At 36.3% G+C, this 50,779-nt stretch carries 49 protein-coding genes; 16 read left to right on the top strand and 33 right to left on the bottom strand.

What is annotated here, in order from left to right; translation table 11 throughout:
- Window positions 1-297: 297 nt before the first annotated feature.
- The 12 genes from H6W53_RS20585 to H6W53_RS20530 form a co-directional block, all read right to left on the bottom strand.
- Window positions 298-762, bottom strand: coding sequence for a hypothetical protein (locus H6W53_RS20585; RefSeq protein WP_228457848.1), 465 nt, complete (start codon window positions 760-762; stop codon window positions 298-300).
- A gap of 55 nt (window positions 763-817) precedes the next feature.
- Window positions 818-1,351: a hypothetical protein gene (locus H6W53_RS20580; RefSeq protein WP_185209405.1), complete on the bottom strand. Its 534-nt coding sequence runs from the start codon at window positions 1,349-1,351 to the stop codon at window positions 818-820.
- The gene (locus H6W53_RS20575) at window positions 1,348-4,089 is read right to left on the bottom strand and encodes a hypothetical protein (RefSeq protein ID WP_185209403.1); all 2,742 of its coding nucleotides are present in this window, start codon (window positions 4,087-4,089) and stop codon (window positions 1,348-1,350) included. The genes H6W53_RS20580 and H6W53_RS20575 overlap by 4 nt, the downstream gene beginning before the upstream one ends.
- Complete coding sequence (locus H6W53_RS20570; protein ID WP_116099386.1) at window positions 4,082-4,882, bottom strand: WxL protein host-binding domain-containing protein; 801 nt, start codon at window positions 4,880-4,882, stop codon at window positions 4,082-4,084. The genes H6W53_RS20575 and H6W53_RS20570 overlap by 8 nt, the downstream gene beginning before the upstream one ends.
- A 97-nt stretch (window positions 4,883-4,979) precedes the next feature.
- Complete coding sequence (locus H6W53_RS20565; RefSeq protein WP_116099387.1) at window positions 4,980-5,558, bottom strand: hypothetical protein; 579 nt, start codon at window positions 5,556-5,558, stop codon at window positions 4,980-4,982.
- 236 nt (window positions 5,559-5,794) lie between these two features.
- The gene (locus tag H6W53_RS20560; RefSeq protein WP_185209401.1) at window positions 5,795-7,399 is read right to left on the bottom strand and encodes a hypothetical protein; all 1,605 of its coding nucleotides are present in this window, start codon (window positions 7,397-7,399) and stop codon (window positions 5,795-5,797) included.
- A 318-nt stretch (window positions 7,400-7,717) separates the two neighbouring features.
- On the bottom strand, window positions 7,718-8,512 hold the full coding sequence (locus H6W53_RS20555) for an SDR family oxidoreductase (protein WP_185209399.1): 795 nt from the start codon (window positions 8,510-8,512) through the stop codon (window positions 7,718-7,720).
- 6 nt (window positions 8,513-8,518) lie between these two features.
- Window positions 8,519-8,959 carry a hypothetical protein gene (locus tag H6W53_RS20550; RefSeq protein ID WP_185209397.1) on the bottom strand — a complete coding sequence of 147 codons (441 nt, stop codon included), beginning with the start codon at window positions 8,957-8,959 and terminating at the stop codon, window positions 8,519-8,521.
- Entirely contained in the window at window positions 8,956-10,185 is a 1,230-nt protein-coding gene (locus tag H6W53_RS20545) for a 3-phosphoshikimate 1-carboxyvinyltransferase (RefSeq protein WP_185209395.1), read from the bottom strand. Before H6W53_RS20545 ends, H6W53_RS20550 begins: the two co-directional genes overlap by 4 nt.
- 88 nt (window positions 10,186-10,273) lie before the next feature.
- Window positions 10,274-10,600, bottom strand: coding sequence for a nucleotide pyrophosphohydrolase (locus H6W53_RS20540; protein WP_185209393.1), 327 nt, complete (start codon window positions 10,598-10,600; stop codon window positions 10,274-10,276).
- Window positions 10,601-10,792, bottom strand: a complete 192-nt coding sequence (locus H6W53_RS20535; RefSeq protein WP_185209391.1) for a hypothetical protein — start codon at window positions 10,790-10,792, stop codon at window positions 10,601-10,603.
- A 2-nt stretch (window positions 10,793-10,794) separates the two neighbouring features.
- Entirely contained in the window at window positions 10,795-12,207 is a 1,413-nt protein-coding gene (locus tag H6W53_RS20530) for a hypothetical protein (RefSeq protein WP_185209389.1), read from the bottom strand.
- Between the two features lie 182 nt (window positions 12,208-12,389).
- Here H6W53_RS20530 and H6W53_RS20525 point away from each other — a divergent pair, with 182 nt between their 5' ends.
- The 7 genes from H6W53_RS20525 (at window position 12,390) to guaB (ending at window position 18,652) form a co-directional block, all read left to right on the top strand.
- Window positions 12,390-12,641: a type B 50S ribosomal protein L31 gene (locus H6W53_RS20525; RefSeq protein ID WP_002976190.1), complete on the top strand. Its 252-nt coding sequence runs from the start codon at window positions 12,390-12,392 to the stop codon at window positions 12,639-12,641.
- 105 nt (window positions 12,642-12,746) lie between these two features.
- Entirely contained in the window at window positions 12,747-13,907 is a 1,161-nt protein-coding gene (locus H6W53_RS20520; RefSeq protein ID WP_185209387.1) for a GlmU family protein, read from the top strand.
- A 99-nt stretch (window positions 13,908-14,006) separates the two neighbouring features.
- Complete coding sequence (locus H6W53_RS20515) at window positions 14,007-14,516, top strand: RNA polymerase sigma factor (RefSeq protein ID WP_076396412.1); 510 nt, start codon at window positions 14,007-14,009, stop codon at window positions 14,514-14,516.
- On the top strand, window positions 14,491-15,159 hold the full coding sequence (locus H6W53_RS20510) for a hypothetical protein (RefSeq protein WP_185209385.1): 669 nt from the start codon (window positions 14,491-14,493) through the stop codon (window positions 15,157-15,159). The genes H6W53_RS20515 and H6W53_RS20510 overlap by 26 nt, the downstream gene beginning before the upstream one ends.
- 61 nt (window positions 15,160-15,220) lie before the next feature.
- Window positions 15,221-16,492, top strand: coding sequence for a DUF4252 domain-containing protein (locus H6W53_RS20505; RefSeq protein WP_185209383.1), 1,272 nt, complete (start codon window positions 15,221-15,223; stop codon window positions 16,490-16,492).
- Window positions 16,493-16,517: 25 nt separating this feature from the next.
- A complete protein-coding gene (locus tag H6W53_RS20500) occupies window positions 16,518-17,024 on the top strand; it encodes a DUF4252 domain-containing protein (RefSeq protein WP_185209381.1) in 507 nt (168 codons plus the stop codon).
- A gap of 167 nt (window positions 17,025-17,191) precedes the next feature.
- Window positions 17,192-18,652 carry an IMP dehydrogenase gene (guaB, locus tag H6W53_RS20495; RefSeq protein ID WP_185209379.1) on the top strand — a complete coding sequence of 487 codons (1,461 nt, stop codon included), beginning with the start codon at window positions 17,192-17,194 and terminating at the stop codon, window positions 18,650-18,652.
- Between the two features lie 286 nt (window positions 18,653-18,938).
- On the opposite strand, the gene H6W53_RS20490 is transcribed toward guaB, so the two are convergent.
- The 4 genes from H6W53_RS20490 to H6W53_RS20475 all read right to left on the bottom strand — a co-directional run bounded on the left by H6W53_RS20490 (window position 18,939) and on the right by H6W53_RS20475 (window position 21,757).
- Window positions 18,939-19,121 (bottom strand): bacteriocin-like protein, encoded by a 183-nt coding sequence (locus H6W53_RS20490; RefSeq protein WP_087707109.1) that lies wholly within the window; start codon window positions 19,119-19,121, stop codon window positions 18,939-18,941.
- A gap of 141 nt (window positions 19,122-19,262) precedes the next feature.
- A complete protein-coding gene (locus H6W53_RS20485; RefSeq protein ID WP_087707112.1) occupies window positions 19,263-19,961 on the bottom strand; it encodes a T9SS type A sorting domain-containing protein in 699 nt (232 codons plus the stop codon).
- 9 nt (window positions 19,962-19,970) lie between these two features.
- Complete coding sequence (locus tag H6W53_RS20480) at window positions 19,971-20,564, bottom strand: phage tail protein (RefSeq protein ID WP_087707115.1); 594 nt, start codon at window positions 20,562-20,564, stop codon at window positions 19,971-19,973.
- A 122-nt stretch (window positions 20,565-20,686) separates the two neighbouring features.
- Window positions 20,687-21,757 (bottom strand): DUF4407 domain-containing protein, encoded by a 1,071-nt coding sequence (locus tag H6W53_RS20475; protein ID WP_185209377.1) that lies wholly within the window; start codon window positions 21,755-21,757, stop codon window positions 20,687-20,689.
- Between the two features lie 168 nt (window positions 21,758-21,925).
- Here H6W53_RS20475 and H6W53_RS20470 point away from each other — a divergent pair, with 168 nt between their 5' ends.
- On the top strand, window positions 21,926-22,336 hold the full coding sequence (locus tag H6W53_RS20470) for a hypothetical protein (RefSeq protein WP_116099400.1): 411 nt from the start codon (window positions 21,926-21,928) through the stop codon (window positions 22,334-22,336).
- Window positions 22,337-22,377: 41 nt separating this feature from the next.
- Here the strand turns inward: H6W53_RS20470 and ruvC are convergent, their stop codons facing one another.
- Window positions 22,378-22,932, bottom strand: a complete 555-nt coding sequence (gene ruvC / locus H6W53_RS20465; protein WP_076396396.1) for a crossover junction endodeoxyribonuclease RuvC — start codon at window positions 22,930-22,932, stop codon at window positions 22,378-22,380.
- Between the two features lie 56 nt (window positions 22,933-22,988).
- On the bottom strand, window positions 22,989-23,516 hold the full coding sequence (locus H6W53_RS20460) for a 2'-5' RNA ligase family protein (RefSeq protein WP_185209375.1): 528 nt from the start codon (window positions 23,514-23,516) through the stop codon (window positions 22,989-22,991).
- Window positions 23,517-23,598: 82 nt separating this feature from the next.
- Between H6W53_RS20460 and H6W53_RS20455 the strand changes: the two genes are divergently transcribed.
- From H6W53_RS20455 to H6W53_RS20445, 3 genes are read left to right on the top strand one after another with little or no spacing between them, the layout of a single operon-like run.
- Window positions 23,599-23,922, top strand: coding sequence for a PadR family transcriptional regulator (locus H6W53_RS20455; protein WP_076396392.1), 324 nt, complete (start codon window positions 23,599-23,601; stop codon window positions 23,920-23,922).
- Window positions 23,919-24,536, top strand: a complete 618-nt coding sequence (locus tag H6W53_RS20450; protein ID WP_185209372.1) for a hypothetical protein — start codon at window positions 23,919-23,921, stop codon at window positions 24,534-24,536. Before H6W53_RS20455 ends, H6W53_RS20450 begins: the two co-directional genes overlap by 4 nt.
- An 8-nt stretch (window positions 24,537-24,544) precedes the next feature.
- On the top strand, window positions 24,545-25,270 hold the full coding sequence (locus tag H6W53_RS20445) for a hypothetical protein (protein ID WP_185209370.1): 726 nt from the start codon (window positions 24,545-24,547) through the stop codon (window positions 25,268-25,270).
- A 1-nt stretch (window position 25,271) separates the two neighbouring features.
- Here the strand turns inward: H6W53_RS20445 and H6W53_RS20440 are convergent, their stop codons facing one another.
- The 5 genes from H6W53_RS20440 to H6W53_RS20420 form a co-directional block, all read right to left on the bottom strand.
- Window positions 25,272-26,420, bottom strand: a complete 1,149-nt coding sequence (locus H6W53_RS20440; protein ID WP_185209368.1) for a serine hydrolase domain-containing protein — start codon at window positions 26,418-26,420, stop codon at window positions 25,272-25,274.
- Between the two features lie 98 nt (window positions 26,421-26,518).
- Entirely contained in the window at window positions 26,519-28,768 is a 2,250-nt protein-coding gene (locus tag H6W53_RS20435; protein WP_185209366.1) for a carbohydrate-binding domain-containing protein, read from the bottom strand.
- On the bottom strand, window positions 28,765-29,256 hold the full coding sequence (locus H6W53_RS20430; protein ID WP_185209364.1) for a T9SS type A sorting domain-containing protein: 492 nt from the start codon (window positions 29,254-29,256) through the stop codon (window positions 28,765-28,767). The genes H6W53_RS20435 and H6W53_RS20430 overlap by 4 nt, the downstream gene beginning before the upstream one ends.
- Window positions 29,257-29,383: 127 nt before the next feature.
- On the bottom strand, window positions 29,384-30,274 hold the full coding sequence (locus tag H6W53_RS20425) for a hypothetical protein (protein WP_185209362.1): 891 nt from the start codon (window positions 30,272-30,274) through the stop codon (window positions 29,384-29,386).
- Between the two features lie 36 nt (window positions 30,275-30,310).
- Window positions 30,311-31,021 carry a diphthine--ammonia ligase gene (locus tag H6W53_RS20420; RefSeq protein WP_185209360.1) on the bottom strand — a complete coding sequence of 237 codons (711 nt, stop codon included), beginning with the start codon at window positions 31,019-31,021 and terminating at the stop codon, window positions 30,311-30,313.
- Window positions 31,022-31,231: 210 nt separating this feature from the next.
- On the opposite strand from H6W53_RS20420, the gene H6W53_RS20415 reads away from it, so the two are divergent.
- On the top strand, window positions 31,232-31,984 hold the full coding sequence (locus H6W53_RS20415) for a hypothetical protein (protein WP_185209358.1): 753 nt from the start codon (window positions 31,232-31,234) through the stop codon (window positions 31,982-31,984).
- A 68-nt stretch (window positions 31,985-32,052) separates the two neighbouring features.
- On the opposite strand, the gene H6W53_RS20410 is transcribed toward H6W53_RS20415, so the two are convergent.
- Both H6W53_RS20410 and H6W53_RS20405 read right to left on the bottom strand, forming a co-directional pair.
- Window positions 32,053-33,093, bottom strand: coding sequence for a hypothetical protein (locus tag H6W53_RS20410; protein WP_185209356.1), 1,041 nt, complete (start codon window positions 33,091-33,093; stop codon window positions 32,053-32,055).
- Between the two features lie 130 nt (window positions 33,094-33,223).
- Window positions 33,224-36,571, bottom strand: a complete 3,348-nt coding sequence (locus H6W53_RS20405; protein ID WP_185209354.1) for a methylmalonyl-CoA mutase family protein — start codon at window positions 36,569-36,571, stop codon at window positions 33,224-33,226.
- 238 nt (window positions 36,572-36,809) lie between these two features.
- On the opposite strand from H6W53_RS20405, the gene H6W53_RS20400 reads away from it, so the two are divergent.
- Window positions 36,810-37,142, top strand: a complete 333-nt coding sequence (locus H6W53_RS20400) for a hypothetical protein (protein ID WP_087707154.1) — start codon at window positions 36,810-36,812, stop codon at window positions 37,140-37,142.
- Here H6W53_RS20400 and H6W53_RS20395 read toward each other — a convergent pair.
- Complete coding sequence (locus tag H6W53_RS20395; RefSeq protein ID WP_185209352.1) at window positions 37,139-38,254, bottom strand: DUF3667 domain-containing protein; 1,116 nt, start codon at window positions 38,252-38,254, stop codon at window positions 37,139-37,141. The genes H6W53_RS20400 and H6W53_RS20395 overlap by 4 nt on opposite strands.
- Before the next feature lie 326 nt (window positions 38,255-38,580).
- Here H6W53_RS20395 and rplM point away from each other — a divergent pair, with 326 nt between their 5' ends.
- The 3 genes from rplM (at window position 38,581) to rpsB (ending at window position 40,397) form a co-directional block, all read left to right on the top strand.
- A complete protein-coding gene (rplM, locus tag H6W53_RS20390; RefSeq protein ID WP_185209350.1) occupies window positions 38,581-39,036 on the top strand; it encodes a 50S ribosomal protein L13 in 456 nt (151 codons plus the stop codon).
- 5 nt (window positions 39,037-39,041) lie between these two features.
- Entirely contained in the window at window positions 39,042-39,428 is a 387-nt protein-coding gene (gene rpsI, locus H6W53_RS20385; RefSeq protein WP_072883409.1) for a 30S ribosomal protein S9, read from the top strand.
- Window positions 39,429-39,635: 207 nt separating this feature from the next.
- Window positions 39,636-40,397: a 30S ribosomal protein S2 gene (gene rpsB, locus H6W53_RS20380; RefSeq protein WP_076396348.1), complete on the top strand. Its 762-nt coding sequence runs from the start codon at window positions 39,636-39,638 to the stop codon at window positions 40,395-40,397.
- A 73-nt stretch (window positions 40,398-40,470) separates the two neighbouring features.
- On the opposite strand, the gene H6W53_RS20375 is transcribed toward rpsB, so the two are convergent.
- From H6W53_RS20375 to H6W53_RS20345, 7 genes are all read right to left on the bottom strand, one after another.
- Window positions 40,471-40,926, bottom strand: a complete 456-nt coding sequence (locus H6W53_RS20375; protein ID WP_185209348.1) for a DUF6759 domain-containing protein — start codon at window positions 40,924-40,926, stop codon at window positions 40,471-40,473.
- A gap of 54 nt (window positions 40,927-40,980) precedes the next feature.
- Window positions 40,981-41,604: a DUF6759 domain-containing protein gene (locus H6W53_RS20370; RefSeq protein ID WP_185209346.1), complete on the bottom strand. Its 624-nt coding sequence runs from the start codon at window positions 41,602-41,604 to the stop codon at window positions 40,981-40,983.
- A gap of 159 nt (window positions 41,605-41,763) precedes the next feature.
- On the bottom strand, window positions 41,764-42,441 hold the full coding sequence (gene trmB / locus H6W53_RS20365) for a tRNA (guanosine(46)-N7)-methyltransferase TrmB (protein WP_185209344.1): 678 nt from the start codon (window positions 42,439-42,441) through the stop codon (window positions 41,764-41,766).
- An 82-nt stretch (window positions 42,442-42,523) separates the two neighbouring features.
- A complete protein-coding gene (locus H6W53_RS20360; RefSeq protein WP_185209342.1) occupies window positions 42,524-43,324 on the bottom strand; it encodes a DUF6759 domain-containing protein in 801 nt (266 codons plus the stop codon).
- Window positions 43,325-43,532: 208 nt separating this feature from the next.
- Window positions 43,533-44,321, bottom strand: a complete 789-nt coding sequence (locus H6W53_RS20355; RefSeq protein WP_185209340.1) for a hypothetical protein — start codon at window positions 44,319-44,321, stop codon at window positions 43,533-43,535.
- A 163-nt stretch (window positions 44,322-44,484) separates the two neighbouring features.
- Window positions 44,485-47,886 carry a T9SS type B sorting domain-containing protein gene (locus H6W53_RS20350; RefSeq protein ID WP_185209338.1) on the bottom strand — a complete coding sequence of 1,134 codons (3,402 nt, stop codon included), beginning with the start codon at window positions 47,884-47,886 and terminating at the stop codon, window positions 44,485-44,487.
- Window positions 47,887-48,005: 119 nt separating this feature from the next.
- Window positions 48,006-50,779 (bottom strand): T9SS type B sorting domain-containing protein (locus H6W53_RS20345; RefSeq protein ID WP_228457847.1); only part of this gene is annotated, 2,774 nt, incomplete at its 5' end.

Here is a 50,779-nt window from a genome sequence, read left to right as displayed (position 1 = left end):
GAAACAAGGGTAAGAGAGCCAAGTAAAAAGTAAAAGGATAAAGGAACAAGTAAGAAAAGAAAAGTAAAGAAACCCGAGGATATAATCATTTATCATTCATCATTTATCACTCATCAATTATCTTTCGTTACTCATTACTCATTACTCATTACTCATTACCTATCATAAGTGAAACGGTTACCCCGCAGCGTGATGTGGGAAAGAAGGCATTAGCTCGGAAAGCCGGGCGCGAGGAGTAAAAGTGGATAGCGGGATAAAGCTCCTGAAAAGATGATCTGTATTTGGTAAAGAAAATTTCTACAGAGCACTTATTGTAAAAACAATCTGGCTATTATAATTTGTTGCAGGCAGAGTAACGGATACTCCGGAAAGCTGTAGCTGTACAGGGATGTTGGAGTAAGCTGCTAAAGCCAATACTGCCGTTATCCTAAATAATTCGATATCTGTTGTCAGTGGAATTGTGGTGTATGTGGTTCCTCCGGAAATTGTACATAAAAGACAAGTTGTAGATCCGTCGCCGGTTCTTCTTGCACTTAAAATGAGATTCGGATTCCAGACAGGATTTGCTGTATAGTGCATACTAACTTTTCCACTGCTGAGTAATAATGGAACACTTGCAGCTAATATAATCTGGCTTGGAGAACTTTCATATGTTCCTTGGTAATTACTTCCCGCTTCAGTTATAGATGGAATTGTTACCGTCCAGTTTGTTCCCCCGACAGTTAATGTGCGTTGTGAATATGAGTTAGAAAATACAGTCATAATCACAATGAATATATTTTTAACAATAAATTTTTTTAAATTAATCATTTTAACTTTATTCTGTTATGGTATAGGTTATAATAACCGGCGTGTTCGATCTTGAGTCCAGGCTGGAATAATTATTGGTTACGAGAGTCATTGTTAACTGATGTCCATTATTGGAACCGTTACCTGTAAATGCACCTCCAATACCGCTGATTATAGTCTGAGCTGCTGTTGTAAGAGTAATCTGTGCAGATGGAACTCCTAATATTCCTCCTCCTGAACCTGAAGCTATTGCTGCCTGAATTTTAATATCAATTCCCGGAATTGTCTGGTTAACCGATGCCGTGATTCTGCGAGATAATCCGGAAGGGGCAATTGCTGAAGTATAGTTAATCCATTTTGATGTATTTGCAACGGGCGCTGTTATGGCATTTCCGGCTTCAGTTGGGGCTGTATAATTTAAACTGATCGTTCCGGAAGGTTCAATATCCATAAGTGTAACTATTGGTAAGGTGACAGCAATGTTTCTGCTTCCTGTCGTTTGAGAAAAAAAATCACAGGAAATCATGAGAAATAATAAAAACAAAGGTTTCAGAACATTCATTTTTGATTTTTTACTTCGTTATAACTTACTTTAATGGATTCCTGCTGATATTTTATTTCCGATTGCTGCTTTATAATATGTACAATTACATTTTTAATTTCTGAAGGTTTTAGTGTAAGATTAAAATTTTCTACGGGAATTTTATACTTCTTATCCAATCCGTTTCTGTAAACTTTCACTTTCCATTCTCCGGGTCTTAAATAGGTAAAATCGAAATTTTCTCCGATCATTACTATTTTGCGATAAATCTGATTTCCGTTTGTAGCTTCAATGATGATATTTTCTTTTTTCTTACGATCTTTTTTGTTGGATAATCCGATGAAGTTAGATTGAGCATTTTCCGAATACTCAGTTTTTCCCTGAATTCCTGTAGCTGTGGTTAATCCGAAATTGAAAATATTTTCTTTATTGGCTAAATGCAAAGAAGCAGGAAGATTAATGTCTGAAATATCATTAATATCCGTTGTAGAACGATCGATGTCCAGAATATAATCACCGGGAATTACATTTTTGAATACAAAATTTCCATTCTTATCCGTTACAGATAAATACTGCCCCAGTAGAATTCTTATTCCGTCCACTTTTTTCACGCCTAAATTAATAATCGTTCCTGAAAGCGTAATGTAATCCGCTGTTTTTTGCGTGGGAATATTTAATCTTGCCGTATAGCGAAGAGAAAAGATAAAGTCTTTATTTCCCAGCTCTCCGCGTTGTAAAGTATATCTTCCGGAGAGATCAAATTCATGTCCCTGAAATATTTCCTGATGATACAAAAGTTCAAATAAATTTCTGTCGGCAAAATATTCTTCAGGCATATAATTGTTCTGATAAAATAAACTAAAACTTGTCTTTTGAGAAATCCTGCTCAGAATTCTTGCTCCGTAATAAACCTGCTTCTGATTTTGCATCTGATATCTTGAAGTAACGGCATAACTTCCATAGATATTGAATGAAGTTCTGAATTTTTCAAAGCCGATGTTTGCCGTATAAAAACTTGAATTACCTGAAAAATTCAAAAGGTAATTTTTTGTTTTTCCGAATTGTCCTTCTACATTGAATTGAAAAATGCCGAGCTGCTGATCGATACTGATTCTGAAAAACTGTTCTTTATAATCAAACTCCTTTGGACTCAGTCGGTCTTCGTATCGCTGAAATCCATTAAAAATAGTAAAAGATCCTCTTTTCGCATATCTGTACTGAATTCCATAATGAAGGTATTTTCTGTAAGGAGCAGCAAGAAAAAGAGTATCGCGCTGAAAGTTTTTTGCATCCTGAACAAAATTGGCAAGGATATTTATTTTTTCTGAAATCCTGTACTGAATATTTCCGTTAAAAGTACTCGTATTATTAAAATATCCAGCATATTCAGGACTTGTACGCATATACATTATATTTCCGCTGATTTTATTAAAATTCGCAACCGTTTGTATCATGAAAGCATTTCCCTTTGTCTGTTGAGTTTTGCTGTAAGAGATTTCTCCGGAAACTTCTATGTTTTTATTTAATTGAAATTTTCCGGTTACATACGGAAGCTGTGCGTCAGAATCCAGCCTGAAATTACTAAAACTTAATGTTTGATGGTCTTTACGGGGAATTTTATATAAATATCCCGCTGTAATCTCAGACGCTTTTGAGATTTTAAATTTTGAATACACATTAAATTCATCCTGAATATCTCTGAAAAATCTGGGGTGATTATAAAACCCTCCGAAACTCATCTTTTTTGTATCGATTTGAATTTCCGCTCCACGTCCATATCTTGCATATTCCGTTAAAAATGAAGAAGAATAATTTTTATCTCCGACATGAATGTACAGGTTTTCTCTTTTATAGTTCACAAAATATTCCTCATACTTCGTGAAAGAATTAAATTCAACAGGATTTTTTGTGACTGCATGAAATTCCACCAGATTTTTATTCTCTTTATCCAGACTACCTTTACCGTAAATTTCACCCTGAAATCCGTTTTGATAATCGCCGCGGTTTTCCATTCCTGTAAAAGCAAGAGAGGCAAAAACAGGAAGCCTGTGAAAAATATCTTCCTCTGATGGTTTCACAGAAATAATCTTCACACTTGCATAAGCAGATAGATTTTCTTTCGGATGTTCTCGCGAGTAAACGGAAAGTATGATGTTTTGAGATTCATTTTTACTTAAATCCGGATTGGTTTTTTTTGATACAGTTATTATTTTCTGTTCACCCGGAGATAAAATCAATGAATTTTCCTGATCAATCAGCGCGTTTTTACTTTCCAGAATTAAATTTTCTTTAAAGTTTCCGTTGTTTTTTAGCAGAAATGTAGAAAAAATTGTTTCTCCCGCTCTTACAAATTCAGGAGCATTTAAAGTCGAGAGTAAAAGTTTTCTGTTTCCCGAAACAGCAAATTCAAAATCATTGAAAAACTGATCGCCTGTTTTGCTTTCAGTTCCGTGAAGAGTAATTTTATATCTTCCCTGAGGAGTTTCGGATGCAATTTTTACCGGAACAATATAAACTGTTTTTTCTTCCGGTAACATTTTTATTTCTCCTTTTGCTAAAATGGGAATGATATTTTGGCTGGAAGTTTCTACAGTGAAATTGTAGATTTTGTTTTCGGAAAACTTATTTTCCAGTGCAAATGGAATAGAAGTGGTGGTTCCCGGCATCAGACTGTCTTTTTTTCCAATACCATTTTTTGTCTGGGAAAAAAATACTACCGGAAATAAAATAAAAATATATAATGCACCGTTTTTAATCATTTTTTACTTCTAGTTCCACATTAAGGGCAAAAGCATTTTCATCTTCGTCTGTTGCGATAAGAACCGCCTTATAAAGAGAAGGAGGCGTTTTTTCAAGATCAATATGAAAAGATTTTGAGGTTTGAGGCAGTAATCCCATTGCCTGACTCGTAAAGCTTCCGGTTTTCTGTCCGCTCTTTTTATCATACATTTCCATTACTACCGTCGGTTTGCAATACAGATTTCCCTTATTGGCAATGGCAACCTTTACAATCTGTTTTCCGTTTTCTTTTTCAATTTTTATTCCCTCGAATTTAAGATCAGGTTTTGCTTGCTCTGCAACAAGATCAGTAATCACCTGAATGGCATAACGGATGATCGAAGTTATGCTCACTCCCTGCTTATTTTCTTTAGGATTTATTTCTTCCACAGGTTCTACAATAATAACGCTCCAGTAGCTTCCGGGTTCAGAAAGTTGATCAGGAACGGTAATTTCATAATAGATTTCCGTTTTTTCTTTGGATTTAAGCGTTACCAGATTGGTGTTCATTTTAATCCAGTCTGTATTGGTTTTAACGTTTGTATGAGGAGCAGAATACTGAATGGTTCCATCTGACTGATAACTGAAATCCTGAAGAAATAATTTTACACTTTGAGACTGGCTTCCTGTATTTTCAATAGCAATTTTGCCTTTGTATATTTTTCCGTTTTCCACTTTATAGGTATGGGAAAGTCCGTTCAGTACTACAATTCCTGCTTTCAGAAACACAAACTGAAGCATCAAAAAAGAAAATAGCAAGATCTGCTTTATCATAATTGTATGTAAAGTTTTAAGTTTGACAAAAGACTATGCAAGACCAAGAAGAAATTTCTGCAACTTCTTCCTGTCTGTATATCGGAAAATGTATTTCTTAATTGTCCGAGATCGTGTAAGTAACGGTTGCAACCGTAGTTGCCGCAGCTGTGAGATCTGCGTAGGCAGCAACTCCGCCGGGACCACTTCCGGGAGCTAAAGCATAGGTAAGATTGTGTCCGTTATTTGCTCCGTTTCCGGTATATGCGCTTCCGATTCCGGAAATAATGGTTTGGTCTGCGGCGCTTAAGGTAAGCTGTGCAGAAGGAGTTCCTAAAGTTCCGCCTCCCGATCCTGTTGCCGCTGCAGCGGTTACGTTGATATCAACCCCCGGAATAACGGCATTAAGTTTTACGGAAACATTTCGGGTAGGATCTGCTACAGATTTTATGGAAGAGTAATTAAGCCATAACGTAGTATTGGCTGCGTTTGCTACGATCGGGTTTCCGGCTTCTGTAGGTGCTGTAAATCCTAAAGTAATGTTTTTGCTTGCGGCAGGTTCAATATCTACCAAAGCTACTTCCGGAACTGAAATCGTTATCGTGTGATTGTCTGTGTTAGTGTCTTGTGCGCTTACGTGAGAAGATACTGCAATTGCGACTAAAGACAAAGCTAAAGTGAACTTAAATCTTTTCATGGTGATATATTTAGTTTTGTGAAGTTAATAATTTTAAATTGAATATAAAAATATTTAATAATAAATTTTTATTATTACCATTTAATAATCAGTATTTTATAAATGTAAATTATATGTTAAATAAATGATTGAATTATTGATTTTTTACAATTTGCATCAACGAAAAGAAAAATCTCACACAATTTTACATGAGATTTTTGTTTATCTATTTAAAAATAATCAGCTAAAAATAACTTTTAAAACCGGCTCAGAATTCCCCAGTGGATTTTAATATCATTGAATTTAAAAGGATTTCCAAACTCGTTACCATTAGAAAGCTGGAAACTCATCAACCCGATCGGAATAAAGAAATTAAAACCGAGCCCGACACTGTAGAGTTTGGGTTTTACATTCAGAGATTTATTATTGAGCTGTCCGTACTGCCCGAAAACATCAAAAAATGCCTGACTTCCGATGAGATAACGGTATTCTAAACTTCCATAATAATAAAAATCGGCGGCGAGAGAGTTTTCATTGAAACCCCGCATGGAATTCCAGCCCCCGAAACGGTACAATTCATTGGCAGAAAAGTCGATTTTAGAATCCATCATCGCTCCTTCCGCTTTGATGTTGAGGAAATGATTTCCGTTGATATGATAATTGTGCTCTCCAAAGAAGTAAAACTGATTCTGCGGAGATTTTATATTGTCTTTGGTATAAGTGGTCGTTAAATAATCGTATCCCGCATTAATTTTTGTTTTATAAAGGAAAAGATCAATATCGGTCGGCTCTACCATTTCAAACCAGATTCCGATTCCTTTTTTGTTGTAATCTTTACCCTGAACATACAACGTATCGATGATGCTGGAACTTTCGAAAGTTCCTCTCAGTCCCAGTTTATTTCGGGAGTTCAGATGGTAATAAAATGCCGGAAGTGCCTTTACATTGGCAAAAGTAGAATCCTGACGGAAAATATTCACCTTCATATTAAGACCTACATTGGATTTAAAAAGGTAAGGAATATCGGTCTGAAGATCAAAAGTCTGTCCTTTATCGGGATTTCTCTGCCAGTAAAGATTGATGAGCTCAAAACTGTTGAAAATATTTCTGAAATTTACATTCAAAGTTCCGTTCAGGGTAAATTTATCCGTTTTATCGTTTCCGAAACCAATGACCCCGTCAAAACTGTTGGTTTTTTTCTTTTCCATGAAAAGATAAATGCTCGTGGAATCTTTGGTGAATAACGTTTGCGGAGGACGCTCCAAAGCAACAAACTGATGGCTTTGGAAAGACTTATTAATGGCAATCAGGTTCTTGTCATCATAGGTTTTTCCCTTAAATTCCTTTTCAAGATTTTTAATGAATCTTTTCGGAACACTGGTGTAGCCTTTTACCACGAAGTTATCAATGGTTCTTTTATCGTTCTTGTTGATGTTGAGTTCTACAATAGGATAACCGTTTTTCTGCCCTTTGTATTTCGATTTTATTCTGCTGAATGCAAAGCCTTCATCAATATACTTTTTGTTGATGCTCCTTTTTGTTGAATCTAAATTCTTAGTGAAAAATTCTTTCTGAATCTTCGTTTTATTTGAAATTGAATCTGAAAGATTAACGTAAGTCTGGTTGAAATTCTTCCCTTTATTATAAAATATTTCTGTGCTGTCACCTTTTTTTCTGACTTCTTTCAACTGGGTGAAAAAGTAATTGGTCTGAGCCAGAGAATCCAGAAACTTCACTGCTGAAGCAGAATCTTTTACCTTTTTCTTCACCTTGGTTTCAGAATCGATCAGGAAATAATGTTTCTTCTGCGCCTGTACAAAAACGCAAAACAGTACAAAAAATATTTTTAAAATTAATTTCAATGTTACATTTTTAAACCATTAAGATTTTATTTAAGAAGTTAAGATAGTAAGCTAAACTTAAATTTTACACATTTAGGATAACAGAATAAGTTTTCTTAGGAACGATCTTAACTTTTAATGATTGTCCGTAATTTGTCATCATTGAAAAACCTTTGAATTCTTTGCTGAGTGAAACGCCTTTGCGAACTTAAAAACAGTTGGTATATAAAAAGAATCTTAGCGATCTTTGCGTTAAAATTAAGCATTATGATGAATGACGGATAATCAAACAACTTTTTAAATATTCATTAGATTTATTTTTTTTTAAAATAACTGAAACTAAGTCAGTTTATTGTATTTCTTCATCAGATTTTCATAAGTTCCCTGCGGAAGAATCCATTTCAGCGGAACTCCGATTTTCTGTCCGAATTTACCAAAATAATAATGTGATTTCCATTTATTTTTGCTTAAAAGCTGATCTACATATGCTGCAACTTCCAGAGGTTCTGTTCCGTCGCCCACGTGAGAATTCATTAAAGCATACACTTTATCGAAAACATTTTTGTAAGGTTCTGAAACTTTTGTTCTCACCCTGTTTTCTGCAATATTCGTTTTGATATCTCCCAAATGAAGCGAACATACGTTTACATTCCAAGGATACACTTCGTATCTCATGGCTTCCGTTACTTTATCCAAAGCCGATTTTGAAGCCGAATAAAATCCTCGGAAAGGCAATCCCATTTCACTTCCGATACTGGAAACATTAATGATTTGTCCGAATTTATTTTCGCGCATTTTCGGCATCACGGCGCTCATCATTTGTACAGCTCCGACCAAATTCAGGTTAAACAGTTTCAAAATATCTTCTTTGGAAGAATCTTCCACAGCTCCTACCATTCCCATTCCGGCATTGTTGATCAGAACATCGATTCTGTTTTCTGTTTTCAAGACTTCAGCAATCGCATTTTGTACGGCTTCATTATCTGTAACGTCCGTCGGAATCGATTTGAAATACTGACTTTCGGTGTGTTTTCTGCTTAAGCCATAAACTTTATGACCTTTCTTCCCGAAATATTCTGCTAACACGAAACCAATTCCTGAGGAAGTTCCGGTGATGATGATGGTTTTTGACATTTAATTTTAGTCTAAATTTTTTGAATTTATAAAAATAATAATTTCATTATCATTAATCTTAGAAAAACTTGAGTCTCCACTAACATGATCAATCGTGTAAGATCTGCCATTGTATATTATAGAATCTTTCTTATTATCCAAATGTAAAAACATATATTTTTTGTCTTCTTTAGAATAATGATGCTCAAAAAAATCAAATTTTTCTACGAGAATGCTTTCTGAGTGGGGTGTTATTTTTTTTGATAAAATTTGCCATCTGTAAATCCAACGATTAGTGATAAGATAATTTTTGTTTTCAAATTTCATAAAGCAGTCTTTCGGATAAAAATGATTAGTTTTTTTATCAATTTCGGAGGTTATGATTTGATAATCTTTCTTCAGAATGATCAAGCTCAGTAAAAATATTATCAAAATGCTAAAAAGAAGAAAAATTAATCCTTTTTTCATTTGTGTGTAAGAATTTTATCTAAATCCTCCCAAAACATAGGATACGATTTCTCCACAACATCTTCCTCTTCAATATTTAATTCTTTGATCAGGCAAAACGGCGCAAAGCTCATCGCCATTCTGTGATCCTGATACGTTGCAATGGAAATATTTTCCTGAGGTTCGTTGAAACCAATAGATTTAATCGTCAAATCTGTAAATTCTGTTTGCGTACCCAGCTTTTTTAGTTCATTATGTAAAGCTAAAAGACGATCGGTTTCTTTTACACGCAAAGTTTCCAATCCTGAAATTTCAAAAGGGATTTTCAAAGCTGCTGCGGTTACGCAAAGTGTTTGGGCGATGTCCGGACAATTATTCATATCCAGAATAATCTTTTTGGGAAACTGAAATCCTTCAATCGGCTCAAGCATTACTTTATGCTCCTGTTCTGTGAAAGTCGTTTTAATTCCGAAAAATTCTTCATAAATTTTTACAATCGCCGAATCTCCCTGTGTAGATTCTTTGTAAAAGCTTTTTAAATGAATGGCTTTTCTTCCCAACGCAGCGAAAGAGTAGAAGTAAGATGCCGAACTCCAGTCACTTTCGACTTCATAATTGATAATTGACGATTGATTATTCATATCAAATTTTTTAACTTTGATCGTATTTCCGATGAAGCTGCTTTTAATTCCGAATCGGGTTAAAATATTGAGCGTCATTTCAATATAAGACCTTGAAGTCACTTTGCCGACTAAATTTATTTCAAGTCCGTTTTCCAGTTTTCCGGCAATCAGAAGAAGAGAGGTGATGAACTGGCTGGAAATATCCGCCGGAACATCTACTTTGGTCTCCGTAATTTTTCTTCCTTGAATTTTAAGAGGCGGAAATCCCTCATTTTCCAGATATTCGATTTCGACACCCAGATTTTGCAGAGCGGTAACCAGATTTTTGATCGGTCTTTCTTTCATTCTCTTGGAACCTGTAAGAATCGTTGTCTTTCCCTCCTGGATAGAATAATAGGAAGTAAGGAAACGCATCGCCGTTCCCGCGTGATGAATATCCACAATCTCCGAATTTTCAGACAGGGCTTTTTTCAGGAGCTGTGTGTCCTGAGAATTCGATAAATTCCCGATTTCTATATTTTTAAACAGACTTTCTAAAATCAACAAACGATTCGAAATACTTTTCGAACCGCTGATCTGTATGGTCTTGTTTTCCTGTAATTTTGATTTTTCTAGCTTCTTCATTGTTCTTCTAAGTTGGAAGCTCGAAGCTGGAAGATGGAGGTGAAAAGTTTAGTTTAAAAACTTCCGGCTTCCAACTTCCGGCATCCAGCTATTTTAATTTTTCATTATTCTGATGGCGGTCTTTATCGCGATCCGTCTTGATCTTCATTTTTCTGTCAAAAGCTTCCTGCAGATTAACTCCGGTCTGATTGGCCAAACATAACGTTACAAACAGAACATCTGCCAATTCCTCGCCTAAATCTTTGCTTTTGTCGCTTTCCTTCTCGCTTTGTTCTCCATATCTTCTGGCGATGATTCTTGCCACTTCGCCTACTTCTTCGGTTAGCATTGCCATATTGGTCAGTTCATTGAAATAACGAACGCCAATGGTCTTGATCCATTCGTCAACCTGTTGCTGCAGAAGTGTAATTTCCATTTATGGTTTGTTATTGATCTTTTCTTCTAATGCAATTATTTTCGCTTCCAGTGTTTTTATTTCTTCTTCATGATAGGCAGAATCTCCGATATTCCCGGTAAAATTTGCAAATCTTTTCAGAAGTTTTCTTACCGTGAGATACACAATAATTAAAACGGCAAAAGCCCCGATTTTTACAATATCAAAATCCATTTTTAAAAGTATTGGTAAGCTCCCACTGTAGGATTTGAAGTTCTTGAAACATTCGCAATATCTGTCGGAACCGTTGCCGCAACGGCTGTACTTCCTTTTCCAATTGCCGGAGAATTCTGTTTTACTCTCAGATTCATCTGTGCAGCAAAATAGTTAACGAACAGCGGATCCAAATTTTTAAGTGACTGAATAACTCCCGGACTTGTATTAAAATCAAAACCGGCTTCCGAAGTTCCGGAATATTTGATGAGACAGTTCTGAATGGTAAAATTAAATAAGTTTGGCGGGGTCTGCTCAAAATTAACCGAATTGTCACGGTCGGAATACACGATGCTGTTTCTTAAATTAAAGATCAGTGCTCCGTATTCTTTTACTCCGGATGCATTCGTCCATTCGTTGGCGGCTAAAATTCCGTTTCGGTTGTAAGAATGCAGAAGATCCGAATAATTGGCAATCGTACAGTGAGTAAAGTTATGCGTTCCTCCTTTGAAAATTCCTACCGCAGATTCTCCGCAATTATTCATCACAAGATTTTTTGCAGTAATGGTAGAAGCAACGGCATAAATCCCATATTCCTGAAAGGTGTGGATAAAAGAATTGCTGATATTGGCATTGGTCTGTTTCATGTCAAGACCTTTTGTTCCTCCGAAAAGTCTTGCATAATTCATATTGAGGGTAGAACCTGCTTCCATTTTAATAGAATTCCAGTTTTTAGGAATCGTATCGTATGCAGGATCATTTCTGTCTCCGCGAAGCGTAACATTGTTGGCTAAAGTACCGTTGATGTTCAGTGTGGCTCCCGAAAGCACTTTCATTCCGCTGTTTTTGTGGAAATACACTTTTGTTCCCTGCTGAATATTCAGGATAACATTCTGGTCAATCGTTAAATCTCCGTAGATAATTTTTGCCTTATTGTTATTCCATGTTGCATCTGAAGTAATAATGTTAGGATTTGTAGGTGTTTTTATAAAAAATTCCGCATCCTGAACCACGGAGAACAATACAACCTGTTGTTGTCCTACTGGGCTCTGAAATAATATTTTATCTTCGGCAATCGCTTCAGGACCGCTCGCTTCCGGTGCAATTTCAACGAAAATATAAAGACTGTCTTTTTTTCTTAAGGGGACATCCTTAAAATCATATCCCGGTTTTCCGTCCACATTGATCTTATACAGAGAAGTTGCCCCTTTTTGTAGATAAATTCTCGGGATCAGAATATCTTTGTCTTCGTTATTATATACTTTTACCGCATATGTTTCTGAACGAACCTGATGATAAACCGTATCGCAGAAAACCGTGTCTTTGGAAAAGCTTAATTCCTGCGAAGGAGCATCGAAACTGATGTCGTCCTTATTACAAGATACAGCCATAACAAGCATCCAGAAAGAAAAAGCCAGTAATAATTTGAATTTCATCGAAATTAAAGTTTAAATAGATTTCAAATTTAACGAAAATACTTTGAATTTCTTATGAAGAAAAAAATATTGATCGTCTATTTGTAATTTTAAAAAATTATTGTATTTTTGCACCCTAAAATTAGCAGAGAAATATCCATTACTATTTCGAAAGCAAACTTTAATTTTTTAAAAATTGTATTATGAAAAACGGAATCCACCCAGAAAATTATAGACTTGTTGTTTTCAAAGATATGAGTAACGACGAGGTGTTTCTTTGCAAGTCTACTGCAGAAACAAAAGATACTATCGAGTACGAAGGACAAGAATACCCATTGATTAAAATGGAAATCTCTTCAACTTCTCACCCTTTCTACACTGGTAAAGTGAAGTTAGTTGACACTGCAGGTAGAGTTGATAAGTTCATGAACAAATACAAAAAATTCGCTAAGTAATTTTTTGTTGCCACAATATTTAAAAGTCTTTCGGTTTCCGGAGGACTTTTTTGTTGTATTTTTGTTTAGACGTTAAACATTGAATTTTAAACTAAAAACTGAACGATGCAATTAGTATTTTCAGATGCACAATATTGGGAAGATTTTCTTCCGCTTACTTTTACACGTCCCGTTGCAGAAATGCGATGCGGAATCCTTACTTTCTCCGAAAAATGGCAGAAAATTTTAGAAAACACCGAGATTTCTTTCTTTACGGAGATGTATCTGCAGGGAAAATTTCCTGAGCCTGCAAAAAAAGAGAGTCTTTTTCTGGTAGCGAATTTTTTACCGACAGAAAATGTTATTCAGCAGATCAAAGATCTGAAACAGGGAGAAGCATTGGTGTATGAAGATGAGTTAGTCGCTGCAAAAATCAATATGGAGGGTTTTTCTCTGCATCAGATTGAGAAAATGACGGACATTAAAGAAGAGCTTATTTTCTTTAAAAAACCGACGGATCTTTTTACCTATAATAAAGAAGCTATAGATTTCGATTTTGCATTGCTTACAAAAGACAGGGTTTCTCAGGAGCTTTCTTCAACCAATGGATTTTTGGGAAATAAAGAAGATCTGTTTATAGAAGAAGGAGCTCAGATTGAGTTTTCGACCATCAATACAAAAACAGGCAAAATCTATATCGGGAAAAATGCTGAGGTAATGGAAGGCTGTAATCTTCGTGGTCCGATTGCGCTTTGCGAAGAGTCTAAGTTTAATTTAGGCGCGAAGATTTACGGAGCAACAACAATTGGTCCTCATTGCAAAGTGGGCGGAGAAGTGAATAATATCATCATTTTTGGATATTCTAATAAAGGTCATGACGGTTTTGTTGGAAATTCGGTGATCGGAGAATGGTGTAATCTGGGAGCAGATACCAATTCTTCCAATCTTAAAAATAATTACGCTTCTGTAAAATTGTGGAACTACAGAACCAAATCTTTTGAAGATACAGGATTGCAGTTTGCAGGTTTAATTATGGGCGACCATTCTAAAACAGCCATCAACACGCAACTAAATACAGGAACAGTTGTAGGAGTTGCTTCCAATATTTTCAAAGAAGGTTTCCCTCCGAATCTGGTGGAAAATTTTTCGTGGGGAGGTTTTAAAGGCGATGAGAAATTTAAATTAGACAAAGCCTACGAAGTTGCAGAACGGGCAATGGCAAGAAGAAAAGTGCCTTTAACGGATGAGGATAAGGCTATTTTTAAACATATTTTTGATGCGTATTAATGCGATCAATAAAGGAAACTTCAAATTTTTTTGAAGTTTTTTTATTTTTAATGTAATAAAATGTAAAATCCGGTTGTCTTACTTATAGAAACAAAACTTATGACCCAAGAAACTTTCAGAAGTACGGTATTCATTCTCAAAGATGAGATGTATCGCTTTGCGAAAAGGTTTGTCATGAGCAGTGATGAAGCAGAAGACGTGGTGCAGGATCTTATGATTAAATTCTGGCAGAAGAAAGAAGAGCTGGAGCAGTTTGGGAATTTAAAATCCTATGCTCTGAAATCGGTCCGGAACGAGTGCCTGAACAGACTGAAGCATCACGATGTAAAGCTGGGATTTGCAGATATGCAGCTTCACCGTTCCGAGCTTTACAGTATGGAAGTCAATAATTTAAAGGAACACATTATCGGTTTCATTAATCAGCTTCCTGAGAAACAGAAAATGGTAATCCATTTGAAGGATGTAGAAGAATATGAAGTCTCGGAAATCGGAGAAATGCTGGAAATGGAGGAGAATGCAGTAAGAGTAAATCTTATGCGGGCCAGACAAAAAGTAAAAGAACAAATTTCACAATTGATGAGTTATGAGCAACGACAAATTTCAAGATAAATACGACGAAATCTTCCAGAATTTAAAGGAAGAAAAAATGAACTGGGATTTTAATGATTTTCTGAAAAAAACGGAAGAAAAAAATGATGAGGTTCAGGAAAATATAACGCCGATCGTCCCTATCGATACGAAAACAAAACCATCGTTCCCGAAATGGTTCTGGATGGCTGCAAGCGTAGTTTTGCTGTTGAGTGTTGGTCTGATTTTTAATTATACTCACAATTCAAATGTGGAAAATCAGGCTCAGTTGGTTGAAAACCAGATAAAGAAACAAAAAGATAATTTCATCGAAGAAAACAGTGAACATACGGAACAGGTAGCGGTAAACCTGCCGAATGATACCGTTTCCGGAGCGAAAAAAGATTCTGTACTTCAGGAAAATCCGGTTGCCGAGAAAGATTATCTGGATGAAATTTTACCGAAAAGAGGAAGGCTGAAGAAAGAAAGAAAACCGAAGTATGTATATAACTCCTCTAAAGCTGCGGATTCTACAGGATATAAAGATTCTTACGTTATCGTTAACGGAAAAAGAATCGAAAATGTAGAAGAAGCGATTAATGTGACTAAGTATTCATTTCAAATATTTGCAAATAACGTTAGTGAAAAATTAGCAAAACCAACTGTCGTGGATGACGATTATTAATTAACCTTAAAAGATTATGCACCTGATCAGGCACTGATAATCCAAAATAAAAAATTGACTCATGAAAAAAGTATTCATAATATTCGCACTCGCTTTTTCCCATTTCTTTAATATTTACGGGCAGGAAAAAGATAAGTTAGATCAGCTTTTTGATAAATATCAGGAAGTGGAAGGAGTAACGTCCATTAAAATTGCCAAACCGATGTTCGGAATGCTGAGCAATCTGGACTTGGGAGATGCTGAACTGGATCAGATAAAACCGTTATTATCCAAAATTAACGGACTGAAAGTTTTCATTGCCGAAAAACCACAGGACGGAAGTTCTGCGAAAGGACAGAAGCTGTCGCAGATCAACAAAGACATTTCTTCTTATTTAAGCAATCTTAAGTACAGTGAAATCATGACGATGAACAGTAACGGAGCTAAAATAAAATTTCTTTCAGCAGAAGAGAAAAACGGAATTTTGGATGATCTGTTATTGAGCATCGATAGCGGAGGAGAGGAAAATATTCTTGTAAAACTGGACGGAAAACTTTCGATGAATGATATCAATAAAATCATCAATTCTACAGAAACAAAAACAAATCCGGTTACCAATACCAGAAATAACCTCACTTCGGAAAATACCTCTTCTTATCTGAATGGCGAATCCAGAAATGTAGGCGAGTTCTCAGGAATTCAGGTGAGTACAGGTGTTAATCTGGTGTTCAAGCAGGAAAGTCCTACCAATGTAAAGGTAATTGCCGATGCCGATAAGCTTCAGTACATTATTACAAAAGTTGACAACGGGGTTCTGAAAGTGTATGTTGATAACAAAGGACAGAAAAATTTAAAATTTAAAAACATCAGTGTCAACGTTTCTTCGCCAAGAATGGAAAACATTAAAGCATCTTCAGGAGCAACTTTCACCACGATTAATTCTGTAAAAGAAAATAACCTTACCATTGATGCATCTTCAGGTTCTGTAGTGAAAGGTAAATTCAATATTTCGAATAATGCTTTAGTGGAAGCATCTTCAGGAACAAGCGTGAAAGTTGAGGTAAATTCCAGAAGCTTAGTATTTAAAGGATCAAGCGGTTCAGATACAAGTATTCAAGGTGAAGCAGAAACAGCAGCTTTTGATGTCAGTAGCGGTGCGGTTTGTAATGGCGAAGCATTTCAGGCAAATCAGGTGGAAGCGGAATCTACTTCAGGATCTAACCTTTCTGTAAATGCGGTAGATAAATTAAAAGCGAAGGCTTCATCAGGCGGAACCATCCGATACAGAGGAAATCCGGAAATTACTTCAGACATCAGCAAAATGTCAGGCGGAAGTTTAAAACCCATCAACTAAAAATTTAATTTAAATCCAAATTGCCATGAAAATATTAAAACACCTTTTTCTTATCGCCTGTGCGATGTTCACGTTACAATCCTGTATAGTTTCTTCGGGAGCCGGTAAAATGGCTTACTTTTCAGATTCCGGAAACGATTTTAAAGGGGCAAAATTTACCACCATCAATGTTCCGATGTTTTTAGCAAAACCTGTTATTAAAAAAGCATTAAGAGAAGATGGTGAAGATAATGAAGAGGTAATCCGCCTGATTAGAAAAGTCTCTAAAATTAAAGTTTTGACTGTTGAAAACGGAGATAAATCGATGCTGAATGATTTTGCAAAGTATTTAAATAACAATAATTATGAAGAATGGGCAACCATAAAACATAATGGAGAAAATGTAAATATCCGGGTGAAACAGAAAGATGATATTATTAAAAATATGCTGATTACTGTAAATTCAGATAAAGAACTTGTTTTTTTAGATGTTCGCGGAAATTTTACAGCCAATGATATATCAAAAATGATTGCTTCGGCATCCGATAAATAACACTTTATCATCAAATCATATCACTGAATTGTTTTTTTATACAAACTACCGTTCCGCAAAAAGGAGCGGTTTTTTGATTTAAGTTATTGATTATTAAGTTTTATTTAAACTATGAAAATCGATTTTCGTATTTCGGTAAAATACCTTAATTTTGCAAGAAAGTAAAGATGTCTATTCATAACAAAATTGTAGAGACAGCCATCACTTTCGATGACGTGCTTCTAGTCCCTTCTTATTCAGAAGTTTTACCTAATCAGGTTTCTTTAAAATCAAGACTTACCGACAAAATTACGCTTAATGTTCCGATTGTTTCCGCTGCAATGGATACTGTTACAGAAGCTGAACTGGCAATTGCACTGGCAAGAGTCGGAGGTTTAGGATTTATTCATAAAAACATGACAATTGCTGAACAGGCTGCACAGGTTAATCGTGTAAAGCGTTCGGAAAACGGAATGATTTCAGATCCTGTTACCCTTTCAAAAGATCATACTTTGGCTCAGGCTAAAGAAACAATGGCGAAATATAAAATCTCCGGACTTCCTGTTGTAGACGCCGAAAATATTTTAATCGGGATCATCACCAACAGAGATGTAAAATATCAGGAAAATCTTGAGATGAAGGTGGAAGAGATCATGACGAAAGAAAAGCTGATTACTTCTGATAAAAATACCAATCTGGAGAAAGCGAAAGAAATTCTTCTTAAAAACAGAGTGGAAAAGCTTCCGATCGTAGATGCTGAAAACAAACTGGTAGGATTAATTACCATAAAAGATATCGACAATCAGTTAGAATATCCAAACGCGAACAAAGATCAGAGCGGAAGATTAATCGTTGGAGCAGGAGTGGGAGTAGGAGAAGATACACTGGAGAGAATTGAAGCACTTGTAAAAGCTGGTGTTGATATCATCGGTATTGATTCTGCTCACGGACACTCCATCGGAGTTTTAAACAAAATTAAAGAAATAAGACATGCATATCCTGATCTGGATATCGTTGGAGGAAATATCGTAACGGCTGATGCGGCTAAAGATTTAATCGAAGCCGGAGCCAATGTTCTGAAAGTAGGAGTTGGTCCCGGTTCTATCTGTACAACGAGAGTGGTTGCAGGAGTTGGAGTTCCTCAGTTATCCGCAATTTACAATGTTTACGAATACGCAAAAACAAAAAATGTAGCTGTAATTGCAGACGGTGGAATCAAGCTTTCTGGAGATATCGTAAAAGCGATTGCGAGTGGAGCAGGAGCTGTAATGTTAGGTTCGCTTTTGGCAGGAACGGATGAAGCTCCGGGTGAAGAAATTATTTTCCAGGGTAGAAAATTCAAGACTTATCAGGGAATGGGAAGTCTTTCTGCGATGAAGAGAGGAGGAAAAGAGAGATATTTCCAGAGTGAGGCTAAGAAATTCGTTCCGGAAGGAATCGAAGGAAGAGTTCCAAGCAAAGGATCTCTGGAAGAAGTAATTTTCCAGTTAACAGGAGGTCTGAGAGCAGGAATGGGATATTGCGGTGCTAAAGATATTGAAGCGTTACAAAACGATACCAAGATGGTAATGATCACAGGAAGCGGATTGAAAGAATCTCACCCGCACGATGTCATCATCACGCAGGAAGCTCCGAATTACTCTTTATAATAATAAATTAAATACACTAAAAGCTATCTCAGCACTGTTGAGGTAGCTTTTTTATTTGGTTTTTGTCCTGATTATAATTTTTGTAGATGTCTGTAATTTGTTATAATTTAGAAAATCCTCTAATTCATTAGCGGGTAGAATATCCTTGTGAATTTAATAAACAGTTGATAATTAAAGAACTTGTGATTCTTGAGTTTAAAATTAAGAATTGTGATGAATAACAGATAATCGGATAATTTTTATTGAAAATAAAAAGCCACTGCAACAGCAATGGCTTCTAATCTTATTAAAACGGAGAAACGATACAAGATCCTGGCGGAAGATCCTGAATTCTTCTGCATCCTCCAGGTCCGCAACAAAAAATAGATGAATCTCCGCATCCGAAGTTTTCCTGGTTTGCATCACACATTTTGAATCCTCCTTTAATGCTTTTTAAGCTTTGTCTTGAAATTTTTTTAAGATTTTTCATAATAGATTAATTTTGATTTGTATCATATCAAATATATAAAAAATATTTTCTCATTTTTAAAAAATCTTAAAGTTGTGAATTATTTAATTTTCAATAAAAAACCTCCGCTTTTGGCGAAGGCTTATCACATATAATAAAATTTTATTTCTTCACAAACTTAAATTCGTGAGTCTGGAAATTTTTAGTATTAATCTTCAAAAGATAGATTCCTGCGCTTAGTTCAGAAACGTTTACTTTTTCATTAAATTCTTCAGATTTTACAATTTGTCCGGCCATATTATAGATCTGAACAGATTTTCCGTCTTTTATCCCTGAAATTTTAATGATCTCAGCAACAGGATTGGGGAAGATCTGAATTTTAGAATCATTGTTTCTGACATCTGAAGCCGCAAGAGATGTACTGTGCAAATCTCCCGTCATGGTCGCATTGGAAGTCGTAAGATTTCCTCCGCAACCTCCGGCTTGTGATGTAAATGATGTATTCTCAACCCAGGTTCCAAAAGTAATTGATGGTGGATTTTGTACGAAATTATTGTTACCTGTAGAATTATAGTAAATTAAGTTTGGGCTTGAAAAAGTTCCGTATCCTTCATCAGCAAGGAATTCCCATCTGCTTAATGTATTATTCCACTGAATTTTAAATTCGCAGGTTCCTAAGCCGCCACAAGGTTGTCCGTCTAAAGGTGTTGTAATATATATCCCTTTATTAAAGGCGTCTACTCCCGTTTTTGTAAAAACAAAGTTCTGATTATCAAATATATTATGACAACCGTTAAAGGTGATCGTCTGTGCAAAGGCAGAACCGCCCAAAGCAAGACATAAAAGATAAAGAGTTTTCATGCTGATATTTTAGAATTGTGACGGGAAAATACCTTGTAAAGCAATAATACACTTCAGAGTAACGAAAGGTGGTCTGTTTTCGTGTGGCTGTCCTCCTCCTGTCTGGTTTACCATCGTAGATTTCATGGTTGTATTTGCAGCAGCATCAGAGTATTCTTTATCTAATCCTTTTGTATCGGCAGGAAGATTATTCGTAGGAGAATTCTGATTTCCTTCTGCGGTTACAGCATTTACTGTGTGTGAGTGAGGCGGCATTTGTGTCACCTGAAGTGTTACAGATTCTGTTCCTCCGCTTTGTCCCATCGTGTAGTTGGTAGGTCCTCCCGGAGCCTGTCCTTCGTGTACCAAAACTCTTCCTCTCATATCAGGTAAAGCGAATGTTGTGGTTCCGTTTCCTCCGTAAGTGGTTCCTAACAGTGCAAATAAAGCCTGATTTTGCGAAATTGGTAAAAGCTGTCCGTTACAGGCAGCCCAGTTTTTCGGAACAAAATTGTAAGGTACGAATGCGATTTGCCCTAAAAAAGGCTCTGAAGCTTGTGCTTTTAAAACAGAAGTAGATGCCATGCTCAATAGCAATGTGCATCCTAATACAAGTTTTTTCATGACGAATAAATTAGTTTTAATTAGGTGTTGTAAAGGTAGATATTATTCTACATATTTTTGTTATATTAATAAAAAAACCTTCCAGAGGTTTCTGAAAGGCTTATATTGTTACTAATAATAGGTTATTTTTGAAGTTTATCTTTAAAGTCTTCTATCCTGAAATCTGTTAAAGCATTGCCTTTTTCCACTTTTTCTTTTGAATATAATCTGAAATCATTTTCTGTTTTTTCTAAAAGATAATCGTAAGGTCCAACATGGGAAATTAATTTAACCAAAACCGGAGAAATTTCAAGACAGATGAAAAGTCCCATAATAAAAGCGGCAGCTAAACCAATAATGGCTGAATTTTTTCCCAGTTCATCCAAAGCCTGTAATCTTGCTGCAAAACCATTGAATTTATCTTCAAAGGTTTCGGTAGATTTTCTCTCTGTTTCTAAATTGGTATATACCTTAGAAATTTCTTTATCTAAATATTCCAGTCTGGGAGCAACCTGTTTCTGGTAATTTTCCAGATCAAGTCTTCTCTGTTCTTTCAGTTCCTGCTTTCGTTTTGCATTGGGACCGAAACCTTCTTTTCCGCTTGTTAATCCGGATTGCTTTCCTAAAATTTCTTTTTCAAGCTCTACAGAAGCGGAATCATAAGATTTTTGATAGTTGGCGATTTTATCAGAGAGTTGTTTCTTTTCAGTCTCAAAAGGTCCGCTTTGCTGAAGAATTCTTCCGTTCATCTCGCCCTGAAGCTGCTTTTTATTTCTCTGAATGATGGTATTCAGTTGTTTGTTTACTTCCTTTTCAAAAATTTTAAGTTCAAGAGGTTTTGAGATGATAATTCCTAAAAAAGTCGCCAGAATTAATCTGGGAATCGCCATTAACATCTGATTCCACCATGTTCCTGTCTTTTTGATGGAAGAAACGATGTATCGGTCCAGATTAAAAATCATTAAACCCCATAAAACACCGAAGCCAATTGCTGTCCAGATGTCATCGAAAACCGTATACATCGCATAACCTGCGGAAAGTGTTGCAAATACAGCGGTAAACAGTACAATTCCTCCGATTCCCGCAAATTTGTTCCATTCGCTCGGCGTTTTTCTCAGAATATGAATGTTTCCTCCGGAACACACCATCAGAAACTTTTGGAACCAGTTTATTTTATGATTCACCTGATTTATAGTTTGTTGGTTGTTTTTCATGATAGAAAATTTATACAAATGTACTACTAAAAATCATACCAATGTAAAAGATAGTATTATGTTTTACCAAGTATATAGGTTTGTTTTATTATTTTGCTGTAAATCAATTAATTAAATTTATTAAATAAAATATTCTTATCTTTATGTATAATCACTAAATATCAAAATATGAAAAATGTAATCTGCCTTTCTCTGGCAATGGCTTCGTTTGCGCTTACTTCATGTACCAAAGAAAAATCGATAGATGATGATCTGAAAGAAGTTGCCGCAAACATCAACAAAACGACACCTCAGAATCTTGCCGACGGAGTGCGTCTCGACAGCGTTTCCGTACAGCCGGGAAAAATTTTTAAATATAATTATACCCTGACTGACGATGTAAAAGAAAGTGTAAGTCCTGAAGAAATTCAAGTTTTTAAAAACAATGCGAAAGAAGGAGCTTTAAGAGTTATTAAAACTTCGCCGGAGATTAAAGAATTCAGGGATAATGATGTAACCATGGTATATAGTTACTATGATAAAAACGGAAAACCGACCGCCGATTTTAAAATTACCCCCGAAGAATACAAAACAAAGTAAACCAATCAATCACTCACAAAATATTTATCTGTGAGTGATTTTTATTTCAGCCGGTCCGGATTCTGTTTTAAAAAGCTTTCCCAACCAGTGTAAGATTTTGTATCGGCTATTGTTCCGGAATTGAAATGATGACATACCGCAACTGCCAATCCATCGGAAGCATCAAGATATTTTGTGGGGAATTCTTTCAGATTTAAAAGACTTTGGAGCATTCCTGCAACCTGTTCTTTACTGGCATTTCCGTTTCCGGTGATCGCCATTTTTATTTTTTTCGGAGAATATTCTGTTATCGGGATATTTCTGTGAAGACTTGCCGCCATCGCAACGCCTTGCGCGCGACCTAGTTTCAGCATACTCTGAACGTTTTTTCCGTAGAAAGGAGCTTCAAGAGCAACCTCATCAGGATGAAATTCGTCAATCAGCGCCAAAGTTTTATCAAAAATATATTTAAGTTTGGTCTCGTGGTTCGGATACTTTTTCAGCAATAATTCATGGATGGAAATCATTTCCATTTTTCCTTTTTTTATGGAAATAATCCCAAAACCCATCACGGTTGTTCCCGGGTCGATTCCTAAAATAATCTTCTCTGCAATCATTGCTTCAAAGATATGAACTTTCAGACTTTTAAGAATGAAATTTTTTGAATCATATTTTACAGCAGTTCCAGTTTCTTTTCTGCAATAGGAATCCAGTTTTCATCATGTCGAAGCAAAGTGATTTTATCAACTAAGAATTTAGTTTTATATTCTTTATCTTGATATTTCTCCCATGCTTTCAGATAGTTTTCCCACGTCAGATTTCGAAAACCCACCGTGACATGAGGGTGGAAAGAATAATCGATAAAGTTGAATATTTCCTTCACCCGAAGATAAAGTTCATTTAATTGTTCATTGTTTTCAGGTCTCACAAAAACCACAGGATTTTTTGGATTGGCAAAACTTCCGAAACCATTCAGTTCAATTTCAAAAGGAGAAACAGCAGTATTAATCTTATGAAAAGCTTCTAGAATGTCATTTTCTGAAGTAACCTCTCTGGAAAATGGCGGAAACAAAGTAATGTGCGCTTCATTTTTCAGAGCTTTGGAATTTTCGTAGTGTAATGCAAAATCCTGTTTGAATATTTTTATTTCTTCAATAATTTTTTGTGGCGGATAAATGGCGATGAAATACATCTTTTTCATTGATTGAAATTAAGAATTTTAAAATTAATAATGATGCATAAGAAAATTATGTATAGATTTGCTAGGTATAAAAGATGAGATATTGAAAAAGAACAGTCTTTATAAAGGAACCCTCCAAAACATCATCCTGAAGCTCCTTGCCAAGGAAGTAAAGATGTATGGATACCAGATCACGCAGCGCGCCAAAGAACTTACGCAGGGCGAACTGGAAATGACGGAAGGTGCGCTGTATCCGCTTTTGCATAAGCTGGAAGCGGAAGGAATGATTTTGTCTGAAATCCAGAAGATCAACGGAAGAGACCGGAAATATTATCTTCTGACCGAAAAAGGGAAAAAGCAGCAGGCAGAACAGGAAGCAGAAATGAAAAATTATTTATTTAACCTCAATACGATTTTTAATATATGATAACCAAAGAACAGGAACATCAAATAGAATTATATCTGAATTCAAAAAAGCTGACTGCTCAGATTTTAGCTGAAGTGAAAGATCATTTTATTTCCCAGATCAGTCATCTGATGCTGTCTGAAAATTTAAGTTTTCCCGAGGCTTTTCTGAAAGCTAAAATCAGTTGGAAGAATGAGTTGGAAATGGTAAACGCAGATTTTATTTCGTTCAAAAAAGTAGCCAGAATCGAAAAAGTTATTTTACAGCAGAGGTTTAGAAAGATTGGTATTTTTTCTTTCATTCTTGCAACAGCAGCAACATTCATAATGTTTTTAAATACGGATGTTTTTTTTACAGTTCAGATTGTATTGTTGGGAAGCTTAGCAATTCTTTTGGCATACAGTTTCATTGCTAAAAAGATGAAATTTTCCAATTATATCGCCATGAGCTTTCATCCTTTACTGCTTAGAAATCTTCTTTTCGGAGTGCTGATCTTTGCTTTTGGATCTTTTATAACAGCAGAAAACTGGAAAATCATGGATATGAATGTTTCAAAATTTCTATCGGTATATTCTTTGGCGGTTCAGCTTCAGTTATTGTATTTCAATTCAAAGAAAATTAATGTTTTAGTTTAAAATTTAAAATGATGACTAAAGAACAGGAAGAGGAGATTACAGATTATCTGATGCTTCATAGGCTTCCTCTGGATATTTTGCTGGAAGTGAAAGATCATATGATCTCTCAGATTGCCGATATTCAGATGGAGGAAAATGTGGGTTTCGATGAAGCTTTCCTTAAAACGAAAAAGTTATGGGGAAGTGAATTTAAAATGACGCGTTACTCTATTTTTTACCAAGAACAGATTCCGGTTATTGTAAAAAAAATAGCGAAAGCCAGATACAATAATATTCTTAAAAAATCATTGTTATTGGGATTGATTTCTTTTGCTGTCAATATTCTTTTGATTTTTTTAGCCAATAATGAGGAAGTTTACAGTACTCTTTTCAAAATACAAAATGGATTGTTCGTTCTATTTACTTTTGGAGTATGGTTTTTTAATCGTAAAATCTGGAAATATGTAAAACAGGATTTTAAATACAGAGGCAGGCTTTTTTATTCTATGTATCAGCAAAATACTGGCTTACTGGTTGTTTCTATGACTTCAATGACACAGATCATTTCCAAGAAAGGTATTTATCCGTATCTGTTTTTCAGAACTAACGATCACAGCGAAATTATTTTTGTTCTGGCAACATTAGTTCTTCCTTACTGTATACAGGTAATAATTATTTTCGGTCTTATCAATTTTTTCGAACATAAAAAATCATTAGAAAAAATGAAAGACTTTCTGAATCTTTCTGCTGAATAATTTACATCTTCATTGCATTTCCTTTTGTAGAATTCATCTCCGAAATAGTACTTTCCAAAGCATCTGTAATTTTTTTGATCTCAACGTGAGGTTTAAAAGTAAATCCTTTTCCCTGTTCCTCATCGGCGATATTAGAAAGAATAATAACCGAAGTTTTTGTTTCCGGATAAAAGATGTTTAATGAAGGTGAGCCTTTAACGTAACCGCTGTGGAAAAATGCCGCCGGTTTGCCGATGTTGCTCATAATTCCGTAGCCGTAACCCATTTTCCCGAAAATCGCATGATGTCTTTCTGCGCTTTTAGATTCAAACTTTTTCAGTGTTTCAGGACGGAGGATTTTTCCGCTGTATAAAACAGTATTCCACATATGAAGATCGTTAATGGTGGATAAAATTCCGCCTGCAGGAACTCCAATATCTTTACTGGCGAGTCTTTTCGGCATATTCTGGATCTTTTCGAATTTTTTTCTGTTGCCTAAATAAGCTCCGGCAAAGTTTTCTCCCTCAAAAGAAGTCGCAGTTGAAGAATGATTCATTCCGGCTGTTTTAAATAAATCTAAAACATTTTCGTCATACGATTTACCCGAAACTTTTTCCACAATTTTTCCCAATGTATTAAAACCATAGTTGGAATAAAAGAAATCCGTTCCGCTTTTAAACTGGAGCTTTCCGCCCAAAGTATTCAGTCCCGAAGTATGGTTCAGAAGCTGATGAATGGTAATATTTTCGTAATTTTTGTTTTGAAACTCCTTTAAATAAGCTGAAACTTTATCGTCTACATTCAGCTTTCCCTGTTCCATCTGAAGCAAAATTAAAGCAGCGGTAAATTGTTTGCTTACAGAACCGATGGCAAAAACAGTACTGTCATTCATTTTTAATTGATCTTTAAAATCTGCAAAGCCCTGATTTTTTCTGTACAGCTCAACCGAATCTTTGAAAACCGCCACACTTCCGTTAAACTGATATTTTTTGAAAACAGAATCGATCTGGTTTTTCAGAAGACTTTTTTCAAAAGCAATGATCGTACTGTCTGCAATTGCCTGTTTGTCCACTTTTTTTCCGGACGGAATAAATGGAATCTCTTTTTGACAGGAAATTAAACTGACAGAAATAGAAGCACAAAGAGCAGAGAAAAGTAATTTTTTAATCATTTATTGTTTTTCTTTCAGGAAGCAATTTTTATGCCCCTGTTACGAAAAAGCCTCCTAATTTTCATTAAGAGGCTTGTTGTAAATTATTAAAATGGTAATTAGAATGATACTGTATTTACGGTATTGGTTGCTGAAGTGGTAAAGGTACTTTTAAGCGTTCCTCCGGAAGTAGAATAAGTTCCTCCGGTGTATAATCCCCATCCTGAAGTTCCTCCCACAAAACTTCCGCCGGTATAACTTCCGCCAAAATAAACTTTATAAGTAGTACTGTTTACAAGATTCGTACTGGAAAAATGAAAATAATACACTCCGTTTTTAGGTTTGAAGGTTACCATTTCCGTTCCCGAAGCATTTTCAATATGCAACATAGAAGTGGCTGCAAGCTGTGCGCTGGATTTCAGGAACATACTTACCTGTGTGGAAGCAGCTCCCATTGCTTTAGTCATACTTGCATTCGATCCCGCAGAAATCAGAAAACCTCCGTTCATTAAAAAAGTTCCGTTGTAATCAATTCCTTCTTCCGGCTGACTTGTCGGTCCGTTTACAATAGTTGTTCCGCCTGTAATGGTGATATTTCCGTTGCTGTCAATCGCGTCGCTTCCTGCTACGATATTAATTCCTCCGGTAATGTACAGATGGCTGTTGTCATTAGATTCCGTTCCTCCGGCAACTGTTCCGTAGGTTGCGTTAATTCCGTCATTGGAAGCCGTAATATTGTTTACTCCGCCTGCTAAAGTAATGATCGGCGCTTCTACACCTTCACCGACTCCCGAAGTGGAAGAAATTGCAGAAACCGTATTTGTTCCTCCATTTATGGTAACCGATGCATCTGAATGAATCCCGTCATCTGTAGAATTAAAGGTGTTGTTTCCATTATTGATTGCAACGGCTCCGGTTGCGACCAGAGTTTTCGGGTGACTGTAATCTGTTCCGGATACTAAAAATCGGGCTCCAGTTGTTTTAATTAATAAAACAGGATTTCCTGTTGCGCTTCCTATCGTTATCGTTCCGTCTGCTTTTAAGCCTTTTCCTCCTGTTCCCGAACTTGTTGTCGTCACTGAACCTGCATTAATCAGAAGATTTCCGTCTGCTGTAATGGCAGAAGAAGAGTAAGAATCCAAAACGCCTGTTGTATTGGTGTAAGTAGCTCCGTTTCCTGCTGTTGTAATCGTTAAATTTCCATTATTGACTGTGATATTCTGAGCGGCTGAAATTCCTTTCCCTCCGTTTGCCGTAGAAGCTAAAGAAAGATTGAAAGTTCCTCCGTTTACAATAACATTTCCATCGGTTTTTATGGCTGTGGAATAAGAAGGGTCATATCCGCTTCCTGAAGCGGTAAGAACGGCTGCTCCCGAAAGTGAAGCAGTAATATTTCCACCGTCGAAAGTAATATTTCCTTTTGCACTGATGGCTTTTGATTGCGCCCCTGTTAAAGTTAAATTAAATGTTCCTCCCGAAATTCCGATGGTTGAAGTTCCTGTTTTAATCGCTTTTACATCGGCTGAAGCCAAAGTTGCGGTTAGGTTTCCTCCCGAAATAGAGATTGCTGTATCTCCTGCATCAATTGCGTCTCCGGTTGCTGTGATGTTTACCGTTCCGCTGCTCATGACATAACCTTCCGAATGAAAACCGTCTGATGCGGAAGAAGTTACTGTAATATTTCCGTTCTGAACTTCAATTCCTGCGGAAGTGGAAATACCGTGCTTTTTAATTCCTTTAATGCTTAAAGTTCCTGTTCCTGTAAAAATTATTTTTCCATCGGTTTGTAATGTCCCGTTTTTTGTGCTTGAAGAACCGTCTGTTAATGAATTTGTTGTCCCTGCCTGAAGGGTAAAAGTATGAGTTTGTCCGCCGGTGATATTAATGGCAGATCCGGAAGCATTGGTAAGATTTAAATTATTCATTACAAAACTTGCGGGAAGAGAAGAGCTCATTGTGAGACTTCCTGTTGTGCTTGTTCCCAGTAAATTGTATTCTAAATTATTGATGGTTGCAGTGGAAACAACATTCACCGTTCCGCCTGTTGCCGTAATAGTAACTCCCTGATTAGAATAAGGATTGATAATGGTTGCATTTTCTGAACCTTTGTAAATAATATAAATTTTGGTTAAGCTAACCGCAGTAGGAGAGAACGTTAAACTGTCAACTATGCTTTTCGGTAAGTCTAAACTTGCTGCAGCTCCGTTAATGTGAAATTTTGTATAATTTGAGTCAAATTTAATACTGTCGACAACCGGAGTAGGAGAAGCGTACATATTGTTTCCCGAATTATGCGCCACAATATTGCTTTGGGCTTTTAATCCAAAAGACAAAAAACATGCAATTACGATATATAAATACTTTCTCATTTTTTAATCAGTTTTAAAGTTGTGTTATTAACCTGTACCAGATAAAAGCCTTCTTTGAAGCTGCTGATATTAATGTCTTCATTGGGTTGATAAGTTCCCGACAGAACAAGTCTTCCTTCAGCAGAATAGATTTTCACTTTTAAAGATTCTTTTTTGTCTGATGTTATTCTGATGAATTCTGCGGATGGATTCGGGTATAGTCTGATCTGGTCTTTATTCAGCCCGATCTCCTGAGTGGCTAAAATGGTTGATGAAAAAGTTATTTTCCGGATAATACCGGTCGGGATAGAAATATCGGAAGCGGAACTCGCGGTTTTCACCAATAGATTGCTTCCTGAAAAATAAAGTTTTCCGCTGTTTTCAATTGTGTAGTTCTGTGTGGAACCCGTGTAATAGGTAACTTTTATTGTTGTTTGAGCAAAGGAAACCACTGCAAACAGAAATAAAAGCAAACCCATCATTTTGCTGAAAAATTCTGTTGTTTTCATTATCAAATTAATTTATGTTTCAAAATTAATTTTTAGTTAACATTGAAGAAATAATTTGAGGTAAACAGTAAAAATGTGTCGGTGAATGAGAAATATTTAACTAAAATAAATTTTTATTGAAATATTCTTATTTTACAAAAACAATAAAAATGTCTTTTACAAGATCACTTTCGGTGAAAAATTTAGTATAAGGTTTCGAGATGTAATGAATATCGTATTTGCTGCTGTACAAAGAATAGCTTTTGTTGTACAGTTTGTAATCAAGTCTCTTACCGTGCAGAAAAACAATTGAATTTTCTTCGGCATACGGCGGACCGAAACTAACTTCTCCCAACTCTTTATAAGTTCCATTGTCCGGAAGTTTGATCACTGTATTCTGTCTGAGTTCATTTCTGCTGAATACTTTCAGCTTTTGATCGAAATTATAAGAAAAAGGGCTGAATTCTAAAAGATAATTCTCTTCCTGAGCTAATTCCTGAGGAATTTCCAGTGAGTAAAAACCGTCTTCGTTAGTTTCGGTGGAATATACTTTATTAATGGTGATTAAATTTACATACGCTTTTACGGGTTTGCCTTCTTCGCTGGTTACAATTCTTCCAGAGGCTGTTAATTTTTCGCCGCCTTCTGTGTTTTTGTTTTTTTCTGTGGATAAATTTTTTCCGGTAAGAATAACCTGTGTTTTTGAAATATCTTTGGTCTGCGCAGGAAGAGTATTTACCAAACTCGCTGATAAAGCAATTCCTGCTGCTACTTTTGTAAAAGTATTTTTTCTGTGGGAAATATCTTCACGAATTGAAAAAGTTTCTTCCCTTTTTTGCTCAGGCTCTTTGTTAATGAGTATTCCGCAGAACTTTTTGCCATGATTTTGTTCTGCGATATCCGAAATTTCAGAATGAGTAAGCTTGGTAAGATCGTATACTTTTTTCGAACACAAATCGCAGAATTTTCCTTCCGGAATCGTGTGCATATTCTTTAAAGATTCTTCACAGGACTTTTCAATTTTAAGATAAGGTCTCATTGTTTTAGTTTACACAAAAACGGAAAAGCACAGAAATTATTTTACAATCAGATCGCAAAACCAGAAAACATATTCATCATCTTCGCTGTTTTCATCAGATTTCGGTTTCGGATAGGTTTTTTTAACAATTTCCCCGATCTCGAATTCAACAGGATTTTTAAAAAGAGGGCCGTTAAAAGTAAAAGTATGAAATTCGCCATTTTCTCCGCATACATCTACATTTTCAGGTAAATCTTTAATAAAGTCTTCATCAATAATTCTTCCGGCAAAACTTTTATCGAGATAGGTTTCGTTCACGCAGGTAACAATGGTTTTAAAGCCAAGATCTAAAAATTCACGGATGAGGTCGGTTGTATTGATTTTCCATAACGGAAAGACTCCTTCCATTCCAATGGAGCGTAACTGGTCTTCGCGGTATTTCTTTAAATCTTCCAGAAAAATATCTCCGAAAATAGAATGGGTAATGCCTTGAGATTGTATTTCCGTCATAGTTCTGCCGATAATTTCTCGATACTCTTCCATAGAAGGTTCTTTGGGAAGTTCCATTTTAATTAAAGGAAAGCCTAGACTTTCTGCCTGTTTTTCAAGTAATGAAACATGAACGCCGTGCATGGAGATTCTCTGAAATTCTTTATTAATGCTTGTAAGCAGAGAGGTGACTTCAAATTTTTCTTCCTTTAAAATTTTATATAACGCTAAAGCAGAATCTTTTCCGCTGCTCCAGTTGAAGATGGCTTTCGGTTTCATAGTTGAGGTAATGTTCTTCAAAAATAATCAGATTGATTCAAAAGTCAGTTGACAATTGTACATATTTATTGAAATTATGGTTGTTTGCATTGTATTAGATTATTTTAATTAAATGTTAATAAAAGTTCATATATAATTTTATTTTAGTCAGTTATAAGGATTTATGGTGGGTAATAATGTTATATATTTGCACCTGCTAATTTTTGTGCCGTGAAAAAGTTTTTTTTATTTCTATCGATTGTATTTCTGAGTCGGGCGAATGCTCAGAATGTTGGGATCAATTCGCTTACACCGCAAATGACTCTGGATGTGAACGGAGTAGCTTCTACCGTTACCAAAGCAGACGGAATGAGAGCGCCCAGAATAACGTTGGCTCAGCTGAATGCAAAGACAGGGTATAACTCTAATCATGTAGGTGCTTTACTTTATATTACGGATGTTACAGGAGGTTCCACGGTATCTGCAACAGCACAGATCGCGACGGTTGGATATTACTATTTTGATGGTACCGCATGGCAATCTGTAGTTGCTAAAACAGGAACAGCGGTTTTTATTGCTTCACTGGGAAGCGGAAATGGTTCTGCAACAGCGGCTAGTATCAATTCCGGTGGTTTTACCACGGTTCCTCTTTCAACCGTAACTAAAAATGTAGGCGGTGGAATCTGGACTCCGGCATCCAACACATACACTGTGCCAAGTTCGGGAACTTATCTCATTAAATCGAGTATCAGACTTGTAGATGGAAGCGCAAGTAGAAATGTGTTTCAGGCGGTGCATACTGTAAATTCAGATATTCCCGAAGGAATCTGGGACACGAATTCCGGAAACCGCTGGACAATGCTGTATACAAGAATTGCCTATTTTAACAAAAATGATCAGTTAAGGCTTTATATGTATTCTGACGGAGCAACGGCTAATATTTCTGACGCTTCTCTGAATATTGTTTTGCTAAGCCAGAACTAAAGTCCTTTTGAAATAAAATAAACCCCTCATAGAATTTCTGTGAGGGGTTTTTTGTTAAAAAACATTTATTAATATTTTTTCGACTGAATTTCTTTAACGGGAATAAATGCTCCGTTAATATAATCTATTTTCTGTTCAAAAGGATAAGCCGGATTTGATGTCATTAAGACTCCCACAACGCCGAAAAACATTCCGATACTCAAATTTCCAATATTAGGACTTCCGGATCTTAATTTTCCGACGAAATAATAATCGTTGTCTCTTTTTTCTGCCTTCGTGAAAAGATTTTCGATAGGAAGATAAACATACAATTCTCCTTTGTAAACAAGGGCATACACATCATCTTTCTTTATTTCTTTTTCTTTTCCGTCTGCTGTTTCAAATATTCTGTGAATTTTGGGTTGGTTTCCGTAAAATTTAACGCTGCTGATTTCCTGTTGAGGCTGCTGGTTTTTCAGAGAAGTATAATCTTTGTACAGTCCGTCTTTCAATTCAGAAGAATTGAAGAGGCTGATTGACTGTTTATAGATATCATCAAAATTTTTAAGCTGTTCCCATGTGTAACGCTCTGTTGTATTAGGTTTTCTGGATGCATTTTTAGCAATAAATTCTCCCAGCATTTCACTACCTTTTCTTAAAATTTCTTTCGTTACATCGGCTGATTTATGCTCTGTTACGGTATCTGTTTTTTCGAGCAAAGAGTAGGTTCCGTCATCATTTTTAGCAAAAAGAAAACCCTGGAAATAACAGTATCCCAACTCAGTAAATGCTTTTGAGACTTCAGCAAAATACAATTGTTTAAGATATAAAACCAGATTTCCGTTTTCTGCATTTTCTCCGTTTATGCTGTTTAGAACATTTTGAAACTGATCAGAAAGGGGAGACGTAGGAACCACTCTGGCTTTTGCATTCAATGCGCCCTGCTGCACAATTCCAACGGTTGTTGTATCAATTCTGGCATCAATAATTGTAATGGTTTTATAATAGCTTTTCTCTGATTTCTGAGAAGGCGGGATAATCGTAAAATCTTCCGTTCGCTTCTGGGCAAATAAAATGGCAGATAAAGATAGGAATACAAATAGTACATTTTTTCTTAAAAATATTTTCATGATGGTTATTTATTTTCTTTTAATAACGGTTTAAATGGATGATTAGTCTATAAAAGTACAAAAACCTCAAAGAAAATTCCCTGAGGTTTGATTTATAAATCGTAAAAAAGGTAGCTGAGCGAAGTCGAAGCTACATATTTCTTCTATACTTCCCGCCCACTTCAAACAAAGCATTGGTAATCTGTCCAAGAGAACAGTATTTCACAGCATCCATCATCACTTCGAATAAGTTTTGCTGATTGATCGCGGCATGTTGCAGCGTTTTCAGAGCGGCTTCCGATTTGTCTTCATTGGATTTCTGGAAGTTGTGAAGCATTTCAATCTGGAACTGCTTTTCCTCCTCTGTTGAACGGATAACTTCTCCCGGACGAACCGTTGGCGAACCGTCTTTTCCTAAGAACGTGTTCACTCCGATAATCGGATATTCTCCGGTATGCTTCAGCCATTCGTAATGCATTGATTCTTCCTGAATTTTTGAACGTTGGTACATCGTTTCCATCGCACCCAAAACGCCGCCTCTTTCAGTGATTCTGTCGAATTCCGCGTAAACAGCTTCTTCTACTAAATCCGTTAATTCTTCAATGATAAATGAACCCTGAAGCGGATTTTCGTTTTTCGCTAAACCTAATTCTTTATTGATGATCAACTGAATTGCCATCGCTCTTCTTACAGACTGCTCAGTTGGCGTTGTAATCGCCTCATCATAAGCATTGGTGTGCAATGAATTACAGTTGTCGTAAATTGCATACAACGCCTGTAAAGTGGTTCTGATATCGTTGAAATCAATTTCCTGAGCGTGAAGCGAACGTCCCGAAGTCTGGATGTGGTATTTCAACATCTGGCTTCTTTCGTCGGCTCCGTATTTCAGTTTCATTGCTTTTGCCCAGATTCTTCTTGCCACACGTCCGATTACCGAATATTCCGGGTCGATTCCGTTAGAAAAGAAGAACGATAAGTTCGGTGCAAAATCGTTGATATCCATTCCTCTTGAAAGATAATATTCCACATACGTGAAACCATTTGCCAATGTAAATGCCAACTGAGAAACCGGATTGGCTCCTGCTTCCGCAATGTGATATCCTGAAATGGAAACAGAGTAGAAGTTTCTTACTTTTTCTTTGATGAAATATTCCTGAACGTCGCCCATTAATCTCAAAGCAAATTCAGTAGAGAAAATACAGGTATTCTGCGCCTGATCTTCCTTTAAAATATCTGCCTGAACAGTTCCACGAACGGTTGCGATGGTTTTTGCTTTAATTTCTGCATATACATCGGCAGGAATGACTTCATCTCCTGTAATTCCCAATAGTTTTAATCCTAAACCATTATTGGAAGGCGGCAATTCTCCGTTGTATTTTGGTCTTGCTAAACCTTTGTCGTCGAATTTCGCTTTCAAAACTTCCTCAACCTTAGCCTCAAGTTTATTCTCAGCAATATATTTCTCCACATTCTGGTCGATTGCGGCATTCATAAAGAAAGCCAATAACATCGGAGCCGGACCGTTAATCGTCATTGAAACCGAAGTTAATGCATTCACTAAATCAAATCCTGAATATAGTTTTTTAGCGTCATCCAAAGTAGCAATCGAAACTCCTGCATTTCCGATTTTTCCGTAAATATCCGGTGGTAAAGCCGGATCCTGTCCGTAAAGAGTTACTGAATCGAAAGCAGTAGATAAGCGTTTTGCAGGCATTTCCGCAGAAACGTAGTGAAATCTTCTGTTGGTTCTTTCAGGTCCTCCTTCTCCGGCAAACATTCTTGTTGGATCTTCTCCGGTTCTTTTGAAAGGATAAATTCCCGCAGTGTAAGGGAAACTTCCCGGAAGATTTTCCTGTCCTTTCCATTTGATCAGATCGCCCCAGTCGTTGTATTTCGGTAAAGAAATTTTCGGAATTCTTAGGTGGGATAAAGATTCTGTTGAGGTTTCAACCTTAATTTCTTTTCCTCTTACGAAATAGGAATAAAATTCAGCTTTGAAAGCCTCTTTCGTATCATCCCATGTTTTAAGGAAGTCGATATTTTCCTGTTGAAGTTCTTTTTCAGCTTTTTGATATTCAGCATCTAATGTTTCATTGGAAAGGAAATTTTTAACGCCTTCAATATGATACATTTTTCTTGCCAACTCAGCCTGTTTTTCAACATTCGCATCGTATTGTCTGTTGTTTTCAACGATTTCAGAAAGATAACGGACTCTTTTTGGCGGAATAATCGTTACTTCGTCTGTAATTTCCTGTTCAACAAATGTTTTTAAATTTAAATCAGCAAATTTATCATTGACTTTAGAAACCAGTCTGTTGTATAATTCCGTCGTTCCGTGATCGTTGAACTGAGATGCTTTTGTAGCATAAACCGGCATTTCATCCAATGGCTGTTCCCACAGCAAATGGTTTCTCTGGAACTGTTTTCTTACGGCTTGAAGGGCATCAAGAGCGCCACGTTTGTCAGATTTATTTAAAGCAACCAAATCTGCATAATCCAACATATCGATTTTTTCCAACTGTGTGGAAGCTCCATATTCCGGAGTCATCACATACATCGAAACATCCGCAAAATCGGAAACTTCCGAACCGGATTGTCCAATTCCTGAAGTTTCAAGGATAATAACATCAGGATGAGCTAATTTCAAGACATTCAATGCAGAATGAATGAACGGAGAAACCGAAACGTTGTTTTCTCTTGTTGCCATCGAACGCATATACACTCTTGGATCATTGATCGCGTTCATGCGGATTCTGTCTCCCAAAAGTGCACCTCCGGTTTTCTTTTTTGAAGGGTCAATTGAGATAATCGCAATTTTTTTATCAGTATTGGAACGTAGGAAACGTCTTACCAATTCGTCTGTTAAAGAAGATTTTCCCGCTCCTCCGGTTCCTGTAATTCCGATAATCGGAATATGTAAGTCTTTTGATTTTTCGTCGATCGCTTTTACCAGTTCCGGTTTTTCTTCCGAGAAGTTTTCAACGGCAGAAATGATTTTCGCAATGCTTGTCGAATTTTCAAAACTGATGGAATCCAGATCTTTTACATCAACATCCTTTCCTGTTGCGAAGTCTGATTTCTGAACCAAATCGTCGATCATTCCCTGTAAACCAAGTTCACGACCATCATCCGGAGAATAAATTCTGTCGATTCCGTAAGACATGATATCTTCGATTTCTTCGGGCAGAATTACACCGCCTCCGCCACCGAAAATTTTGATCTGCGGAGAGTTTTTCTCTCTTAAAAGGTCATAGATGTATTTGAAATATTCGTTGTGACCACCCTGATAAGAGGTTAATGCAATGGCATTTGCATCTTCCTGAATCGCAGTATTTACTACTTCTTCAGCCGATTTATCGTGTCCAAGGTGGATAACTTCGCATCCTGTTCCCTGAATCACACGGCGCATAATATTAATCGCAGCATCATGACCGTCGAATAGCGACGCAGCCGTCACGATTCTGACTTTATTTTTTGGAGTATATTTTTGGGTTTCCATAAAAGATTTAGAAAATTTCTGAATTTCCAAATATAATAATAAAATAGAAACCCGATGTTTAATGTTAATACATTGTAAATGATTAAGTTAATTTGCTTTGATTAAATATTTGAACCTCATTTAAACTAACATTTGTTAGAAATGATAACTGCTTAGAAGTTACGCCGCTGATTTCTCAGAAAATCTTTCACAGAATGATATCATTAATTTCTATAATTTTGCATCATATAAATAAGGTATGAAAAAGGCATTGCTGTATTTTGCGTTGGGAACGGTTTTAAGTTTTTTAATTAATTATTTCTTTTACAGTTCGGAAAACATCGGGCTCGATATTTATTATGCCATTGCCTTTGGTTTTGCATGGGGAGTTGCCTATTATTTAGATACCCCGGATTTTACTCTGCCTCAAAAATTAGGATTGTCTTTTGTTGCCATGGGAATCTTGGTTCTTGTGGGCGCTTTAATTTTTAATCTGGAACTGGCTATTCCTTCCGTTCTTAAATTTTCGACGGTTTTTGTGGCGTATTATTTAATTGCAAGTTTCAGAGCAAATAAAACACTGCGCGATTAATGCATCGTCATAAAACTTACATACATTAATAGAAGGAACATGCAGAAAAGTCCGAATAAATTGACAATAAATAAAAGAATTCCTTTCATTACACTAATACTTCGTGCATTTTTGTAAACTCTGTGATGCGCTATAAAGAAATATACAAGCATATAAATGACGGCTGCGGAATAGATTGAAAATGTTAAAGTGTTGAAAATCGTATTATCCGGAAGTAATGAAGTAAGTTCCGAAATGGTTATGATGATCAGAATTCCTAACAGCAGAAAGGAAAAATAATGAAGCGTGAAAATACCATGATCAAAATACCACCATTTCTTTTTATTGTGGAAAAGCCATAGAAAGAAAGCGAAAATCGGCAGATAAACAAATAATGCTTTCGGAAGAGTGTGGACAATATTTTCAGTGAATTTTTCAAAGATCTGATCTTTTTTCAATCCCTGTTCCTGAAAGTGAAATATTTTTTTTGCATAAGGTTTTAAAAATGCAAATACGGCTTTTTTATCCTGATTTTTAAGGCTTAAGGAGTCGAACTGCTTCATGGTAGTAGCTCCCAGAATGCTCATTTTTCCGTCGGCTGTTTGTGTAAAAGTATCCTCTTCAGGATCGGTAGTATTTTTTTTGCTGCCAATTTTCAGGTCTTTTTCCGTCTTAGAACTAGATAAATCCTCTTTTATCAGTTGATCTTTTTGGAGCGAATATTTCAGACTGTCTGTAAATCGTGCAATTTTTTCGTCCTGTTCTTTTTCTTTCAGGATCTGCTCTTTCTTTTCGTTTTCTGAAAGTTCTTCTTCTGAACCGGAAAATAGAGTAGGGAGAAAAAAAGTAATAAAACTGATGAAAATATACAATTTTACAGGAGCCACATACATTTGTCTCTTTCCGGCAAGATATTCTTTAGTTAATCTCCCGGGACGAATGAGTAAATATTTTATTGTTTTCCAGAATTGTCCGTCATAATGCGTGAAATCTTCAATGAAATGAGTGAAAAGATAATGGAACGGCTGTTTGGGTTCCGTATTTTCCTGTCCGCAATGAGGGCAGAATCTTTCTTCAACAAGGTGTCCGCAGTTAAGACACGTTTTATCTTCTCTAATTTTTCCGTGGCTCATGATATAGATATGGATTTCAGCAAATATAATTATTTAAAGAAATTAAATAATCATATTGATATGGTTTTGGATGAAAGTTTAAATTTAATTGACAGTTATTATTGAAATTTGATTGATTTTTAAATTATTTTTAAATTTGTAAGTAAATTTTTCAATTGGAATTTTCTTGTTTTTTAATTGTTTTTATACGATTAAGTCTTTCAGATACTTAGTCTTAAACACATAATCAGCAGATTAAACGAAATATGTTTTTGCATTCTAAAAATAATTTGTACCTTTGCACACCCTTTTAGGGGAAAATTATGTTTAATCTTTAACTAAAACGTGTGAATACATTAAGTTACAAAACTGTTTCAGCGAACAAAGCTACTGCTAATAAAGAATGGGTTGTGGTAGACGCTGAAGGACAACCGTTAGGAAGACTAGCTTCTACGGTTGCAAAGATTTTGAGAGGTAAGCACAAAACGAACTACACACCTCACGTAGATTGTGGTGATAACGTAATCGTTTTGAACGCTGGGAAAGTAACTCTTTCAGGAAACAAGTGGAACGACAAGACTTATATCTGGCATACAGGTTACCCTGGAGGACAGAAGTCTATGACTGCGGCTGAACTTCAAAAGAAAGATTCTTTAAAAGTATTGGAAAAATCAGTAAAAGGAATGTTGCCTAAAAACAGACTTGGAGCTGCGATCCATAAGAATCTTTACTTATACGAAGGAACTGAGCACAAACATGAAGCTCAACAGCCTAAAACAATTAATGTTAACGAATTTAAATAATTAATATGTCTACAGTTCACAAAATCGGAAGAAGAAAAACTTCTGTAGCAAGAGTTTATGTAAAGCCAGGAACTGGTAACATTACAGTAAACGGTAAAGATGCTAAAGAATACTTCTCTACAGATGTAATGGTTTACAAATTAAACCAACCATTTATCCTTTCTGAAACTGTTGGTCAGTATGACGTTACCGTAAATGTATTCGGTGGTGGAAATACAGGTCAGGCAGAAGCTATCAGATTAGGTATTTCAAGAGCTTTATGCGAAATCAACGCTGAGTTCAGATTAGCATTGAAGCCTGCTGGTTTACTTACAAGAGACGCAAGAATGGTGGAAAGAAAGAAGCCAGGTCAGAAAAAAGCAAGAAAGAGATTCCAATTCTCAAAACGTTAAGATTTGCTGTTGGCGAATGGCTTATGGTTGTTTGCTACAGAAATGTATTAATTTTTATTTAAACTTAATCTCGGCGAAAAGCCAATTGCCACAAGCAAAAAGCCAACCGCCAATTGCCCGTTACGTTTAGCATCCAAACGCTTCTCCCATCTAAAGAAGTTGTTGATTGTTTAAAAGACGGAAAGTAAACTAACAAAAACAAAAAACATGGCAAAAGCAAATGTAAAAGACCTTCTAGAGGCTGGTGTACACTTCGGTCACATGACTAGAAAGTGGAATCCAAATATGGCTCCATACATTTTTATGGAGAAAAATGGTATTCACATTGTAGACTTACATAAAACAGCTGTTAAATTGGATGAAGCTTGTAACGCTTTAGAAAAATTAACTTCTGCAGGTAAAAAAGTTCTTTTCGTAGCTACTAAGAAGCAGGCGAAAGAAGTGGTTGCAAAACACGCTTCTGAACTTAATATGCCTTATATTACAGAAAGATGGCCGGGTGGTATGCTAACAAACTTTGTTACTATCAGAAAGGCTGTTAAAAAAATGAACTCTATCGACAAAATGAAAAAAGATGGAACGTTCGAAACTTTATCTAAAAAAGAAAGATTACAGGTAGACAGACAGAGAGCTAACCTTGAGAAGAACTTAGGTTCTATCGCTGACATGGTGAGACTTCCATCTGCTGTATTCGTAGTAGATATCATGAGAGAACACATCGCGGTAACTGAAGCTAAGAAATTAGGTATTCCGGTTTTCGGTATTGTTGATACAAACTCTGACCCAAGAAAAGTAGATTTCGTTATCCCAGGAAACGATGATGCTTCTAAATCTATCGATATGATTCTTAGTGTAGTTTCAGAATCTATCAAAGAAGGTCAGTCTCAGAGAAAAGCTGATAAAGAAAAATCTAAAGAAGAAGGAGAAGTAGTATCTGCTGATAAAGATGCTGACTTTGATGCTGAATAATTAAAGATTTTCTTTAAAATACAAAGACCGCTAAATTTTAGCGGTCTTTTTTTGTTTTTAATAAAGCTTCCTGTTAATTTGAAAGCGTTACATTATAAGAAGTACTGATAAACTTAGTTTTCTGATACACCGAATTACAAACCATTCCGGAAATATTGTAATTCTGATTTTTAGGAACCATTGCCGAACCTATTTTGTTGGCGCCAATCGGAATTTTCTTGAAATAATTATTACCGCTAATCGTAAGAACCATATTGCAGCGGGAATTATTCTCAACAGTAATTGACGTATTCGGGCTGTCTTCGGAGCCGTTTAAAAGATCCGTTAAAACTGCCGCCGTTTCAGATTTGTACGTTTTTAGTAAAGTCTGATATTCTAATTCCGTTTGATTGGCAGTAGAGGTTCTGCTAACAGTACTTGAGTTTGTATGAGGATTTTTTACGGCACTGTTGTTTGTCCTGTAATGAGTAGTCTCACAACTGTTTAAGACAATGATGATCATAACCGTAAAAGAAAAAAGCTTTTTCATAACAAAATTTTCTTGGTGTAAATTTAAAACTTTTACTTACTCGCCCGTCATAATTTATTTTCCAGTCTGAACAGGATTATTAATGGTTAAAAAAATACTTTTTTTAATTTCTTTCTGTGAGGAATATAAAACATCACAGACATGGCTCGTTAAAGTATAACTTCCTTTATTAATCACAATAGAATTTTCTCCTTTCGCCGGTACTGCAAGATTATAGAAATCTTTTCCCTGAATTCTTAAAACGATATTACAGTCAGAATTATTTTTAAACAAAAGAATAACTTCTTTGCTGCTGATATCTTCATTAAACATCGCATTAAGCAGTTTTACTGTTTTCTCTTTATGTTCAGCGGGTGTAGAAGCAATCAGGCGTTTAAACTCCTCCGTTTCCGAGGCATTAGAATTCTTCATTAGGTTAGAAGAAATTTCGGAAATAACAGGTCTTGCTTCCATCGGTTTGGCATCCTTTTTTCCTTTGGTCCACTCCGAGTTTTTCAAGGCAATTATTTTAGATTTTAATACGTTTCTTTTAGGATCATCCGGATGTGCGGTTTTCAGGAAATCTTCAATTTCGCTGATGTTTTTACTTTCTAAAATATTCTGGGATTTATTTTGTTCCTGAACGCTGCTGCAGCATACGAGAATTCCCGTCGAAATAATCAACATTACTTTTTTCATAACTTATCTTTTTTGTGTTTATACGTGAAAATACAAGGATGTAAAATAGTACAGCCTTTAATTGTTTATGTGAATTTTATCACCTAAAAATTACCGATAAGTTAAATTTGTAAAGTGTCTGGAAATACTGATTTTCTTTTCATCGTGTGTTTTTGTTTGTTAGTTAATTCTGAATTTAATATACGTTATTGTTTTCCCTTTTGCAGAGAAAAGCTCTTCATAATATGTTTTAATATCTCTTAGATGCGGTGTATTCGGATCATACTCCAAGGCTCCGTAAATATCGTGGTGTGCAGTAATTATTTCATAACCTGCCCCCTGTAAAAATCCTAAAGTGTAGCCGTGAAGAAATTCTGAATCTGTTTTTAAATGGATAATTCCGCCGGGTTTCAAGAATTTCTTATATCTTTCTAAAAAGTCAGGATGCGTTAATCTGTGTTTTGTACGCTTATATTTAATTTGTGGATCCGGAAACGTAATCCAGATTTCATCCACTTCATTTTCTCCGAAAAAATAATCAACGAGTTCAATCTGGGTTCTCAGAAAAGCAACATTCTTCATGTCGTTTTCTACAGCTTCCTTGGCTCCGAACCAGAATCTTGCCCCTTTAATATCAACTCCTATAAAATTTTTCTCAGGGAATGTTTTTGCAAGACCTACCGAATATTCTCCCTTTCCGCAGCCTAATTCTAAAACAATAGGATTGTCGTTTTTAAAGAAATCTGTTCTCCATTTTCCTTTAAGGTCGAAACCATTTAAAGCATCTTCTCTAGTTGGCTGAATAACATTTGGTAATATCTTGTTTTCTGCGAATCTTGCTAATTTATTTTTACCCATGAGACATTTATAAAATCCTGCAAAAATAACTAATTTTAGGCAAATGCTCCATTTTTAAACCTGAAAATAACAGCTAACTGCGTTATTTTCTCATAGAACTTCCCAGTGCAACCATGATGGGTTTCTGGATGGTTTTCTGTGAGGCGTACTGAGCTCCGCAAACAATACTGGTGAAAAGATAATCACCTTTCTGTATCACAATCGAATTGTCGCCGTGCGAAGGAACAGGAAGCCTGTACTTCGTGGTCCCGATTCCTTCTATTCGTACAATAATATTACAGTCAGATTTATTTTCAATCATCACGATACATTCTTTCGCATTGGGGTCGTTATCGAAAAGAGAGTTAAGGATTTTTACCGTTTTGTTTTTATGTTCCGTAGGATTTTCCGCCATCAGCATATTAAATTCAGAAGCTTCTGCATCCGGAATGGCAACCACAGGTTTCGTGTTTGAAGATGGTGCGGAGGAAGCTGCAGGAGCAATATATACATTTTTCGGATTACTTGGTGTGTACACTACCGCAGATTGCCCCACCTGCAATTCTTTCTGATATTTTGCAATCTGTTTCTGCTTAATGATAGCATTCATCTCATCAAAAGATATTTTGGTTGAAGGTCTTCTCTTCAGCATAGCAAGCCAGTCCTGCATTTGCTTTACTTTCTGGTCACCGGGTTGCGCATTTTTTATGTATTCTTTCATCATTTCCATCACACGAGGCTTAAGTACAGATCTTCGCGGATCATCGGGATGAGCATCTCTCAGGAAAGCATTAATTTCGTAAATATTTTTACTCTTTAAAATTTCACTGTAATCTTTCCCTTTCGACTGAGCGGAAAGAGTGATGTACAGAATCATACTAAAAAATATAAATAACTTTTTCATTCACTGGTATTAAAGTGTAAAAGTAAAATATTTTCTCGTTTAATTGATTTATTTTTAAGGCATTAGTATCCAAAATTGCAGCGAAAATTACACCAACTGTAATGAACAATCAATTTTTTCTAAATTTAAAAATTATTTTAAGTAAAACAAAAAAATGTACATATCACTTGGAAAATGTACATTTTTTTTATTTGTATAATGAGAAATTTTATTTCAGAACATCCTGAAGATGAGAATTCCTTAATCTTCTCTGGTAAATCGGAAGATATTTTTCTATAGGGATTTTTATCGCCTCAAAATTTCCGGCAAGAACATAAGGTTCGATATTTTCTGAAGTATAGACAAACTGCAGGAAATTATCAATTAAGTTTTCAGGAATTTTGAATTTCGTGAAATAATCTTTTCCCAGATAATTTTTAATCTGCGTTACAGAATTATTCATTCTTTCGTAGGCTACATAGCGCTGTTTTTTCTTTCTTTCTCCGGATAGAATATCATAAATGCTTTCCAGGCTGAAGGTAAGTCCGCCATCCCGCAAACCTGCAACAGGAAGCTGCGGCGGAGTTCCGTCTCCTTTAGGTTCCGGAAGACCGATTACTTTTTTAATCGCTAAAGCCTTATCTTCTTTTCTTATTGAATTAACATCATAACGTAAGTTACCCGTAGGTTTAAATCTGCTGATGATGACTTCCTGAATATCGTGATACGCCACTTTCAGTTCAACCAGATTTTTCTGATCCATCATCTGGGGCGTCAGCTTAATATCTTTTCGCTCTGTAATAATCGACGTAAAACGGATCACATCTCCAGGATTGGCAGAGATATAAAAATCACCATTATAATCGCTTAAAACAGTTTTCAGGGTAGTAAGATTCGTAACATACATCTGGTTCAGATACAAAACAGAATTATCTTTTAGAAAAACTTCTCCGGAGTATGTTTGTGCGTTAATTTTTGCCAGAAAAACCAACAGCAGCAGAGTAAATAGCTTCTTCATATAATACCGCAAAATTACGCAGAAAACCAACAAGCTATACCTATTTTAGTAGTGAAAACAGGTTAAAGTTATATTAAACTTTAATGAGGAATTGTTAATGAATGTTATAAGTATGCATTTAAATATAAAATGTGTGAAAATTTTTAATGATTTTTCATTCCGATTAATAATTCTTTACCAAAAGCCAACTCGTATATTTTACAGTAGTTGTGCCTCCAAATTCCGTCCAGCTTATGAAATACCAGTACGTTGCTGTGTTTACCAGTCTTCCTCCGACTCTTCCGTCCCAGGTAAATCTGTTGGAAGGCGCTCCTCGAAATACCTCTGCTCCATAACGGTCAAAAATTCTGAAGATAATATTGTCATTATTCATTAATTCAGAATAATTTATGGCATCATTATAGCCATCAAGGTTAGGCGTAATTGTATTGATAAGATTAATAATAACAAAAGGTCTTATAACTTCTTCACATTGATTGGTATCCCGAATGTGGATAATATGATTTCCCCTCGGAACATTCATGAAAACATTTGAACTCTGCCAGTTTACGCCATCCAGAGAATATTCGTAAGGCGGAGTTCCACCGCTTGCTCCTATCGTTACGGTACTTCCGTTTATTTCAATCATCGTGATAACCGGAAGAGAAGATTCTGTAACGGTTACACTTTGTCTGTAAGTACAGCCTTCTGCAGTAAGATCTACCCAATAATTTCCGGGCGCAACATTTCCGATTGAAGAGGAGGTTGCTCCGGTACTCCATAGATAACTGTCGAATCCCGGTCCTGCATCTAAAGTAGTTAATGTTTTAGGGCAAACTACTTTATCTTTCAGAATAAGTGACGATTTCGGAGTTTTTATCGTAACGGTAATTGAAGCAATATTAGGACAGACTCCGGATTTCTCAAATCTTATAAAAATAGTCTGCGTTCCTGATAAATTCATTGGATTTACAATCTGCGCCGTGTTGTTCTGAGCATCCGGAAGAGTAGGGTGAAAAGTTACGGTAACGGATGGATCTGTTGTAAACTGACTGATATAAGGCATTAAATCAATTGATTTTGTACCGTCCAGATTATCATCACACATGGTGATGGCGTGTGTGGTTTTAATTAAAGAAATTTTATTTCCGATAACAAAAACAAGCGGCTTTACAACAGGAGGACAACCGTCCGGAGAATCTACTCTTATATAAATTGTAGTGGTGGTTGTGTATGACCAGTTATTCGGTAAAGTATTTGCGTTTCCGGCATTGGCATCTGCTAAGTTAGCGTAATATCTTACATTCGTAAAATAAGTCGGATTGTTTAAAACAAGAGGGGTGATGTTAGGCAGAATTACATTCACCACGCCGTCCAGATTATCATCACAAAAAGTTCCGTTATAATTATTAAGAACGTTGGCAAAAGGGTAAAGATTAAGTGTAATCTGGGCAATGGCTTTACATCCAAGTGTATTTTTTACCACGGCATACACAATGGTTCCGTTTGTTGCGGTATAAGAAGTTGCATTGGTAATTGCGGTTCCCGGAGTTTCGTTCTGGGCATCCAACAGATTCGTATAATAGGTAATGGTTACCGGAGAATTGCTGGTAACATTGGCTGTTGTTAAATTAAATATTCCCTGTCCCGATCCGTTATCACAGACTTTTAATGTTGCATTATTCACCGTTAAAACCTGAATGTTAATAATGACGGTTACAGTTTCGCAGTCAGGAAAATCTGGGTTGTTCCCGCAGAATGTATACGTGAAAGTGTCTGTTCCTGCAGTTCCGGGATTCGTAACGGTATAAGTAATAACTCCTGTTGTTGCATTTACGGTTGCCGTTCCTAAAGTCGGAGCCGTAAGCACGGCAACTGTAGAAGGAACCGGAGTCTGGGTAGAACTGGTAAATGCAGGAGTAATTGTTTTTGTGGTACAGACATCATAGGTCGCGGTAGACAGTTTTGTACAGTTCTGTACCTTGTACTGTGCCGTGATTAATGGAGCACAGCTTCCCATCGTTACCGAACAGGTGTAATAGCCGGACTGAGTCGGTGAGTAAGAAGCTCCTGTAGCTCCCGGAATTAAAACTCCGCCGACGTACCATTGATAGGTGTCATAAATTACAGGATCTACTGTGAGAATAATTCCCGGAGCGCAGTCTCCACCGGATTTTAAAATGACAGGCTGTGTGGGAAATCCTGCGAAAAATCCGCCATATCCTACCGCATCACTTCCTGCATTAATTCCCGCAGTTATCGCCTTAGAGGAAACAACAGTTACGGTTCCTGCAGTATTGGGAATGCCATAAGTTACCCAATTCAGGGTTCCCGTCATATTGAAAGGTCCTGTTGTAGCCGGAGGAGTAACTCCGTTTACGGTAACCACTGCACCTCTTTCCGTAATAAGGTTTAGTTTCGTGGGAACATTTAAAATACCATTCGGGTTTCCATTGGAGTAGACAAAGTTTTCATCAATCAATCCGAGTTCATTAATCTGTTTCGGTAAATAACAGTTGAGTGCCGGAATAAAATTGAATCCACCGGTTGCCACTTCGTTTCCTGCGGTACTCGCACCCGCAAGAACCTGATAAATATAAGCGTTTTTGGTTGTTTTGATGTATAAATTATAATGTCCGCTTCCCTGAAGCTGATATTTGGAGTCCGGAATCATGAAATATTGTCCCGTGTTTAAAGTGGCAACAGGAACAACTTCATTATTTACACGGATTTCCGTATTGTCTTCGGTGGCAATTACCAAAGCGCCTTCCATATTCGAACCGATGCTTCCGTTACCTTTTACCAAAGCAAATTCATTTCCCAAACGATCTACGGGAACCGACTGATCCATGAGGATATCAGAACTCTGAGGATAGTTTCCTGCATATTGTCCGTTGAAATTTCCATTGGTAACGTTAATGTTTTTATTGGCTGTAATTTTAGCACCTATAAATCCGTCAAAGTTTCCTGTAATATTTCCGATTCCGTCGATGATGTAGGATTGCCCTTTATTTAAATTAAACGTAATGGTAGGATTGGTTGCTCCCGTTGTTCCGTTGGAAAACTGTACAGTGGGTTTATATCCTGTTATGGTAACGGTGGTATTGTCTTCAGTTGCCAGAACGCTCGTCATAAAATTCAGGATAGAATTACTTACAGAGAGGGGAGCATTGGCTGCGTAAAAAGTTTTTCCGGTGGAAGGAATTCCTTTGGATGTAATAATTTCAGCGTGATTAAATACTGAAAATCTTAAGTTGGCGTAAAAGGGAAATTCTGCTTTTACATAAAGTCCTTTTGTTGTTGGAGTAAAAAGATCTGTCTGCTGTGATGTAATAATATAATCTCTTAAAATATCAACTTTTTGAGGATTTCCTTTGCTGATCGTTGCTGTGGCAATTAAAGTATTGTTGTTATAAATTTCTACCGGAAAAGGGGTGGTACGGTTAGTAGAAAGATATAGTTTCTGATTGGGGTTTGAATTTCCTGTGCGGTCTACCATGGGTGCAAACCAGTGTTCTCTATCCAATTGTGCCAGAGTAGAGGTGAAAAAGAGAAGTAAAAACAGAAAAGATAAAATTTTCTTCATTCAGATATTGCCTTTAACACAAATTTAATAATAAAAAGCATTCTGAGCTTAAAAAAATAAAAAAAACCATGATATCAAAATCATGGTTTTCAGAGTATTATTTAAAGAAATATATAAGCTTAATTTCTGTTTTTCACTAAGATCCATCCGGAATATTTAATCGGGGTCTGTTTGCCGTTTGGCTCGTTCCAGCTTACATCATACCAATAGTTTCCTGTAGGTATTTTTTTACCGCCTACTGAGCCGTCCCATTTATATCCGTTTTCCTTATTTCCTTCATGCATTTTTGTACCATATCTGTCGTAAATATTGAACACAAGGTTTTTCTTGTTTCCTAAAGCAGAATAATCAATCATATCATTTACGCCATCTCCGTTCGGAGTAATCACGTTGATAAGATTCGGTACGGTAACTTCTACCTGCATTGGATTACAGTTGTAAGAATCTTTTACATAGAATGTATTGTTTCCTCTCGGAACATTGGTAAATACATTGGAATCCTGCCAATGAATATTATCAATAGAGTATTGATAAGGAGCTGTTCCTCCCAATACATTTACCGTAACGGTATTATTGGAAATATCAATGCTTGAAATAACAGGCTGCTCCGAAGCATAGACTTTTACCGTCTGTCTCGTTACACAATTTCCTGTTTTCAGATCTACCCAGTAAGTTCCTGTGGTAACGTTACTGATCGACTGTGTTGTTGCACCTGTACTCCATAAATACGCTGTAAATCCTGGACCTGCATCTAAAGTTGTTTTATTTTCGATACAGATAATCTTCTCCTGTAAAACACTGGAATACACTGGTGGAAGAACAATTAAAGTAACTTTTGCTATTCTGAAACATCCGTTTGCATTGCTTACTTTCACAAAAACGACTCCGTTGGGTGCAACATAGTTCGCCGGATTGAGGATTTCATTGGTTCCGAGCTGTGCATCCGTTAAAGAAGGATAATATTTTTTTGTAATTCCTGTAGTGGTAGATACAAGAGCTGTTGTAAGGTCAAATAATGCCGTAGCAGGATTAGACGGAATAAAACATGATCTCAGTGTTGCATCCGTTACAGTAGGACTTGCAGAAACGGTAAACGTTAAAGTTACCTGCTCACAATCTGTAAAATCAGGATCGTTTCCACAGAATTTGTAAACTATTGTATCTGTACCTGTAAAACCAAAAGTTGGGGTATAAATAATTACTCCATTAGGATCAATAACAGCAGAACCATTTGCTGGAGGCGTAACAATCGTTACCGTACTCGGAACATACGTCTGTGTAGAATTTGTAAAGGCAGGAACTACTGCCTGATAACCCTCACAAACCGTAAGCGCTTTCGTAGACTGCTGAAGACAGGTATACACTTTATAAACAGGAGTTATTGCAGGAACGCAAGATCCTACTGTAATTCTTACGGTGTAATTTCCTGCTACTGTCGGCGTATAACTATTTGAATTGGCTCCCGGAATAGGGCTTCCATTCAGATACCACTGATAGGTTTCATAGCTGTCATCAACCTCAAGAACAATTCCCGGAATACAGTCTCCGGTTTGTTTTGTAATTAAAGGAATGGAAGAGAATCCCGCAAAATATCCCCCATAACCAGCCGTGCTGTAGCCTCCATTCACTCCGGCTGTTACCGCTTTGGTGGAGGTTACTGTTACATTTCCTGTAATTCCTGTAATAGCATAAGTTACCCAGTTGGTGTTTCCTGTTAAAGGATAAGGTCCCTGCGCAGCGGTTGGAGTTGCTCCATTCACCGTAACAGCCGCTCCTGCTTCTGTAAGAATATTAAGCTTCATGGTTACCCCCGAAACACTTGGCATTTCGTTGATCTTTCCGATCTCATCAATTTTTCTCGGAAGGAAGCAGTTCAAAGGCGGAATATAATTGTATCCTCCGGTGTTATTTTCTGTTCCTACACCAACTAATTGATACAAGTATACATTTTTAGAAGTTGAAATAAACATATTGAAATGTCCGCTTGCTCCTCCCTGCTGAATGTAATTGGTTTCATTAATTCTATACCATTCTCCGGCATTAATTGTTGCGATAGGTGCAGTAGCTCCGTTAATGAAAATCTGAGTGTTATCTTCTGTGGCAATAACAATTCCACCTTCCATATTTTCGGCAGGAGCGGTAGATCTTGTTTTTACCATTGCAAAAGTATTCCCCAGTCTTTCCACTGGAACCGACTGATCCATAATTAAATCTGAACCACTTGAACTTAAAGCTCCGAAATTACCGTTAGAACTTCCGTTGGTTAAGGTAATGGGTTTATCTGAAACTATTTTGGCTCCGATAAATCCCGTAAGATTTGCTGCGGTGCCATTATTTCCTGCCATGATGTAAGACTTCCCTTTGTTAAGGGTAAAAGTGTGGGTATTGGTTCCGGAAGTAGATCCTCCTAAAAAGACCAATCCTGAAGTATTCCATGTAACGGTAACCTGTGTATTGTCTTCCGTTGCAAGAATTCCTGCAGTAAAATTGTTGGAAGTACCGGTTCCTGCATTGGTATTTGGTGGGTTGGCTACAAAGAATAATTTCCCGATTCCTGCTTTACCTTTGGATGTAATAATTTCTCCGTGTGAAGATTGTGCAGACCTCAATGTACAGTAAAAAGGCTTGTCTCCCTTCAGATAAATTCCTTTTGTAATGATCTGCAATGCTTCCGAAGCGGTTGTTGCGCTAATAAGATTGGCAGAAACAGTATACGATTGAGGATTTCCTTTGCTGATGGTAACGGTCGTTAGCAAAGTATTATTGTTATAAATTTTTACATCAAAAGGAGTGGTGGAGTCTGTTGAAAGATATAACGCATTGGTATATCCTGTTGTGGATGCATAGTAAGGTGCAATCCAGTGCTCCGTATCCCTCTGTGCAAAAAGAGTAC

Origin of the sequence: Chryseobacterium sp. C3 (genome assembly GCF_014218905.1) — a bacterium.
GTDB classification, from domain to species: Bacteria; Bacteroidota; Bacteroidia; order Flavobacteriales; family Weeksellaceae; genus Chryseobacterium; species Chryseobacterium mucoviscidosis.
Note: the sequence above shows the minus strand (reverse complement) of the source record. Positions and strands in the feature narration are given on the sequence as shown.

Excerpts from the sequence above, each read along its gene's own strand:
- H6W53_RS20585 (WP_228457848.1), bottom strand. The coding sequence starts at position 762 with ATGACTGTATTTTCTAACTCATATTCACAACGCACATTAACTGTCGGG.
- H6W53_RS20580 (WP_185209405.1), bottom strand. The coding sequence starts at position 1,351 with ATGAATGTTCTGAAACCTTTGTTTTTATTATTTCTCATGATTTCCTGT.
- H6W53_RS20575 (WP_185209403.1), bottom strand. The coding sequence starts at position 4,089 with ATGATTAAAAACGGTGCATTATATATTTTTATTTTATTTCCGGTAGTA.
- H6W53_RS20570 (WP_116099386.1), bottom strand. The coding sequence starts at position 4,882 with ATGATAAAGCAGATCTTGCTATTTTCTTTTTTGATGCTTCAGTTTGTG.
- H6W53_RS20565 (WP_116099387.1), bottom strand. The coding sequence starts at position 5,558 with ATGAAAAGATTTAAGTTCACTTTAGCTTTGTCTTTAGTCGCAATTGCA.
- H6W53_RS20555 (WP_185209399.1), bottom strand. The coding sequence starts at position 8,512 with ATGTCAAAAACCATCATCATCACCGGAACTTCCTCAGGAATTGGTTTC.
- H6W53_RS20550 (WP_185209397.1), bottom strand. The coding sequence starts at position 8,959 with ATGAAAAAAGGATTAATTTTTCTTCTTTTTAGCATTTTGATAATATTT.
- H6W53_RS20545 (WP_185209395.1), bottom strand. The coding sequence starts at position 10,185 with ATGAAGAAGCTAGAAAAATCAAAATTACAGGAAAACAAGACCATACAG.
- H6W53_RS20540 (WP_185209393.1), bottom strand. The coding sequence starts at position 10,600 with ATGGAAATTACACTTCTGCAGCAACAGGTTGACGAATGGATCAAGACC.
- H6W53_RS20535 (WP_185209391.1), bottom strand. The coding sequence starts at position 10,792 with ATGGATTTTGATATTGTAAAAATCGGGGCTTTTGCCGTTTTAATTATT.
- H6W53_RS20530 (WP_185209389.1), bottom strand. The coding sequence starts at position 12,207 with ATGAAATTCAAATTATTACTGGCTTTTTCTTTCTGGATGCTTGTTATG.
- H6W53_RS20525 (WP_002976190.1), top strand. The coding sequence starts at position 12,390 with ATGAAAAACGGAATCCACCCAGAAAATTATAGACTTGTTGTTTTCAAA.
- H6W53_RS20520 (WP_185209387.1), top strand. The coding sequence starts at position 12,747 with ATGCAATTAGTATTTTCAGATGCACAATATTGGGAAGATTTTCTTCCG.
- H6W53_RS20515 (WP_076396412.1), top strand. The coding sequence starts at position 14,007 with ATGACCCAAGAAACTTTCAGAAGTACGGTATTCATTCTCAAAGATGAG.
- H6W53_RS20510 (WP_185209385.1), top strand. The coding sequence starts at position 14,491 with ATGAGCAACGACAAATTTCAAGATAAATACGACGAAATCTTCCAGAAT.
- H6W53_RS20505 (WP_185209383.1), top strand. The coding sequence starts at position 15,221 with ATGAAAAAAGTATTCATAATATTCGCACTCGCTTTTTCCCATTTCTTT.
- H6W53_RS20500 (WP_185209381.1), top strand. The coding sequence starts at position 16,518 with ATGAAAATATTAAAACACCTTTTTCTTATCGCCTGTGCGATGTTCACG.
- guaB (WP_185209379.1), top strand. The coding sequence starts at position 17,192 with ATGTCTATTCATAACAAAATTGTAGAGACAGCCATCACTTTCGATGAC.
- H6W53_RS20490 (WP_087707109.1), bottom strand. The coding sequence starts at position 19,121 with ATGAAAAATCTTAAAAAAATTTCAAGACAAAGCTTAAAAAGCATTAAA.
- H6W53_RS20485 (WP_087707112.1), bottom strand. The coding sequence starts at position 19,961 with ATGAAAACTCTTTATCTTTTATGTCTTGCTTTGGGCGGTTCTGCCTTT.
- H6W53_RS20480 (WP_087707115.1), bottom strand. The coding sequence starts at position 20,564 with ATGAAAAAACTTGTATTAGGATGCACATTGCTATTGAGCATGGCATCT.
- H6W53_RS20475 (WP_185209377.1), bottom strand. The coding sequence starts at position 21,757 with ATGAAAAACAACCAACAAACTATAAATCAGGTGAATCATAAAATAAAC.
- H6W53_RS20470 (WP_116099400.1), top strand. The coding sequence starts at position 21,926 with ATGAAAAATGTAATCTGCCTTTCTCTGGCAATGGCTTCGTTTGCGCTT.
- ruvC (WP_076396396.1), bottom strand. The coding sequence starts at position 22,932 with ATGATTGCAGAGAAGATTATTTTAGGAATCGACCCGGGAACAACCGTG.
- H6W53_RS20460 (WP_185209375.1), bottom strand. The coding sequence starts at position 23,516 with ATGAAAAAGATGTATTTCATCGCCATTTATCCGCCACAAAAAATTATT.
- H6W53_RS20450 (WP_185209372.1), top strand. The coding sequence starts at position 23,919 with ATGATAACCAAAGAACAGGAACATCAAATAGAATTATATCTGAATTCA.
- H6W53_RS20445 (WP_185209370.1), top strand. The coding sequence starts at position 24,545 with ATGATGACTAAAGAACAGGAAGAGGAGATTACAGATTATCTGATGCTT.
- H6W53_RS20440 (WP_185209368.1), bottom strand. The coding sequence starts at position 26,420 with ATGATTAAAAAATTACTTTTCTCTGCTCTTTGTGCTTCTATTTCTGTC.
- H6W53_RS20435 (WP_185209366.1), bottom strand. The coding sequence starts at position 28,768 with ATGAGAAAGTATTTATATATCGTAATTGCATGTTTTTTGTCTTTTGGA.
- H6W53_RS20430 (WP_185209364.1), bottom strand. The coding sequence starts at position 29,256 with ATGAAAACAACAGAATTTTTCAGCAAAATGATGGGTTTGCTTTTATTT.
- H6W53_RS20425 (WP_185209362.1), bottom strand. The coding sequence starts at position 30,274 with ATGAGACCTTATCTTAAAATTGAAAAGTCCTGTGAAGAATCTTTAAAG.
- H6W53_RS20420 (WP_185209360.1), bottom strand. The coding sequence starts at position 31,021 with ATGAAACCGAAAGCCATCTTCAACTGGAGCAGCGGAAAAGATTCTGCT.
- H6W53_RS20410 (WP_185209356.1), bottom strand. The coding sequence starts at position 33,093 with ATGAAAATATTTTTAAGAAAAAATGTACTATTTGTATTCCTATCTTTA.
- H6W53_RS20405 (WP_185209354.1), bottom strand. The coding sequence starts at position 36,571 with ATGGAAACCCAAAAATATACTCCAAAAAATAAAGTCAGAATCGTGACG.
- H6W53_RS20400 (WP_087707154.1), top strand. The coding sequence starts at position 36,810 with ATGAAAAAGGCATTGCTGTATTTTGCGTTGGGAACGGTTTTAAGTTTT.
- H6W53_RS20395 (WP_185209352.1), bottom strand. The coding sequence starts at position 38,254 with ATGAGCCACGGAAAAATTAGAGAAGATAAAACGTGTCTTAACTGCGGA.
- rpsI (WP_072883409.1), top strand. The coding sequence starts at position 39,042 with ATGTCTACAGTTCACAAAATCGGAAGAAGAAAAACTTCTGTAGCAAGA.
- rpsB (WP_076396348.1), top strand. The coding sequence starts at position 39,636 with ATGGCAAAAGCAAATGTAAAAGACCTTCTAGAGGCTGGTGTACACTTC.
- H6W53_RS20375 (WP_185209348.1), bottom strand. The coding sequence starts at position 40,926 with ATGAAAAAGCTTTTTTCTTTTACGGTTATGATCATCATTGTCTTAAAC.
- H6W53_RS20370 (WP_185209346.1), bottom strand. The coding sequence starts at position 41,604 with ATGAAAAAAGTAATGTTGATTATTTCGACGGGAATTCTCGTATGCTGC.
- trmB (WP_185209344.1), bottom strand. The coding sequence starts at position 42,441 with ATGGGTAAAAATAAATTAGCAAGATTCGCAGAAAACAAGATATTACCA.
- H6W53_RS20360 (WP_185209342.1), bottom strand. The coding sequence starts at position 43,324 with ATGAAAAAGTTATTTATATTTTTTAGTATGATTCTGTACATCACTCTT.
- H6W53_RS20355 (WP_185209340.1), bottom strand. The coding sequence starts at position 44,321 with ATGAAGAAGCTATTTACTCTGCTGCTGTTGGTTTTTCTGGCAAAAATT.
- H6W53_RS20350 (WP_185209338.1), bottom strand. The coding sequence starts at position 47,886 with ATGAAGAAAATTTTATCTTTTCTGTTTTTACTTCTCTTTTTCACCTCT.